Here is a 56,094-nt window from a genome sequence, read left to right on the forward strand (position 1 = left end):
TGTTCAAAGCCCTTGGTGACATCTGCAGCATGTTCTCACCCGAAGAATGCTGGAACTACTTCCACGCTGCAGGCTATGTGTCAGGTTAAAAGCGAAATGGTCTAGCGGTTCGCATCCTCGATCAGGCGGCGATGGCGGCGCGCCTCGGTCAGCGCCTCCTCAAAGCGGGTGATGCCCTTGGCCTCCAGCGCGGGGATCAGGCGCAGGAACGCCTCGGCGGTCGCGATGGTGTCGCCCATCGCGGTGTGGCGGGCCTCGGGCGGGATCGCGATGCCAAGGCGTTCAGTCAGCGCGTCCAGCGAATGCACCTCGGACTGGCCCCAGACCATCGCGGACAGAACCACCGTGTCCAGCACGCGGTTGTCGAACCGCGCCCCTGTCTCGGCCTCGGCCCGGCGCAGAAAGCCCATGTCAAAGGGCGCGTTATGCGCGATCAGCACGCTGTCGTCGCAGAAATGCCGGAACGCGGTCAGCGCCGCCGTCAGGTCTGGCGCATCCGCCACCATCGCGTCAGTGATGCCGTGGATCGCGGTCGAGGCGGGCGGAATGGGTCGTCCGGGGTTCACCAGCGTCTCGAACCGCTCTCCGGTCAGGCGGCCGCGCGCCAGACGCAGGCCGGCGATCTGGACGATGCGGTCGCGGTCCTCCAGCCCGGTGGTCTCGGTGTCAAAGACCACGCAGGTCAGATCGGACAGGCGCGACGACGCAGCCCCCCGCGCCGCCAGCGCGAAATCATAGGTGACGCCCGCGCCATCCGCATGCCCCTGCGCCAAGGGCAGTGGCATGACCAGACGCGCGGTGGCCCCATCGGCCTCGGGCCAGAGGCCGGTGCCGTGCCGCGCCAGGATCTCGGCCCCGGTCAGGCCGGGCTGGCCGGGATCGGGCGCCTCTTCCAGCCAGCCCTCCAGCTGGCCGATGGGCACTGGCGCCCCGGTCCATTCCAAGGCCAGCCGCATCTGCCCCGGCTGATCGGGATGGACCGCCATCCGCGGCACATGGCCCAGGGCGCGCACCTGCGCATCCAGCGCCAGCAGCAGCGCGTTCAGCCCCGCCGCCTCGGCCTGAAAGACCAGCGGCAGCAGCGGCTCGGCCCAGGTCAACCCGGCGGTCAGTTCGGCCAGCGTGGCCGTGTCGCCCGGCGCATCCGTGGCCAGGATCTGGGACAGGGTGCGCGTGGCCTGGGCCAGCCCCTGCCCCTCGGCCCGGATGGCTGCGGCCAGGGCGGGCGGGATCGGCCCGTCCAGCGCGTCCAGCATCGGCACCAGGGTCGCGGCATGGCGGCGCAGCGCCTCCAGCGTGGCGCGGGGGGCGGGGCGTTCGACGGCGCGGTCGCGCAGGATCAGCAGCAGCCCCCCCTCGACCGGGCGCAGGCGGCCCTGCAGGCGCACCCCCTGCGCGGTCAGGCATGACAGGTCGGTCGCCTGCGCCCCCGCCGCCAACCGCATCCGCGCGGCGATCAGCGCCCCCGGCGACAGGTGGCCCCCAAGATCGCGGTCCAGCGCCAGGCCGGGCAGCAGCCGCGCCGCGCTGGCGTTGTAGAACACCACCCGCCCGCGCGCATCGGCCATGACCGCGCCCGCCCCGAAATCCGCCAAAATCGATTCGAGGCTGGCCTTTTCGCGCATGATCTCGGCCGCGTGGCGGTCCAGCGCCAGCGCCAGCGCCTGATCGGACCGCTGCCGGGCCAGTGCCGCGTCGCGCGCGGCGGGCCCCAGATCGGCCAGATAGCGGGCCTGTTGCTGATCGGGCACGCCGCCCGTGCGCAGGGCACCGGCCAGCGTCTCGATGGGGCGGGCGACATTCTGGTCGAACAGGAACCACAGCCCGGTCAGCAGGCCGGTCAGCCCGAACCCCAGCAGCATGACCGCCTGCGCCAGCCCGTCGGTCCCCTGCCCCGCCCGCCACAGCGCCAGCCCCGCCACCACCAGCGCCAGCGCCAGCGTGCCCGCGAACAGCGCCAGGACGCGCCTGCGCATCAGGACAGCAGCCGGGCCATCTCGGCCCGCAGCTCGGCCAGCTCGAACGGCTTAGCGATGAACCCGTCGGCCCCCAGGGCCAGGCCCTTGCGGCGTTCGACGACCGATCCGCGCGCGGTCATCATCAGCACCCGCACCCCGGCCAGATCGGGGTCGGCGCGCACGTCCTGCACGATCTGATAGCCCGAGACATCGGGCAGCATCACGTCCAGCAGCACCAGGTCGGGCCGGGTGTCGCGGATGCGGGCGACGGCCCCCTTGCCGGTGGCCAGGCGGTCATGGCGGTGACCGTCCCGCGTCAGCAGGAAATCCAGCGCGGTGGCGATATTGTCCTCATCCTCGATCACCAGGATGTCAGCCATTGGAACCTCCTGCGGGGCAAACGGTGGCAAAGGCGGCGTCGTCGCCCGCGGGCATCCAGTCGCCGCGGGCGGGCCGGATGCGGGCACCCGAACAGTCGAAATCCTGCGGCACGATCACGGTCTGGCCGCGCCGTTCGACCAGCATGATCGGCGCGCTGCGGGTGCCGTCGGCAGCATCGGTGATCTGACCGGGGTCCAGCGCTGCAAAGCGCACCTCAACCGGCGCCAGATAGGTCCAGGGCGCCCAGACCTGAGAGGCGCGGCCCACGACCAGCACCTGCGCCCCCTCGGGCAAAGCGGCGCGGGCGCGGTCGAACCAGGCATAGTCGTTCCACACAGAATAGCTGACCATCGACAGGCCGATGCCCGCCGTCAGCAGCCAGGGCGGCGGCGACAGCCCCGCCTTGCGCGCCGCATGCATGCCCGCGTAAAGCACCGCAAAGGCGCCGACCGCCACCGCGATCACCCCCAGAATATCGGCCCCGATCCCACTCATCCCAGCATTCCCTTGCCATGTCCCACCGCCGACTGCATGCCCCTCACCACGACAAAGGCGTCGCGCAGGTGGCTGCGTTCGAAATCCGACAGATCCGCCGGTGAGAGGTAATTGTCGGGCTTGCGCCCCGCGCGCACCAGATGCGCCTGGTTCTCCAGCCGCGCCGTCTGGATCAGGTCATAGGCCGCGATCAGGTCCCGCGCCCCCGTGGCCGAGATGACGCCGCGCGTCTCGGCATCCTCCAGCCGGGCGCGGGTGTTCACCGCCGCGATCCGCCCCTGCAGCGCATAGACCCGCGCCAGATCGGCCACCGGGACCACGCCGTTATGCTTCATGTCGATATGGTGGCGGTGCTCTCCGTGGCGGATCGTGGCAAAGCCCCCGATCAATCCAAGCGGGGGCCGATGTTTCAATGAATTTCCAATCATATGCGCGACAAAGATCGAATTCTTCGACGCCGCCTCCAGCGTCCCCGTCTGCAATCCGTCCAGCAGCGACGCATCACCCCCGATCGCGCGCAGGTCGAACATGACCGAGGCCAGCATCTGCGCCTCGGGGCTGGGATGGCGGGTCCAGTCGTCGAAATAGTCCTGCCAGACCTCGACCGGCTGGCACCAGCGCGGATTGGTGGCCATCATGTCGCCGGGGCAATGGACATAGCCGCAGGCGTTCAGTCCGTCGCTGACCCGCCGCGCCAGACGCGTGAACCACGGATCGCGCGGGTCCGCCCCCGGCCCCAGGATCAGGCAGTTGTCCTGATCGCTGACGCCGGTCTGCTCCTGTCGGCCCTGGCTGCCGCAGGCGGCCCAGCACCAGGGCGCAGGCGCGGGACCCAGATCGGCGGCGGTCAGGTCCAGCAGGCGGCGCGTCACCGCATCGGCGATGTCGGTGATCATGCGGGTGACGATCTCGTGGCGCTGGCGGGCCTGCACCAGCTGGACCATCAGTTCGGGGATGCGGGCGGTCACGGCGGCCATCTGGCCCACATCGCGGGCCTTGGCGACCTCGCGGATCAGGCCTGCGGCGGATATGGCCTGCACCCGCGTCAGATCGGTCTGGCTGACCATGCCGACGAAACGGCCATCCTCGACCACCGGCAGATGGCTGATGCGCCGCTCCAGCATGGCGTTCAGGACGTCATAGCCCAGGGCCTGCGGCGCCAGCGTGATCGGGTCGGGCGTCATCACCTGGGACACCGGCTGGCGCATGTCGCGCCCCTCGGCCACGACGCGGTTCGACATGTCGCGGATGGTGACCAGCCCGATCAGGCGCGTGCCCTCGGTGATGCCCAGGCTGCTGACGCGGGCCTCGCGCATCAGGCGGGCGGCCTCAATGATGGGGGTGTCGGGGGAACAGCTGACGGGTTTGCCCGACAGCAGCTCTCCCACCTTGAGGCGCGCCAGGTCGCTGCCGCGATCGACCGGGCCCCGGCCCCGGTCAAAGAACCGGCCCACCGCGCGATGTTCGGCGATGAGGCGGATCACCTCGGCGCGGGGCAGCATCAGGATCACCGCCGGTTCGATCACGCGAGCCGAGGTGACGGCCACCCCGTCGCGCAACAGCCCCCGCTCGCCAAAGGAATTGCGCGGGCCCAGCTGGGACACGCTGTCGCCGTTGCGGTCGGTCACGGCCACGCGGCCGGTCTCGATCAGATACAGGCCCGGCAGGCGGTCGCCGAATTCATAGATCACGTCGCCTGCGGCGAAGGACCTGCGGCTGAAGGAACCGGCGACCCGCGCCAGCTCGTCCCGCTTCAGGCTGTCATAGGGATGCACGGTGGCGATGAAGTCGACGGTGGCGTCGGGCATCCGGGCTGACCTTGTGCGAGGGGGTGCCGCGCCCCCGATGGGGACGCGGCAAGGGTATCAGTGAGAGATCGCGCCGCCCGCACCGCGCGGAACGCGGATCGATTCGACCAGCTCCTGCACATGGGCCGGGGGCCGCTTGCTGATCGCCGAGACGCCGAAGGCGACGGCAAAGTTGATCAGCGCGCCGATGGTCCCGAACGAGGCCGGCGAGATGCCGAACAGCCAGGCATCGGGCGTGTCGGGCAGGAAGTTGGTCCCCGCCACGAAGAAGATCCCCTTGTAGGCGAAGATATAGAGGATCGTGGACAGCATGCCCGCGATCATGCCCGCGATGGCGCCTTCCTTGCCGACGCGGCTAGAGAAGATCCCCATCATCAGCACCGGGAAGATCGAGCTGGCCGCCAGGCCGAAGGCCAGCGCCACGGTCTGCGCCGCAAAGCCCGGCGGGTTCAGACCCAGGATCGTGGCTACCAGGATCGATGCCGCCATCGAGATGCGCGCCGCCATCAGTTCGCCCTTTTCGCTGATGTTGGGCATCAAGGTGCCCTTGATCAGGTCGTGGGACACGGCGCCCGAGATCGCCAGCAGCAGACCCGCCGCGGTGGACAGTGCCGCCGCCAGGCCGCCTGCGGCGACGATGGCGATGACCCAACCCGGCAGGTTGGCGATTTCGGGGTTTGCCAGCACCATGATGTCGTTGTTCACGGTGGTCAGCTCGTTGCCCACCAGGCCCTGCTCGGCGATGACCGCCGCGACGGGGGCGTTGGCCGCGCCTGCCTCGTTATAGTACTGGATCAGGCCGTCGCCGTTCTTGTCTTCCCAGTTCAGCAGGCCGGTGACCTGCCAGTTGCGCATCCACGCCAGATCCGGCGAGGTCTCGATATCGGCCAGCGAGACGGCAGGCTGGCTGAAGGTGTCGCCCTGCTCGGCGCCCGGCCACATGGTCGCGGTCAGGTTGAAGCGCGCCATCGATCCGACCGCCGGGGCGACCGTATAGAGCAGCGCGATGAAGACCAGCGCCCAGCCTGCCGACTTGCGGGCATCGGAGACCTTGGGCACGGTGAAGAAGCGGATGATCACGTGCGGCAGACCCGCGGTGCCGATCATCAGCGCCATCGTGAACAGGACCATGTCCAGGGTCGAGTTGTGGTGCTCGGTATAGGCGCGGAAGCCCAAGTCGGTCACGAGACCGTCCAGCTGCGCCAGGAACGCCACGCCCGATCCCTCATGCGTGCCGAACAGGCCCAGAGGCGGCAGGAAGTTGCCCGTCAGCTGCAGCGAGATGAACACCGCCGGGATCGTATAGGCGATGATCAGCACGACATACTGCGCGACCTGCGTGTAGGTGATGCCCTTCATGCCGCCAAGAACGGCATAGCAGAACACCAGCGCCGCGCCGATCCACAGGCCGGTCGCGTTCGACACCTCGAGATAGCGCGAGAAGGTGACGCCCACGCCGGTCATCTGGCCGATGACGTAGGTGATCGAGACGATCAGCAGGCAGATCACGCCGATGATGCGCGCGGTCGGCGAATAGAAGCGGTCGCCGATGAATTCCGGCACGGTGAACTTGCCGAATTTCCGCAGATAGGGCGCCAGCAGCAGCGCCAGCAGCACATAGCCGCCCGTCCAGCCCATCAGGTAGGTCGAGTTGTCATAGCCCGTGAAGGCGATCAGACCCGCCATCGAGATGAAGGACGCCGCCGACATCCAGTCGGCCGCGGTCGCCATGCCGTTCATGACGGGACCCACGCCGCGGTTGGCGGCGTAGAATTCTGCGGTGGATTTCGCCCGGCAATAGATGGCGATGCCGATATACAGCGCGAAGGACGCCGTGATGAACAGAAGGTTCAGGGTAAACTGGCTCATGGCTGTTTCCTCACTCGTCCACGCCGTGTTCGGCGTCCAGGCGGTTCATGCGCCAGGTGTAGAAGAAGATCAGCGCGATGAAGCACAGGATCGACCCCTGCTGCGCGAACCAGAAGCCCAGGTCCGTGCCACCGACCGAGATGCCCGACAGCAGCGGCCTCAGAACGATGCCGAAGCCGTAAGACACCAGCGCCCAGATCGCGAGGCAGATGTAGATAATGCGTAGATTGGCCTGCCAATAGGCATTCGAGGATTGTCTGTCACTCATGTCTCTAGGTCCCTCCCTGTTCAGACATGTCTGTCACTCCGCCCTTGTCTTGTTCCTGCCCGACCCCGGCGGCGGGTCCGGGCGGGCTTGCGGGGGACGCGGACGCCCCCCGGCCCGTCGTCAGCCGCGATTCATGCGGTTGGCAATCAGATCGTCCACGACCTCCGGCTCGGCCAGGGTCGAGGTGTCGCCCAGGGTGCCGTGGTCGTTCTCGGCGATCTTGCGCAGGATGCGGCGCATGATCTTGCCCGAGCGTGTCTTGGGAAGGCCCGGCGCCCATTGGATCAGGTCCGGCTTGGCGATGGGGCCGATCTCGGTGCGGACCCATTTCTCCAGGTCGGCGCGCAGCTCATCCGTGGGGTCGACGCCGTTCATCAGGGTGACATAGGCATAGATGCCCTGCCCCTTCATCGGGTGCGTATAGCCCACGACCGCGGCTTCGGCGACCTTTTCGTGGGCGACCAGCGCCGATTCGACCTCGGCGGTGCCCATGCGGTGGCCGCTGACGTTGATGACGTCATCGACGCGTCCGGTGATCCAGTAATACCCGTCCTCGTCGCGGCGGCAGCCGTCGCCGGTGAAGTAGTACCCCGGATACTGCTGGAAATACGCCTCCTCAAAGCGGGCGTGATCGCCCCACAGGGTGCGCATCTGGCCGGGCCAGCTGTCCGCGATGCACAGCACGCCCTCGGCCGGGTCACCCTGCTGGATCTCTGCCGTTGCCGCGTCCAGGATCACCGGCTTGACCCCGAAGAAGGGCACGGTCGCCGATCCGGGCTTGGTCTCGGTCGCGCCGGGCAGCGGCGTGATCAGGTGGCCGCCGGTCTCGGTCTGCCACCAGGTGTCGACGATGGGGCAGCGGCCTTGGCCGACATGTTCGTTATACCAGTTCCACGCCTCGGGGTTGATCGGCTCTCCGACCGTGCCCAGGATGCGCAGGGACGACAGGTCGTGTTTCTCGACCCATTCCGGCCCCTTGGCCATCAGGCTGCGGATCGCGGTCGGCGCGGTATAGAACTGGCTGACCTTGTGCTTGGCGCAGACCTCCCAGAAGCGGCCGGCATCGGGAAAGGTCGGCACGCCCTCGAACATGATCGTGGTGGCGCCATTCGCCAGCGGGCCATAGATGATATAGCTGTGGCCCGTGACCCAGCCCACATCCGCCGTGCACCAGAAGACGTCGCCGTCCTGATAGTCGAAGGTGTATTGATGCGTCATCGCGGCATAGACCAGATAGCCGCCGGTCGTGTGGACCACGCCCTTGGGCTTGCCCGTCGACCCGGAGGTGTACAGGATGAACAGCGGGTCCTCAGCCCCCATCGGGCGCGGCGGGCAATCGGGCGCAACCTCGGCCATCATTGCCTTGACGTCGACATCGCGGCCCTCGACCCAGGTGGTCTGGTCGCCGGTATGCTTGACCACCAGGCAGCGCACCTTGTCCGAACAATGCAGCAGGGCCGCGTCGGCGTTCGATTTCAGCGCCGTCCGGCGACCGCCGCGGGGGGCGCTGTCGGCGGTGATGACCACCTTGGCACCGCAATCGTTGATGCGGTTGGCCAGCGCATCGGGCGAAAAGCCCGCGAACACGATCGAATGGATCGCCCCGATCCGCGCGCAGGCCAGCATGGCATAGGCCGCCTCGGGGATCATCGGCAGATAGATCACCACCCGGTCGCCGCGCATCACGCCCTGCGCCAGCAGGACGTTGGCCATGCGGTTCACGCGCTCGGACAACTGGGCATAGGTGATGTGCTCGGCCGGGGTCGCGGGGTCGTCGGGCTCGAAGATGATCGCGGTCTGGTCGGCACGCGTCGCCAGATGGCGGTCGATGCAGTTGACCGATGCGTTCAGGACGCCATCCTCGAACCACTTGATGCTGACCTGGCCCAGGGTGAAATCGGTGTTCTTCACCCTGGTGAAGGGCGTCTGCCAGTCCAGGCGCATGCCCTCGCGGGCCCAAAAGCCCTCGGGGTCGCGCATCGATTCGTCATACAGCCGCACATAGTCCGCAGGCCCCGCATGCGCCTGTTCCAGACCTGCCGGAATGGGATGTTTGCGAATGTTTTCAGCGGTCATGAGATCCCCCCTCGTCGTCGCCGTGATGCGGCCCGATGCGCATCCATGGGATGCAGACCGCCCTTGGGGGTATGTTAATCACATTTCCTTAATTCTGTTAAGTCATTTTTTATAAACGGAAAATTTGTAAATACGTTGACCGATGATCAGTCCGTTTTGTAAATTCCTTCACAAGGCTCGACTAGGGCCACGCTGTCGGCCAGAGCGGCCCGCACCGCGGGCGACGCGCCCGTCGCCAGAACCCGCGTGCCGCGCGGCCCCATCCGGTCGGACAGATCGCGGATCATCTGCGCGCCGCTACGGTCGATCAGGGTCACCTGTGCCATGTCCAGCACCAGCAGCCGGGGCTGCGCGTTGATGCGCGCCAGCACCCCCTCGATGCGCGCGACCGAGCCGAAGAAGACCGGCCCCGACAGGTGGATCACCATGTGGTCGGGGTCCTCCTCGGGCAGCGTGGCGGGCGGATGCGCCATGCCCTGATGCGCCATCCGCGCGATGAACAGCAGCCCCGTCAGCGCCATGCCGATCAGGATGCCCATGATCAGGTCGTGCAGGATCACCCCCAGGAAGGTCGCGGCCATGATCCCGGCCTCGGCCCGGTCGATGCGGATCAGGCTGGCGATGGCGTGCCATTCGATCATCTTCCAGCTGACCAGCATCAGCAGGCCCGCCAGCCCGGCCAGGGGAATGGCGCCCACAAGCGGCGCGGCCAGCATCAGGAACGCCAGCAGCAGCCCCGCATGGATCATGCCCGATGCGGGGCCACGGCTGCCGGCCTTCACGTTGGTGGCGGTGCGCGCGATGGTGCCTGTGGTGCAGAAGCCGCCGAACAGACCCGCGCCGATATTGGCCAGGCCCTGTCCGATCAGCTCGTCATCGGGGCGCATGCGGCTGCCCGACATCTGGTCGGCGACCATCGCCGACAGCAGCGATTCGATGGCCCCCAGCAGCGTGAAGGCCAGCGCAAAGGGCAGCGCGGCCTGAACCGCCGCCCAGTCCGGCATCGGCAGGATCGGCATGGGCAGGCCCGAGGGCAGCGCCCCGAACCGGTCAAAGACCGAGGGCGCGGGCAGGATCTGCGCCATCAGTGTCGCGGCCACGATGCCGACCAGCATCGCGGGCACGCGCGGTGCGAACCGCTGGCAGGCCAGGATGACGGCGATGGTCAGGGCCGCAATGGCCGCCGCGGCGGGGGTCAGCGTGTCGCGGACCTGCCACAGCGCGGCCAGCTTGGGGATCAGCAGGCCCGGCTCGGGCGCGGCGGGGGTCAGGCCCAGCAGGTCGCGCAGCTGGCTGGCCGCGATGATCACCGCGATGCCCGCCGTAAAGCCCACGATCACCGGATAGGGCACCAGCCGGATGACGCCCCCAAGGCGCAGCACGCCCAGGGCCGCCAGCATCAGCCCCGACAGCATCGTGGCCAGGATCAGCCCGTCCACGCCGATCGCGGCCACGCATCCCGCGACCAGCACGATGAACGCGCCCGCAGGTCCGCCGATCTGGTGGCGGGTGCCGCCCATGGCGCTGACCAGGAAACCGCCGACGATGGCCGTCACCAACCCCCGGTCGGGGCCGACCCCGCTGGCGATGGCGATGGCCAGGGACAGCGGCAATGCCACGATGGCGACCGTCAGGCCCGCCTGCAGATCCCTGAGATCGATGGAAACATCCAGAAAAGCAGGACGATAGCCCATGGGACATCCTTGCATGGCCGGGGCCGAGGTTGCCCCCGGCCCCGGCCCCTTGTCAATGACCGCTGCCCTATTGCGGGCGGTCCATCCGGGCATAGACGCAGACCCGTCCGCGCACGCCCTGAGACCAGTTCAGGCGGATCTGGCGCTTTGTGTTGCCCTGTTCGACCTGCACCACGGGGCTGGCATCCAGCCGCGTGCCATTGGAGGTCAGCAGGTTGGTCTCGGTCACCACCGACTGCACCGAACGCGCCCATCCCTGGAACGGCAGACCGGTCAGATCGGGTGACGACCAGGTTGCCGCCGCAGTGTTCTGGGTCATCTGGATCATCAGCGGGTTCGCGACATAGGTGTTGACCCCGTTGAAGGTGTTGGCCTCGAACTGCAGGTTGCGCATGCCGTTATAGTTCAGATCCGCGATCGAGGTGTCGACCCGGTCGATCCGCTGGATATTGCCGAACAGCGCCTTGAAGACATTGCCCACCACGTTCAGACCCTGGATGAAATGCCCGTTGCCATAGGGCTTGACCGTGATCCAGGTGAACCAGGGCACGGTGTTCGAACACAGGAACGTGTTGCCCGTCAGGGTCAGGCCGCCAAAGCTGAACTCGGACCCGGTGAAGTTCGGAAAGGCGCTGTGCTCGTTCGTCCATTCGATCGACGCGTTATCGACGTAATTGCCCGTGACGGTGGTCTGGACGTTGGGCTGGGTCAGCACCAGGCCTGCATAGCGCAGCCCCTCGCCCGAGCCGTCGCCCTGGAACCAGTGGTTGCCGGTGATGATGTGCCCGCCGCCATTGGCCACCAGGAAATGCGCGAACCGGACAAAGCGGTTGTTGCGGATCTTGATGTCGTTGGCGTTCACGTTGATCGCGACGGTGGTGCGCTGCTGGGCGGGCAGGTCCATGTCGTTGGACAGGAACTGGCAGTTGTCGACCAGCAGATCCTGGCAGCCGCGCCCGATCGAGGTGATGCCGCGATCCTTGGGCCGGGTGAAGTAGCAGTCCGAGAACTGGAACATCTCGCCCTGCGGGGGCAGCAGGACGGCGCTGGAGATGCGGTCGCAGCCAAAATCGATCTTGGAGAAGTTCAGGCGGCTAAGCTCTCGCACTCCGGAAAAGTCGAACAGATAGCGAAAGCGTTCGAAATTATAGGTCCGCGTGCCCGCCCCGCCGAACAGGGGCTGGGACAGGGTCAGGGTGCCTTGGGTCACGTTCTTGCTGTTGACATAGACCTCGCGGCCGACGCCGTTGCCGTTCACGCGGCTGCCGACCTCGATCGCGCCGACATTGGCCACGTTGCTCAGCAGGAAGGGTTGGTTCGGGGTATAGGTCGCGACGCTGGTGGTGCGGCCGGTTTCCCAGGCAGGCCCCGGCTTGGCCTGGATCGAGCCGTTCTGGATCACGCGACGGTTCGAGAACCCCTCCAGCGTGGGGGCAAGGTCGGCCAGGATCAGCGGCTCGTCCAGGTCGACACGGCGACCGCACAGGTCCAGCGAGATGTGATCGGTAAAGCCCATCAGCGCCTGCAGCGCCTTCTTCATGCCCAGGGTCTCGTCCCCGAAGGCATCGGCATAGGTCGGGAAATCAAAGCTGCGCAGAAAGGCCACGCGGGTTGCGGCGGGGGTGCTGATGCGGCCCTTGAACCGGATGCGGCTGTTGATCGAGATGTCGCCCGAGATGAAGAAATTGCCCGACGGCACGACGATCTGCCCGCCGCCCGCCGCGGAATCCGCCGCCAGAAAGGCCGCGCGGTCGTTGGTGACGCCGTTGCCCACGGCCCCGAAATCGCGCACGTCGACCCAGTCCAGCAGCGAAGGCACGAAGGCCGCGGTGATATCCTCGATGCGGATCGATTCGATGCGGAAGGCGCCGCCATTCGCGCCCACCAGATCCAGCCCGAAATGGCCATAGACCGGGCGCGTGCCCCAGGGCATGTCCACGCCCGCGCGGTTACCGACGCCCACGATGGCGCTGACCTCGACCACCTCGCCATAGTTGCGCAGGGACACGGTGCGGCCCACGGTGACCAGCCCCGACACCGCATTGCGCGACCCGTCGCCCGCCCAGCCCGCGATCTGCACCCCCGCCAGCGCGCCCGCCACCGCCTTGACCCGCGCCGACACGCGCAGATAGACGCCCGGGATCATCGGCGTCTCGCCCATGAAGCGGACGCTGGTGGTGGTCTGCTGCTTGACGATCTCCAGGCAGGCGCCGAAATCCTGGTCGGCGGGCACCAGGGCGGCATTGGCCGCCTGATCCCAGGTCGGGCTGCCCGACACGCCGGTGCTGCGCGACCAAGCGCCCAGACCCGCCCGGAACGCGGGTGGCATCAGCAGCAGCCCGTTGGTGATGGCAATGTTCATCGGCTATCCCTCCGTAACGGCATGGCGGGCGGGCCTGCGATGACCCGCCGTGATGTCCGAAGGAATAGTTGATGAAAGGTTAACGGTGCCTGAAGACAGCGCGCGCTGCAACGGCGCGATCCGCAACATCGCGGGTCGCGCCGTTGCGCCTTAGCCGTGGTTGAACACCAGCTTGCCGTCCAGCGCATCCAGGATCAGGCCGCGCGTTTCATCGACCCCGTAAAGCGCAATGAAGCCGCCAAAGCGCGGACCCTGATCGGCACCCAGCAGCACCTGGTACAGCGCCGCGAACCAGTCGCGCAGCGGCTCGAACCCGTGCTCTTTGCCGACGGCAAAGACCATGGATTGCAGCGCCTCGGGGTCTGCGGGCTGGTCCCATGCGGCCAGGCGGTCGGCCAGGTCCTGCATCGCCGCCCGTTCCACGTCCGTGGGGGCGCGGAACTGACGCGAAGGGGCCACGAAATCGGTGAAATAGCGCAGCGCAAAGCCTGCCGCCTGATCCAGCCCGGGATGCGTCTCGGGACTGGCGTCGGGCGCATAGCGCCGGATGAAGCCCCACAGCCCGTCCTTGTCCGCGGCGCCCGCGACGGACGCCAGATTCAGCAGCATCTGGAACGGGATCGCCATGTCCGATGCGGGCACGTCGCCGCCATGAATGTGCCAGACCGGGTTCGCCAGCTTCTGTTCGGGCGTCTGGTCGGGATAGGCGCGCAACTGCTGGTGGTATTCGTCCACCGCCTTGGGAATGACGTCCAGATGCATCCGCTTGGCCGTCTTGGGCTTGAGATACATGAAATAGGACAGGCTTTCCGTGGACGCATAGGTCAGCCAGTCGTCGATCGACAGCCCGTTGCCCTTGGATTTGCTGATCTTCTGGCCGTCCTGGTCCAGGAACAGCTCATAGGTGAAATGCTCGGGCTTCCGCCCGCCCAGGATCTCGCAGATGCGGTCATAGATGGGGGTGTTGGTGCTGTGATCCTTGCCGTACATCTCGAAATCGACGTCCAGCGCGGCCCAACGGGCGCCGAAATCGGGCTTCCACTGCAGCTTCACGTTGCCGCCGGTGACCGGCAGGGTGATCTCCTCGCCGTCCTCGTCGAAGGTGATCGTCCCGGCCTTGGCGTCGACATGCTTGATCGGCACATACAGCACGCGGCCCGTCTTGGGGCTGATCGGCAGGAAGCAGGAATAGGTCTGCTGACGCTCCTCGCGCAGGCTTGCCAGCATCACCGCCATGATGTCGTCATAGCGTTCGGCGGCGCGCAGCAGCACGGCATCGAACTGGCCCGACTTGTAGAACTCGGTCGCGCTGACGAATTCGTAGTCGAACCCGAACGTGTCCAGAAAGCGGCGCAGCATGGCGTTGTTGTGATCGCCAAAGCTGTCATATTCGCCGAACGGATCGGGCACCGACGTCAGCGGCAGCTGCAGATGCTCCTTGAGCATCTCCTGATCCGGGACGTTCTCGGGGACCTTGCGCATGCCGTCCAGATCATCGCTGAAACAGATCAGCCGGGTCGGAATATCGCTGATCTCCTGAAAGGCGCGGCGGATCATGGTGGTCCGCGCGACCTCTCCGAAGGTGCCGATATGGGGCAGCCCCGAGGGGCCGTATCCTGTCTCGAACAGGACATAGCCCTTTTCGGGGGGCTGTTTCTCGTACCGCTTGAGCACCCGGCGCGCCTCTTCGAACGGCCAGGCCTTCGAGGTCATCGCGGCTTCGCGCAGGGTGGTCATGGGCGGATCTCCTGTCATGGGTCCGGAACGCTTATTGAAAGCGCCACCGATCGTCAATAATTTGCACCCGAACGAAGCGGAGACCCCCATGACCATCGACCTGCCTTCCCTGTCCCCCTGCGACGCGCTGGTCGCGGTGATGGTGGCCGTGTCCGCGTCGGACAGCACGATCCGCACCTCCGAACTGGTCGCGATCCAGCGCATGGTCGATCATGCGCCGGTCTTTGCCGCCTATGACGACGACCGCATCCGCGCGATCAGCCAGACCGTGATGACGTTGTTCGATGAGGAGGACGGCATCGACGCGCTGTTCGGCCTGATCCGCGACGCTTTGCCCGAAAAGCTGTACGAGACCGCCTATGCGCTGGCCTGCGACGTGGGCGCCGCCGATGGCCGCCTCTACGAGGGCGAGGTCGTGATGCTGGCCGAGATCCGCGACCAGCTGAACATCAGCCGTCTGCATGCCGCCGCGATCGAGCTGTCGGCCCGCGTGCGCCACATGACCGTCTGATCAGGTCAGCCGGGCGGCAAAGCTGCCCAGCAGGTCGGCATGCACCGCCTTGGCCCGCGCGGTCCAGGTGCTGACGCCGGCGGGCAGCTCCTGCCCGATGGCGCGCTGGCGGCGGGCGGGATCGGTGCAGAAGATCGCAAAGACCCCCTGCGCGCCCGACGGCGCGGTGACATAGCCCGCCAGGTTCGACACGAAGTTCAGCGTCCCCGTCTTGGCCGCGATGCGCGGCGCGTCCGGGGCATCGGACAGCGGCTGGTCGCGCATCAGGCCCGCCAGGTCCAGGTCGCGCCCCGGCCCCGACAGGATGCGCGTCATCGCCCAGGGGCTGATGCGGCTGTCCCCCGACAGGCCCGAATGATCGGCCAGCCGCACCCCCTGCCCCGCATCGCCCAGCCAGACCCGCATCGCCTCGCCCGATCCGACCAGATCGGCCGCGCCGCTGGCATGCAGGCCGATCGCCTCGGCCGTGAGGTTGGTGGAATAGCGCAGCATGTCGCGCAGCAGCATCTGCAGCGGCGGGCTGTCGTGATGGGCCAGCACCGGCCCCTCGGGCGGGCGGTCCAGCACCTGGGGCGACGGCAGGACCAGCCCGCGCGCCCGGCACAGCGTCTGGAACACGTCGGCGGCATACAGCTCGGGCAGGCGCACGGGCAACCAGCGGCTGCCGTTCCGGCCCATCGCCGCGCGCGACACGGTCCAGTATTCCCGCTCCAGATCATGGCGATAGCGGAACAGGTCGGCGTGATCGCCGGGCATGGCCGTCACGGTATAGGCGCGCGGCGACAGGGACGTGCCGCGGGCCTCGACGCTCATCTGATGCTCGACGCCGACGCGGGACCAGCCCAGATGGACCCGGTTGAAGTTCAGCATCATCCCCGAGACCGAGGGGTTGTAGGGCAGATGATCGGCCTGTTCGGGCGCGATTTCGGGAATGGCGGGCAGCGCGCCGCCCCAGATGCCGAACCGCGAGGGCGCGGGCAGGCCCAGCCCGGCCAGATCATCGGCCAGCCGCGCCAGATCGTCGGTGGTCAGCACCGGATCGCCCCCGCCCGCCAGGATCAGCATGTCGCCATCGCGGATGATCCGCGTGCGGAACCGGTGCGTGGGCCCAAGCCGGTCCAGCGCATAGGCGGCGGTGATCGCCTTCATGGTGCTGGCGGGCGCCAGGGGGGCGGCGGCCTGCCCCAGGGCCAAGGCCTCACGCCCGTCGGACAGGGCATAGGCCACGCGACCGGGCAGCGCCGCGCGCGCCACGATGCCGCGCGGATCGGGCGCGGGACGCGCGCGCGGGCGCAGATCCAACCCTTGGGCGGACAGGGGCAGCGGGGCCAGCGCGGCCCCCATCAGCGCCAGGAAACGGCGGCGGTGCAGGGTCATGGGGCGGCCCCCTCTCTCAACCGGGTGGAGGACATGCCGGACATCGGCAGGTTCAGCAGCACCCAGGCCGGCGCGGGCATCCCGGCCAGCAGGCGGGCGCGACCCTCAGGCAGGCGCGCGGCGCGCAGCACAGTCGCCGCGACCGACTGGCGTGCCGCCAGCCGCGATCCGGGCCGTGCCATCACCGCCAGGGGCACCTGATGCGCGATCTGGCGCCAGCGGTCCCAGTGGTGGAACTGGACCATGTTGTCCGACCCCATCAGCCAGACGAACCGGACCCCCGGATACAGCGGGGCCAGCGCCGCCAGCGTATCGGCGGTCTTGCGCAGGCCAAGCCGCGCCTCGATGTCGGTGGCGATGATGCGCGGATCGTGCAGCATGGCGCGCGCCGCCGCCAACCGCCCGTCCAGCGGCGCGGGGCCGTGCGTCTTCAGCGGATTGCCCGGAGAGACCAGCCACCAGACCCGGTCCAGGTGCAGACGGCGCAACGCGACGCGGCTGATCAGCAGATGGCCGTCATGGGCCGGATCGAAGGACCCGCCCAGAATGCCGATGCGCTGCCCAGGCCGCGCGAGGGGAAAGCCCGTCCGCATCCGGTCCGATTAGCGCAACCCGGCGCGCAGGCCAAGCAAGGGAATGGGGAAAAAGGGTCGGATCGCGATGCCAGGCACGCGGCCCGGCATCGCGGCCGTGTCACCGGATGGTGATGCGACCATCCGTATAGGGGGTATATCCACCCTCCTGCGCCGACAGATAATCGGCGACGACCTCGGCCAGGTCGGGGCCGAAATCATAGGCATTCTGGCCATTTTCGGCAAAGACCTGATAGCCGTCGCCGCCCCCGCGCATATAGTTGTTGGTGGCCACGCCATAGGTCGCGGTCTCGTCGATGGGCACCCATTCGCCGTCCTGCTGGACCATCACGTCGCTGATGCGGGCGCCGGATTCCGCCGCCGGATCGACGGTGTATTTCAGCCCGGCGACCTGGGCAAAGCGGCCCGCCACCTCCTCATACTGGCTGGCGCCATTCTCCAGCGCCGCGATCACGTCGGCCCCGGTCAGCTGGAACGTGGCCAGCACATTCTGGAACGGCAGGACGGTATAGACCTCGCCCATGGTGACCTCGCCCGCGTCGATCGAGGCGCGCAGGCCGCCACCGTTCTGGATGGCGATGGTCACGCCCTGATCGGCCACGCGGGCCAGCATGGCATCGGCGACCAGGTTGCCCATCTCGCATTCCTGGGCGCGGCAGACGTCGCGGTCGCCGTTGATCGAGGCGGCGGTGCTGGCCACGACCTCGTTGCGCATGTCGGCGATGGGGGCGGCCATCTCGGCCACGCGGGCGGCGATGGCCTCATCCTCGGGGACCGAGGCATCCAGCAGGATCGGCTGCCCCTCGACCGAGGTCAGCACGCCGGCATCGTCGAAGGTCAGCGTCAGATGACCCAGATACTTGCCATAGGCATAGACCTGCGCGACCGGCACCTGCGCGCCGTCCGGCCCGTCCACCATCGTCGGATAGGCGGCCGCAGCCCCCTCCATGTCACCCAGCAGGGTGTGGGAATGGCCGCCGATGAAGGCGTCGATACCCGGCACCTCGGCCGCCAGCTCCAGATCGCGCAGATAGCCGACATGGGTCAGCGCGATGACCTTGTCGACGCCCTGATCGGCCAGCTCGGCAGCAGCGGCGGCCAGGCTGTCGGCGTCGTCCTGAAAGATCACGTTCGGACCGGGCGAGGCGGTTTCCGGCGTGTCCATCGCCAGCGCAGAGACGATGCCGATGCGCTGGTCGCCCAGTTCGATCACGGTATGTTTGCCGATTTTGTCGGCCAGAACGTTCGACTGCGACACGTCGATATTGCTGGAGAGGACCGGGAAATCGACCCCGTCTGCCAGCACGGCCAGGCCTTCGGGTCCGTCATCGAATTCGTGATTGCCCACAGCCATGGCGTCATAGCCGATGGCATTCATGAACTCGACGACATCGGTGCCCTTGTAGGTCGTGTAGAACAGCGACCCCTGATACTGATCGCCCGCATCCAGGACGATGACATTGCCGCCCTCGGCGGTGATCTGGTCGCGCAATTCGTTGATCTTATGGGCGATCCGCGCCATTCCGCCGAAACACTCGCCCGCCGCGATCTGCTCTGCGTCGCAGGTGCTGTCGCGATCGCTGATCGGTTCGATCCGGCTGTGGACGTCGTTGGTGTGAAGGATGTGCAGCACGGTCTCGGCCTGCGCGGTTCCAGCGAACATCGCGATGGCAGAAGCGGCGGCAAGAAGGCGTCTGGTCATGCCTGATTCCCTATGTGGCCCTGTTGGTCAACCTGACCAGCTTGGCGCAGCCATGCCACCGGGTCAAATCATCCGGGTCCGATCATGGCAGAGGAACGCTGCGGAACGATGACGCCTTGACCGGATGCACCCGAACACGGCAAATGCGCGCATGCAGATCTACAAGGTGTTCCGACAGGCCGAATGGGCCCAGATGCAGCAGGACGGCCGCACCCGCGGCGCGCCCGTCGATCTGGCCGACGGCTATATCCATTTCTCGACCGCCGATCAGCTGGCGGTCACCCTGTCGCGTCATTTCGGGGGGGAGGACGGCCTGATCCTGCTGGCCTGCGATGCCGACAGACTGGCACCTGCCCTGCGGTGGGAGCCGTCGCGCGGCGGCGCGCTGTTCCCGCATCTCTATCGGGCGCTGACGCTGGACGACATCGCCTGGTCGCGCCCGCTGCCCCTGACCGAAACCGGCCATGACCTCGGAGTGCTGGAATGAGCGTGATCGAAAGGCTGGGATTGGCTGCGTTGCACCGCCTGGACCCGGAACGCGCGCATGATCTGTCGATCAGGGCGCTGGAACGGGGGCTGGTGCCGCTGCATGGCGGACCGGTCACGTCTGATCGGCTGACCGTTCGGCTGGCGGGGATCGAGCTGCCGAACCCGATCGGTCTGGCGGCGGGCTATGACAAGAACGGGCGCGTCATAGCGGCGCTGATGCGGTCCGGTTTCGGCTTTCTGGAGATCGGTGCGGCCACGCCCCGCGCGCAGCCCGGCAACCCCAAGCCGCGTCTGTTCCGGCTGACCGACCAGCAGGCGATCATCAACCGCTTCGGCTTCAACAACGAAGGCGCGGACGTGGTCGGCCGCAGGTTGGCCGACCGGCCCGCCGGGGTGCCCGTCGGCCTCAATCTGGGCGCGAACAAGGACAGCGAGGACCGGGCCGAGGATTTCGCCCAGGTGCTGCGCGTCGCGGGCCACTCGGCCGATTTCGTGACGGTGAACGTGTCCTCTCCGAACACCGAACGGCTGCGCGACCTTCAGGGGGCGGATGCGCTGGCCGCGCTGCTGGACCGGGTGCTGCGCGCGCGCGATGGGCTGCCCCGCCGCGTTCCGGTCTTCGTCAAGATCGCGCCGGACCTGACCGACGCCGAGATCGCGCAGATCGCTGCGGTGGCCCTGAATGCGGGGCTGGACGGCATCATCGCCACCAACACGACCCTGTCGCGGGACAAGATCACCGGCCCTCATGCCACGCAGGCGGGCGGATTGTCGGGGCGGCCGCTGTTCGACCGCTCGACCCGCGTGCTGGCCCTGCTGCATCGCCAGACGGGCGGCGCGATCCCCCTGATCGGGGTGGGCGGCATTTCGACGCCTGAGGACGCGTGGCAAAAACTGCGGGCCGGTGCGACGGCGGTGCAGGTCTATTCCGCGATGATCTATCAGGGCCTGTCGCTGGCGCCGCGCCTTGCGCAGGCCCTTGACCAGCGCCTGGCGGATGAGCGCATCACCCTGCCGGAACTGACCGGCAGCGGTACGGGCGACTGGCTTTAACGATAGTCCTCGAACCCCAGCAGCTGGTTCATGCTATGTGACGGTTCGGGACAACCCGCATCCCCGATCACGCGCGCCGGAACCCCCGCGACGGTCTTGCAGGACGGGACCTCGTGCAGAACCACGGAGCCCGCTGCGATGCGGGAGTGATGGCCGATGCGGATATTGCCCAGCACCTTGGCCCCGGCCCCGATCAGGACGCCGTCACCGATCTTGGGATGGCGGTCGCCATCCTCCTTGCCCGTGCCGCCCAGGGTGACGGAATGCAGCATGGACACGTCGTTGCCGACCGTCGCGGTCTCTCCGATGACGATGGAATGGGCGTGGTCGATCATCACCCCCGTGCCGATGCGCGCCGCGGGATGAATGTCCACGCCGAAGCATTCCGAGCACCGCATCTGCACGAAATAGGCCAGGTCCTTGCGGTCCTGCTCCCACAGCCAATGCGCCATGCGATAGGCCTGCAGCGCCTGGAACCCCTTGAAGAAAAGCAGCGGCTGGATCAACCGATGCGTGGCCGGGTCGCGGTCATAGACGGCCATCAGGTCCGCGCGGGCCGCATCGCCCAGATGCGGGGCATGGGCATAGGCGTGATCCGCGATCTCGCGCAGGATCTGCTCGCTCATCTCGCCCGAGGCCAGCTTCAGCGACAGCCGATAGGCCAGCGCCGCCTCAAGGCTTTGATGATGCAGCAGACCGGCATGGATCAGCGCACCCAGCAGCGGCTCGGCGGCGGCGGCGGCACGGCCCTCGTCGCGAAGCTGCGCCCAAATGGCGTCGCGATCCAGCGACAACGGTATCTTGTCGGTCTGCTGCATGTTCATCAAAGGGCCCGCCCGATCTGTCAGACCCTCTACATAGGACAGAATGTCCTCCGGGAAAAGACGGGCGGGCCCGATCATCACGACGGCAGGCGCAGCTCCAGCCAATGCACCGCCAGCTTGATACGGCCACCGGTGAATGTGCCGCCTTCGGAGGTGATGATCAACGGCTCGGCCGCATAATAGGCCATCGGGCTGCCCAGCAGACCCCGCGCCCAGGAGCCCTCCTGCTTGCCCAGACCCTGACCAAAGCGGTTCAGCGCCCCTGCCGTCCCCAGACGCCAGCCGGTCAGCGCACCGGTCAGCGGCGCCGTCACCCGGCCCACTGCGCCGATGACCAATGCGCCCGCCGGGATGAAGATGGTCGTCGTCGCCGTGCTGCCCGTGCCCAGGGTCACCTCGCCTTCGGCCATGCCGGCCATCAGACCCGATCCGCCGCCGCCCAGGCTCAGCGCGCCGACCGCCCAGGAGGTGCCGTCATAAATCGCCCCAAGCCCGCGATCGGTCACATGGGCGCGCATCCCCGGCGTCGGCGTCAGAAAGATCCAGCCGCCATTGGCGCCGACCGCGATGCGCCCTGCCTGTCCGACCCAGGCACCCTGGGGCGAGACCGGCACGCCCCAGCACTGACCGTCCAGAACGGTGGTGGGCGGCGTGGCCTCCGACACGCTCTGCAGGACCAGGTTCACCATGCCGTCCAGCCGCATCAGCGCCTCGTTGACGGTGACGTGCTTCTGCGCCTGAGCGGGCTGCAGCAGCGACATCTGAAGGCGGGTGGTTTCACTGGACATCAAAGTCTCTCCTTGCAAAGGGGCCGCGCCCGAAGGTCTGCGACAATTGGGCCAGCTCGACCGTGACAGGGCCGGGCTGCAGCTGCGACCGGATGGCGTCCGGCATGGTCCAGGACGGCGTCGCGGTCTGGACTTCGGTCACCAGACGCCCGGCCTGGACCAGCCGCAGCAGATACCGCTCGGACTCCTCTCCCAGGGGGATGTCGGGACCGTCCCAGCCATCGCCCTCGACCCGGCTGCGCCGAACCCAAGTGATGTCGCGCCCGTTCATCCGCAGATGACAGGGCGCATAGGGACGCAGGCCGATGCCCGGCGCGACCGTCATGCGGCTGCGATAGCTGGCATCATCCGGCGACCGCAGCGCCGGACCGACGCGCCAGAACCGCTCGGCGCCCCGCGACGATGGCGGCAGATCCACCTGCCGCGGCCCGCCGTCCAGCAGCACGACCAGGCTGCCCATCGGCCAGACATCCGGCATGATGCCATCCGTCCCGGCCTGACCGCGCAGGCGCCCGCTGATCTCCCAAACGTTGGGGGCGACCAGTTCGGCGCGTGCGAATTGCATCACCTCCCACCGGTCGATGCTGCCATCGCCGATGGCCAGCGCATTCGCCCCCGACAGCAGGGCGCGTTCGGTCACCGAGCGCAGCGGATCGGTGATCAGCCGCAGCTTGAGTGGTGCGCCCCGGTCGATCACACCGGGCCTTGCGCGCATCAGCGGCGTCAGCGTCCGTCCGATCAGCGAGCGACGCTGCAGCATCAGGTTCAGCTCGAACCCACCCTCGGCCTCGGCTGACCCATAGGCGGCGACGGAACCCGGCCACGGATGCGCGGCGACCGCCAGCCAGGGAGCATGCGGCACCTCGTCTCCGCGCAGCAGCGGCAGGTCCATGAAGACCGGGAAGACCGGCATCGGCGGCAGATACCGCCCGATGCCGCCCTGATCTTCATGGCTCAGACGCGGCGCATAGAGGCCCGCATCGACCCGCACCGCGTCCACTGTGATGGCCCCCGCACGCTCGACCCGGTCGATCCGCCAGCGGTGGGCCTCCTGCCCCGGCATCCGCGACAGGACGACATCGCCCGGCCCCAGATCGGCGCGCGACGGCGGCAGCACGAACCGCGCCGTATCACGCGCGACCTCGGCCTCGGCGATCCAGCGATCGGCAATGGCGCGACCCTCGGGACGTGTCAGCACCATCGCGAACTCGCTCTCGGAGACGGCGCGGCGCCCGGCATCGGTCAGGCTGGCCTCGGCCGTGGCCACGGCATAATCGCCGCCCGCCGCGACATGGCTCAGACGCAGCTGACCGACATTGGAGGCCTCGACTTGGCGCACCGTCTCAAAGCCGCGCACCTCTCCGGCCACGGCCAGATCGTCGGGACCGATCTCGGCCCGCACCAGCCCGTCCCGCGCCACAAAGCGCAACATGCCGTCACGCTCGACCGCGTCAAAGCCATGCGCCAACATCAGCGGCTGCAGCGCCGCGCGCCCCGATTCCGACCCCTGCAACGCATAGCCGCGCACGACCCCGGACAGGCGCGAAACGTCAACTGCCGTCACCCCAGCCGCCCGGCAGATGTCGCGCACGACCGCGCGCAGCGTCACCGCCCCGGCGCGTCCGTTCAACCAGTGGCCGCGATCCCAGGCCGGACCATCGGACCACAGGTCCGACCGTCCCGGAAACGCCGGATAGGGCCGCGCATCCCAGCACCAGACATGCGCACGGTCCACGTCCAGCATCCGCATGCCGTCGGCATTGACCGGGTTGTTCTCAGGGTCCTGCCAATGCGCCATGGTCGCTTCGACATAGGCGGCCTGGATCGCATCATTCCGCGTGCCGTTGGAGTAATGCGGCAGCATGCTCTCGGACGACATCGCGTCCAGGAACTTGTTGGGCTGGTTGCTGGCCTTGTCCAGCGCCGCGCAGCCGAATTCCGTGAACCAGATGGGCTTTGAACCCGGAACCCACGCCGTCGCCGGCACCTGCCGCACGCCGCCGGGGCGGTTGTAATGCAGGTTCTGCCACCACCCCTTCAGGTCCTTGTAGCGCCAGACCCAGGCCTCGTCATAGAACCCGTCGGTGATCGGCGTCCGGATCTGCGCATCGCGGTCGGCGTCGCTGGCATAGTACCAGTCATAGCCCTCGCCACCCGCCACGTTGGCGCGCAGGTACTCGATGTTGTCGATGCGCCCCCAGGACGCATCAAGGTGATCGTCCCCATCGCGCCAGTCAGACAGCGGCATGTAGTTGTCGATACCGATGAAATCGATGTTCGGATCGGCCCAGAGCGGGTCGAGGTGAAAGAACAGTTCACCATTGCCCGGGTGATGGCCGAAATACTCGGACCAGTCGCTGGCATAGCCGATCTTGACCTCCGGCCCAAGGATGGCGCGGACATCCGTGGCCAGTTGGCGCAGCGCCGCCACTGCGGGATAGCTGTTGTTCGGCCCCCGGATCTGGGTCATCGCAACCATCTCCGAGCCGATCAGAAACGCGTCGATGCCCCCCGCCGCCGCACAGACATGCGCGTAATGCAGGATGAACCGGCGATAGGACCACTCCGCAGGACCGGAATAGCTGATGGTCTCGCCATTGCGCGTGAAATGCTCGGGCATCGCGCTGCCAAAGAACGTGGCCACCTGAGACACGGCCGCCGTCGTGCCATCGGTGGTGCCCGGACGGCCCGGTGCGACGCTGGTGGTGATCCGACCGCGCCAGGGCATGACCGGTTGCTCCGCCGCGCCGTACGGATCGGGCAGGCCGTTCCCGGCCAGCTGCTCCATCAGGATGAACGGATAAAAGATCGCCTTGCGCCCCGAGGCCGACAGCGCCCGCAACCCCTCGATAACCGACCGGTCCGACGGCGTGCCGCCATAGATCGGCCGGCCATCCTTGCGCGACATCTCGGCCGCCTGGCTACGTGTGAAGCCCCCGGCGCGCCACGGCATCTCGGACCCGTCGACCTCCTTGAACTCGACCTTGGGCTCAACCTTGCACTGACCGATGCGCAGATCGCTGCCGAACCAGGACACGATCAGCGACACCGACCCCACATTCGGCAGTTCGCGCCCCAGAACGTCCAGCGACGCCTGGAAATCCGTGCCGCCCATGGGCGTGTTGGTGTTGAAGCTGCGGCTCTCGCCTAGGTCGCCGCCCTCGGTCACCGCCGTCGTGGCCAGCGAATATTCCCCCGTCCCGGGAATCAGCGCCACCGCCCGCACGTCGCGCGACAGACCGCTCCCGTCACGGGCCGGGCAGGTCACCTCAAAGCTCAGCTGAGGTATCCGGTTGCCCCACCGCTCCAGGCTCAGGTTCTCCAGCACGACATAGGCGGTGCCGCGATAGGCGGGCGCCTCATCCCCCTCGATCGCGGCGATCACCGGATCGGGCATCTGCGCGTCGCCTCCGCGATAGATGCGCATGTTCAGATCGCGCTGCGCGATCTCCTCTCCATCGGCCCAGACCCGACCAACCGACAGGATGCGTCCCTCGGCCAGCGCAAGCGCGACCGACAGCCGATAGCTGATCTGCGTGACCTGGGTCGAGGGCGCGCCCTTGCCGCCACCGACGCTCTCGCTGCGCGTCACCTCCTCCAGAGGGGACGCCCAGATCACGTGGCCCGGCACCCGCATCTGTCCCCAGATCCGGGGAATGGCCATGCCCTCGCCGGCAGTCTGGATGCGCAGGCGGTCGATGCGCCCGGTCTCGACCGCCTTGGCACCCCCGCCCAGCAGGCGCTGATCGATCGCGCGGCCCAGCATGGCCCCCGCCGCGCGCCCTAGCACAGCGCCCGACAGGCCCAGCACGGCGCCGCCAAAGCCCGCCCCAAGCGATGCACCCACGGCAGACAGGACAATCGTGGCCATAAGGGCCTCCTTCGTTCGATTTGGTCAGGGAAAGCGGAACCGCGCGACGATCCGGGACCGCCACGGCGGCGTCAGCGGGCTTTCGATGACACCATGAGAGGTATAGGCATGCAGAAACTGCGGCGCCTCGTCTGCCTGGGACAGGATGCCCAAATGCTTGGCGATGGCCCCCTGCCGCATGCGGAACAGCAGCACCTGGCCAGGATGCCAGGGGTCTGCCGGATCGACGGCGGCCAGATGGCGCATTGCCGCGCGCATCAGCACTTCGGACGGGCCGCATTCGGCCCAATCGGCGGTATAGGCGGGGGGCGTCTCCGGCTCGGCCCCATAGAGGTCGCGCCAGACGCCGCGGATCAGGCCCAGGCAATCCGCACCGCACCCGCGCACGCTGGCCTGATGCACATAGGGCGTGCCCAACCACAGCCGCGCGGCGTCGACGATCGCCTCAGACACGGCGCCCGCCCACCTGCGGGGCCATCAGCCAATCCTCGGGCGGCAGATGCGGAAAGCCCCGGAAGTTGAGGAAGTTCGCGAATTTCAACCGGCACGTTCCGGCCGCCTTGTCGCAGCCCGCCGTCAGTCGGATCTGGTCGCCCTGCATCGGCAAAATGCCCAGTGCAGACCACAGCTCGATGATCCGGCGGCCATCCGGGCGCGCCGTGTCGTTTTTGACGGTGCCCGACAGACCTTGGGCTGGACCGGTCAGAACCTCCAGGCGGCCATGCTCGAACCAGGCGGCGTCAAAGGCCGGAAACCCCGTGAAAGTGAAAACCCGGCCCTCCTCCATGATCTGCACCTGGCGCTGAACGCTCAGCGTCTCGGTGCCCAGATCGACCTTGCAGGCCCCGTCGCCCAACCGCGCGCTGCAGCGCGGATGATAGACCCGTCCTTGCGGCGCGTTCAGCGCCTCGGACAACCCGCGCAGCTCGGCGCGGAATGCGCCATTCGCCCGCGACACCTCGCCCAGAGAGCCGCGGAACACCAGCCGACGGACCGAGACATCGGACCAATCCACCTCCCACAGGCGCAGTGACGCGTCATCCCACCGGCCCGCCATCAGGTCGCGCTCGGTGATCGCATCGTCGTTCAACGCGCCCAACGCCTCGGAATTGTCGACCGACAGACCGGTCGCCTGCACCAGCGCCCGCGCGCTCAGACCCCGGTCGGGGCGGAAGGTAACACCACCAAAGGTCAGGGGCCTGTCATGGTCGGTAAATCCCAGGGTCAACCCGTCGGCGCGGCGGATCGACCAGGCGCGCGCCAGCGTCGTCGTGACGGTCATACCCGCACCTCCACCACCGGAATATCGGGGACCTGGCCCGCCTGAAAGGACGCGACGGACACTGCGATCCGGTCGGTGTCGAACCGCACCGGCACGTCGAACTCATAGCCCGCGCTGATATCCGCGCCAGCCTCGGGCGCCTCGTTGAAGATGATGCGCCCGGCCGCGTGATCCACCGTGTAGTTGATGTCGGGAAAGACCTCGTCCCCGCCGATCCCGGCACGGACGGACCCTGCGACCGGTTTGGTGATGGGTCGGTGATAGACGGCCGCCCCCGACCGATAGGCCTTGCGCAGCGTAAAGATGCGCGTCTGCCCGTCACCCACGGCAATGACCTGGTCGCCAAAGGCGGGTGCCGCCGAGGGAAGGCAGCTCTTGAAGTCCGACCAGTCCTTCCAGCGGAACCCGTGCAATTGCCCGGCCCGCGCCTCGAAGAACGCAATCACGGCCGACAGGTCGTCCAGCGACCGCAGCCCCATCCCCGCATCAAAGCGGCGCAACGCATGGGCCCAGGGCGTGTTGCGCTCCTCGAAACCGCTGGCCAGTGCCACGATCTCGGTGCGCCGCTCGGGGCCACCGATAGCGCCGAAGGACAGCGTGGTAGGAAATCTTACCTCGTGAAAGGCCATCGCATGCCTCCTTTCAGCTGTTGCGGTCGCCGCGCGCCAGAACGCGCGACATCTGGGCCGCGATCTGCGACTGGCTGCGCTGGAACCCGGCCACATCGGGGGTCTGGATGTTGAAGGTCACATTGACCGCGCCACCTCCTCCGGCCGCGGCCACGCCCAGCTTGCCGTCGGGACCGCGGCGCAGGGGCATGATCGCCTCGGGGCCCGCCTCGCCCATCAGGCCCGTCCCGCCGCGCATCGGAAAACCCGTCGGGCCGTCGACCACACCGCCTGCCATCGGACGGCCGCCCGCAAAGGCCCCGCCCTTGGCAAAGGGTGTCACCCCACCCAACAGCATGCCGCCCAGCCCCCCCGCGATGGAGCCCGCCAGCGCATTCTCCACCGGTTTCATCGCAATCCCATAGACGGTGTCGGCCAGCGACCGGCCGATCGATTTCAGCGCATCGGACAGCTTGCCGCCGTCCAGCACCAGCCCTTCGATGGCCCGGCCCAAGCCTCGCTCCAGCCCCGAGGACAGCGTGCCGACCTCGCGGCTGGTGAACATCATCGACTGGCGCAGACGGCCCAGCTCCGCCTGGAACTCCCCGGTCATACGCGCATTGCGGCCCAGATCGTCGTCCAGCTGGTCCAGGATCGCGCCAGCCCCCTCACGTGTCGTCATCTCGGTGGTCCCCCGTCGGTTCTGCCAAGGACGCGTCCGCAGCTGCGGGCGCGTCGGGATATCGGGCCGCCAGATCGGCCAGCCGGTCACGGTCCATGCGGGGGCTTGCGGGGCCGATCCCCAGCATCAGCGCCAACTCGGCCGGGGTCAGCGCCCAGAACTGGTCGGGATGCAGCCGCAGCCCCTGCAGCCCGGCGCGCATCAGCCCGGCCCAGTCCAGGCCCGCCTGCCCCCCGGTCATGCCGGTGCCCGGAACGCCAGCGCCAGCAGCCGCGCGGCAATCCGCGCGGCCTCCAGCGGGCCGCCCTCGATCTGGACTGCCAGCAAATCGCCGGCCTGACCGGTCCAGCCGCCGCCCCGCAGCCCGGCGACCAGAACCGCCAGGATCTCCCTGCTGGAGATGCGCCCCTCGTCCAGGCGCGCGACCAGCCCGGTCAGACCATCCGCCTGCAGCTCCGTCTCCAGCTCGGCCAGCGCGGCCAGGGTCAGCCGCGCGACATGCGGCTGACTATCCAGGACCAGCGCGACCTCGCCGCGCATCGGGTTGACCATCACAGCGCCACGAAGGTCAGCGCGCCCGCCGATGCCAGCGACATCTCATAGGTCGCCTCGCCATCATAGCTGCCCGCATATTCCAGCCCCGTGATCTGGAACGGCCCCTCGACCCGACCGAAATCGGGGATGATCACCTGACAGCGCGGAATTTCGCCGTCAAAGAACACCTGGCGCGCCCGCCCGTCGGTCGCCATGTCGCGGAACACGCCCGACCCGGCGATGGAGGCGCTGCGCACCCCGGCACCCGCCAGCAATTCGCGCCAGCCGCCGGTGCTGTCCAGGCTGGTCACATCGACGCTGTCCGCGTTGAAGGACAGGCGCGTCGCGCGCAGACCCGCCACGGTCTCGAACGCGCCGTCGCCGGTCATGTCCATCTTGATCAGCAGATCACGTCCGCTTTGCACTGCCATAATCCTGTCTCCTCAGTTCAGATCGACGCGCGCACGAAAGGTCAGATCGACCTGCCGCGCCGCGCCGCTTTTCATCCGGCGCGCGGATGCGCGCAGGAACCACAGCCCGGCCAGACGCCCGCGCGACAGCTCCAGGCCGCCCGCCTCCAGCGCGTCGGACACGGCGGCGGCTGCGGCCTTGACCGCGCCAAACCCCGCGCCGCTGTCGCTGCCCGCCATCACCGAGATCACAAAGTCATGTCGCGTCCCCCGCGCGGTGGCATCCCCCGCCTCGCGCACCTCCTCGGGGCCAAGCGACACATAGATCCCGCTCGGCGCCGACACCGGCATCGCATCAAAGATCGCGTCGCCCACCAGATCGGCCAGCGCCGCATCGGCCCGCAGCCGCTGATAGACCGCCGCCTGCAAGGCGACCCCTGCCCCATAGCTCATGTCAGATCCTCCTCGCGGGCAAAGCAGTCCAGGAACCGGCCCGTGGCGTCGCTTTCGGCGACGGCCTCGACCACGAACAGCCGCGGGCCATGGCGGAACCGCTGTCCCGGACGCGGGCGGCGCGGGTCGCCGACGGGGGCGCCGCGCACCGTGATGCGCCACTGCACCACGCTGATCATGCCCGCGCCGGTGCCGGTCTCGCGTGCCGACCGGGCATCCATCCGCGCGTAAAGCCACCCTAATCGTCGCCAGGACACCGCGAAACCGCCCAGCCCATCGGCTGCCCGATCCGGCGTCTCCAATGCTAGGCGGGTGCTCAGATCGGGAACCGCCATCAGCGCCACTCCCGGTTGCCGCGCCCCGCCAAGGTGCGGACAGCGCGCCATTTCTCGATCAGCGCGCTGACCCCAAAGGGCATCGCATGGCTGCCCTTGTCCTGGCTGCGGTCATCGTAATACCGCGCGGCCAGCAGGATCACCGCCTGCGCCAGATCCGCGGGCACCTGCGCCCAGACATCGCCGAACCCCGCCAGGAAGGTCACCGTGACCGATCCCCGACGCGGCACATGCGGCAGGATCACGCCCGTGGGCAGGATCATCGGCCGCTGTACATCCGGCACCAACCGCCACCCTTCGACCGGCAGGGCTGTGACGATCCCGTTGCCATCGTCGATCTCGATGCGTTCGACCGAATGCACCGGGGCCAGCGGCAGCGACTGGCCCAACCTGTCGCGCCAGTCGTCCAGCTGCATCCGGAACCGCCGCTTCAGCAGCACCTTGCCGGTGCGGCCCTCGATCGTGGCGATCGCGGCACGCAGAAAGCCCGCCAGCGCCGCCGTCTCTGCGGCGTCCTCCGGTCCTTCGAACCCCTGGGCCAGACGCAAATGCGCGCGCAGGGCGGCCACCGGCAGCGCCTCTGCCGCAGGCGCCGTTTCCTCTATCAGCATCATGTTGCGAACCTCCCGTCGTGCCGTCCGCATGTTCCACCTGGTGCGAGGCCCCCGAACGGGGCCCCTCCTGCGTTTCAAGCCTGCGGAATCAGGGCGCGCCCCGCGCCAGCCATCAGCGCGCGCGGACAGTTGCTAAACCGGAATGCCCGGCACCTGACGCGCCCCTTCCTCACCCGATCCCCGCGGAGATCAGGCGAAGCGCAGCAGCTTGACGGCGCGGAAGTCGGTGACCCCGCCGCCGACACGCTTGGTGGCATAGAACAGGACATGCGGCTTGGCGCTGAACGGATCGCGCAGCACCCGCAGGTCGGGACGCTCGACGATCGTGTAGGCCGCGCGGAAATCGCCGAAGGCCACCGCAAAGGCGTTTGCGGCGATGTCCGGCATGTCCTCGCTGATCACCACCGGATAGCCCAGCAGCTGGGGCACCTGGCCCGCGGTCAGCGCGTCGCTCCACAGGAAGCGGCCGTCGGCGTCCTTCATCTTGCGGACGCGGGCGGCGGTTTTGGAGTTCATCATGAACGAAGCGTTCGCGCGATGCTGAGCGCCCAGGGCATAGATCAGGTCGATCAGGCAATCCATCGGCGCCGCCGCCGGGAAGTTGCCCGACAGGCCGGTGTTCACGAACCCGATCTGCGCGCCGGTGGCGGTCGCATCCGCCGCGGTGGGATAGGACAGAAAGCCGCGCGGCTTGTCCACGCCGTCGCCGCGGACAAAGGCGAAGGCCTCGGCCCGCGAAAAGCGGTCCGCGATCCGCTCGGCCAGCCAGCCCTCGACATCGAACGCGGCGTCGTCCAGCAGGCGCTGGCTGGCCTTGGGCATGGCCGACAGCTCGTGGACGGGGATCGCGATGCGGTCCAGCTGCGAATTCGCGGTCTCGACGCTGGCCGCCTCGGTGGCCCAGCCCGATGCCATCTCGCCCTTCTCGACCAGCACCTCATAGACGCTGCCCTCGATGGTCACCACATTGGCCAGGCGGCGCAGCGAGGTGGTCGAGAACAGAGAGTTCTGCACCGTCTGCGCGACCTGGGGTGCGGCCAGAAAGCCGCCGTCACCGGCAACCGATAGGGCCTTCTCCTCGATCGCCAGGCCGCGCAGGCCGTCGTCGTCGCCATGGCGCAGATAGGCGTTGAACGCCTTCTGATGGGGCACCTCGACCTCGGCCGTAGCGGACAGGGGCGCGCGGCCCCGGATGGCGGTCTTGCGGTCGATCATGGTCATGCGCTGTTCCTGTGTGTTGAGCTTGGTCTGAATGTCGTCACGAAAGCCCTTGAGTTCGTTAACGAACCCCATCATGGCTCCCTTCAGGTCGGCGGGCATGTCGCCCCCGCCCGCGGCCTTCACCTCGGTCATGGTCGTCTCCTCGTTTGGTGATCGGGGCCGCGCCCCTGTTGCCGGACGGCCCCTCGGGGCAGGTCCGAACCTGTGGACGGACCGGGCGCGCCCGGTCCGAAATCTCATGCGCCCCGCAGGGCTTGGGCCGCCTGGTGGAACAGGGCCGCGACCTCGCGCAGCTCATCCGTTTCCTTGCGGTCCACCTTGGCCTCGGCCAGCATCGGAAAGGTCACCAGCGACACCTCCCACAGCTCGACCTCGGCCAGAACGCGGCGCCCGGCCTTGTCCCGCTCGGCCCGCAGCGTGCGATAGCCGATGGACAGCCCGTCGATCGCGCCCGCCTGGATCAGGGCTGCGGCCTCGCGGGCCTGGGCCACGTCGGGCAGCAGGCGGCCCTTGACCCACAGGCCCTTGCCGTCCTCGCGGACCTCGTCCCAGACACCGATGGGGCGGGTGGGATCGTGCTGCCACAGCATCCGCACCTTGTCGCCGCGCCCCGCGATCCGCGCCAGGGACGCTCCAAACGCCCCCGGCAGCACCGCGTCGCCGCCCTGATCGGTCAGGCCGAACAGGCTGGCATAGCCCTCGATCACCTGCCCATCGGACAGGACCGGCGGCCCGCCCGTGAACTTCACCTCAAGTCCCGGAACCATTCGTCACACTCCCTTCGGCGCAAATTCCAAAATTCCCTGGATGGCCTGGGTCAGGATCACGGCGACCACGCCATAGACCGTCATCCACAACCGCCGCTCCAGGCCCTCGATCATGGCCTCGATGCGCTCGAGGCGCTTCTCGACCTGGCCGAATTGCAGCGCCATGATCCGCTCCTGCGCCTCAAGACGCGGGTCGTGCCACAGCCCGTCCTTGACGAAACGCGACCCCTCCATGCCTCACGCCCCATCCAGGGGCGGCAGGCCCAGCAGCGCGCGCTTTTCCGCATCCGTCAGAAAGCCGGCGCCGCTGATGCGCGCCCATTGCTGGTTGCGCTCCTCGGCCAGGGCGGGGATCTGGTCCAGATCGGGCCGCAGCTCGATCTCGGCGCCCAGATGCTCGGACAGCCACCACGCGACCGAGGCCGTGACCCGCGTCACCAGCGGCAGAACCGTCAGGCGATAGAACGCCCGATGCGCCTCCGCGTAATTCGCATAGGTCGCATCGCCGGGAATCCCTAGCAGCATGGGCGGCACGCCAAAGGCCAGCGCGATCTCGCGCGCCGCCGACAGCTTGGTCTCGTGGAACTCCATGTCGGACGGGCTGAAACCCATGGGCCGCCAGTCCAGCCCCCCCTCCAGCAGCATCGGGCGTCCCGCATTGCGCGCGCCCTGATGGTTCATCTCGATCTCGCCCACCAGGCGGTCGTACTGCTCGGGGCTCAGCACCCCCTGCCCGTCGACACCCTTGTAGATGATCGCGCCACTGGGCCGTGCCGCGTTGTCCAGCAGCGCCTTGGACCAGGCGCTGGCGCTATTATGCACGTCCAGCGCCACGGCGGCCGCCTGCAGCGGCGACAGACCATAATGGTCGTCCTGCGGATGGAACGCCTTGACGTGGCAGATCGGATCGGGGCTCCCGGTCATGTCGAACCGGTGCTTGCGCCCGCCCACCGCATATTCATAGGCCACCGGCCAGCCATCCGCGCCGGGCACCACGCTCATGCGGTCCGACCGCAGCACGTGCAGCTCTTCGGGAACGCCCGACCCGTCCAGGCCGACCGCCTCCAGATAGCCGTTGCCCGACAGCAGGATCTGCCCGAACAGCGCCTCGAACAGCTCGGCCCGGCCTTGTCCCGGATTGGGCCGGCGCAGCAGGTCCAGCACCGGATGCACCTCATAGCGGTGGTCGCGATCCGCGCAGATCATCGGCACCGCGGCCGCCGCCTCGGCGATCAGGCGCACGCTGCGAAAACCGACCGGGTTGCCCATGAAGCCGCTGCGCGTCAGCGTGCCGGGGTCGCGCGCCGACCAGACCGGACGCCCCGACCCGCTGGCGAATGCCACGACCCGGCCCGTGGCGCTGGCCTTCCTCTCCGGTGCGGGGGATGACTTCTCCTCCCGCGAAAACAATCGAAACGCCATGCTCGCCTCCATGCCTCAGCCATGCGAAAGGGCCGCCCCCTGCGGGACGGCCCTTCGTCGGTCCGACCTCTCGGACCCGGTTACAATCGCCGCATCTGCGGCCTGCGCCACCCGGCGGCGGGTTCTATCATCAGCTCGTGGATGGCCCAGACCAGGGCATCCAGCCGGTCGGGGCTGCCGCGCCCCTCGAACCCGCGCACCGTCATCTGGCACAGCTGGTCCTCCAGCGCGCCCAACGCGCCCTTCAGGTGCTTGACGCGACCCTGCTCGTACAGCGCCGCGACAGGCTCGGCCCGCAGACCCTTGCCCCGCGATGCCCGCAGCGCCTTGAAGGGCACCAACGGGTCGATCTGGCGCACCACGCTCTCGACCAGATCGCCACCCTGGTTCACCTCGGCCACCAATTTCTCGGCGCCGTGGCGATCCATCGCGGCAATTGCGGCCCGGGCCCAATCGGTCGGCCCGCCCCGGACGCTGGCATCCTCCAGCACATAGGCGCGCCAATCCTTGGGCTCGCCCTCGGTGACGACGCCCGCCACCACGATGCCGCATTCGTCGCTGGCCCGTCCCCCGGTGACCGAGGGGTCGACCGCGACGACGATCCGGTCCAGCTTGGGCACAGTGGCCACCCGCGCGCCTTCCAGCATCGCCGTCGTCCACAGCGCCCCCTCGACATCGTCCAGCAGCACGCCATCCAGCTCCTGCCGCCCCAACCGGGTGCCGCCATAGCGGGTCTGCACCTCGGCCAGGAAACTCTCCGCCAGATAGGCGCGGTTCGCATCCGTCGGTGCATGGGTCACCACCGTGCTGGCATTCCCCAGAATGCGCTTGAGCACACCGACATTGCGCGGCGTGGTGGTGACGACCTGCTGGGGATGCTCTCCAAGACGCAGCGCAAACTGCAACATGTCCCAGACATCCTCGGCCTTCTTCCACTTGGCCAGCTCGTCCACCCAGGCCGCATCGAATTGCGGCCCGCGCAAAGCCTCCGGCTCATGCGCGCTATAGACGGTGGCCGTCGCACCGTTGGCCCAGACCAGACGCTTGCGCCCGGCCTCCCAGATGGGCCGACGATCGGGGGGCGAACAGGCCAGGATGCCGCTCTCGCCGAAGACCATCACCTCGCGCACCTGGTCGAAGGTCTCTCCGACCAGGGCCACGCGATGACACTTGCCGGGCGCCGCGGCCGTGGGCCCCTCGACCAGGCCGCGCACCCATTCCGACCCGGCGCGGGTCTTGCCCGCGCCGCGCCCGCCCATGATGACCCAGCTTTTCCAGTCGCCCTCGGGGGGCAACTGGTGCGGCAATGCCCAGAACTCGAACAGCCAGGGCAGGCTCATCAGCGCATTCTCCGACAGGCTGCCCAGAAAGTCCTCGACCTCATCCGGCCCGGCGGAGGCAAGCCAGGCGGCGCCCGATCTCGTCTCTTGCTGCGCCAAGGTCAAGGCTCCCCCCTCCGACGCCGCCCGCGATGTCCTTGCGAAGTTTGTCAACCTTGATCCTTTCCGCCATCAGCAGCTGGACGGCCTCGCGGACCGTCTTTGCCGTCTCCATGGCCTTTTTCAGCTTGGCGGGGTCCAAGTCCCCCGATTTCAGCGTCTCAAGCTCGGCCTGATGTCCCCGCAGGTCCTTGACGTAATCCCAGAACAGCCAGCGCAGGACGTCGATCTCGTCCTCGCCCTCGGCTATCTCGGGCATCCGGAACCCCGCCTTGTCAGGCTGGGTGCCAGTCACGAAAGGTCCTTCGGTTTCCCCGACCCCGCCCCACTCCATATCGTTCATGCGATCTGCCCCGCCTCGTGTCCTGTCCGCACGAGCCAAGAAACGAAAAAGCGGCCCTAGGGGTCACCCCCCGGCCGCTTGCCCACCTCTTCCAGCATGTTTAAGTTCTACCTTGGGCCGTTCGCAAAGTCAACGACTAAACCTGGGCGTGCATTTCTCTGGCGCAAAACCCTGTCGGAACAAAGGCCTGACACGCGCAACACCCCCTGCGCACGCCGCGCAACACCCCCGGGAATCACCCCTTGGCGGCGGCAACAAAGGCGCGGATCAGCGCAACATCCTTGACCCCCGGCGCCGATTCCACGCCGGAACTGACATCGACCACGGGCGCCCCGGTCAGGCGCACGGCCTCGGCCACGTTGTCCGGCGTCAGCCCGCCCGCCAGCATCCAGGGCCGCAACCACCGCCGCCCGACCAGCAAACGCCAGTCAAAGGCCAGCCCGTTTCCGCCCGGCAGATCGGCCCCCTTGGGCGGCTTGGCATCCACCAGCAGCATGTCGGCCACGACCCCGTAATCGACCAGCTGCGCCAGATCGTCGGGGCCGGACAGGCCCACGGCCTTCATCACGGGCAGGCCGGACAGTGCCTTCACCTCGGCCACCCGCGCCGCAGACTCGTGGCCGTGCAGCTGGATCACATCCAGCGCCCCGGTCGCCAGAACCTCGGACAACAGCGCATCGGTCGGATCGACGAACAGCCCGACACGCGCCACCCCCGGCGGCACATCGGCCACTAGACGCGCGGCCTGCTGCGGCGTCACCGCCCTCGGCGATTTCGGAAAGAACACGAAACCCAGAAACCGGGCGCCCGCCTCGACGGCCGCCGCCACATGCCCAGCCTCGCGCAACCCGCAGATCTTGACCTCGGCCAAGGTCAGCGCACCGCGGGCAGTGTCGTGGCCGGTGCGGCGTTCGGCTCGTCCAGAATCGCCAGAACCTCGTCGCGCGGGGCGGCGTGGCGCTGGCGCAGCTGCCCGACCTCGCCCTCCAGCCGTGCGACCTCGGCGCTGTGGCGGCGCGCCTCACGGCGGATATGCCCCTCGCGCAGCCATTCCCAGATCAGCCCTGCCAGCATCCCCAGTGCAAAGGCCACAAAGATCACCAGGAACAGCGGCAGGGTCACCGACCAGGTGCCCCCCAGATACTGGCCGAAATTGGCCGGAAAGGCCGACAGCGCGACCGCCTCGCGGTTCGCCAGGGCCACGGCCACCAGCACCAGCGCAAGCGCTGCGACAAAGATCAGACGGATGAAACGCATGAGGGTTCCTCGGTTGCAGCGGGCCGGTTCAGGGGGTCACGCATCGCCGTTCAGGCGATCGCGCAGCAGCTTGCCGGTCTTGAAAAAGGGCACGTGCTTTTCCTCGACCTCGACGGATTCGCCGGTGCGCGGATTGCGCCCCGTGCGCGAATCGCGCTTCTTGACCGAGAAGGCACCAAAGCCGCGCAGCTCGACCCGATCTCCGCGGGCCATCGCGTCGATGACCTCCTCAAAGATGGTGTTCACGATCCGCTCGACATCGCGCCGGAACAGGTGGGGATTTTCGTCGGAGATCTTCTGGATCAGTTCGGACCGGATCATGCTTTCCCCCAAATGGACGGGCTTTCCTGCCGTGGCCGTCAGGCCGCGCAGATGACAGGACAGCGCCTTACCGTCCTTGCAAGTCACGATCAACGCCCGACAGAAGTCACTGGTTTCATAGCGTTGCCAGCTTTGTCGCAGAGGCGCAAGACGCTTGGCGCAGCCGTGATCGGGCGGCGGCAAGAAAAGGCCCGCCCCGGACGAACCGGGACGGGCCAAGGTCTGATGGGGCGGACCCGATCAGCTGTTGCGGTTCAGCGCCGCACCCAGGATGTCGCCCAAGGACGCGCCCGAATCCGAGCTGCCATAGGTGTCGATCGCCTCTTTTTCCTCGGCGATCTCGCGGGCCTTGATGGACAGACCCAAACGGCGGGTCTTGGTGTCCACGTTGGTGACGCGGGCATCGACCTTGTCGCCGACATTGAAGCGCTCGGGGCGCTGGTCGGCACGGTCGCGGGCCAGATCGCTGCGGCGGATGAACGACTTGACGCCGTTGAACTCGACCTCGATGCCACCCTCTTCGATCGCGGTGACCTCGGCGGTGACGATTGTGCCACGCTTCACGCCATCAACGGCCTCGGCCATGTTCTCGTTTTCCAACGATTTGATGGACAGGCTGATGCGCTCCTTCTCGACGTCCACGTCCTGGACGACGGCCTTGACCGTGTCGCCCTTGCGGAAGTCCTGGATCGCATCCTCGCCACGGGCATCCCAGCTGATGTCCGACAGGTGAACCATGCCGTCGATGTCGCCGTCCAGACCCACGAACAGACCGAATTCGGTGATGTTCTTGACCTCGCCTTCGATGACGGTGCCGGTCGGGTGCGTTTCGGCGAACACTTCCCACGGGTTGCGCATCGTCTGCTTCAGGCCAAGGGACACGCGGCGCTTGGCCTCGTCGATCTCCAGAACCATCACTTCGACTTCCTGAGAGGTCGAGACGATCTTGCCCGGGTGGACGTTCTTCTTGGTCCAGCTCATTTCCGACACGTGGACCAGACCCTCGACACCGGCTTCCAGCTCAACGAAGGCGCCATAGTCGGTGATGTTGGTCACGCGGCCCTGATGGACCGACTCGATCGGGAACTTGTCGGCAACCGTATCCCACGGATCGGCCTGCAGCTGCTTCATGCCCAGGCTGATGCGGTGGCTGTCCTTGTTGATCTTGATGACCTGGACCTTGACGGTCTCGCCGATCGCCAGGATCTCGGACGGGTGGTTGACGCGGCGCCATGCCATGTCGGTGACGTGCAGCAGGCCGTCGACGCCGCCCAGATCAACGAACGCACCGTATTCGGTGATGTTCTTGACCACGCCGTCGATTGACTGACCTTCGGTCAGGTTCGCGATGACTTCGGCGCGCTGTTCGGCGCGGCTCTCTTCCAGAATGGCGCGACGCGACACGACGATGTTGCCGCGGCGACGGTCCATCTTCAGAATCTGGAACGGCTGCTTCAGACCCATCAGGGGGCCGGCATCGCGCACGGGGCGCACATCGACCTGCGAACCGGGCAGGAACGCGACAGCGCCGCCCAGATCGACCGTAAAGCCGCCCTTGACGCGGCCAAAGATGGCGCCTTCGACGCGCTCTTCGCTCTCGTAGGCCTTCTCCAGACGGTCCCAGGCTTCCTCGCGGCGGGCCTTTTCACGGCTGATCGACGCTTCGCCGCGGGCGTTCTCGACGCGGTCCAGATAGACCTCGACCTCGTCGCCGACGCTGATGTTGGGCTCTTCGCCGGGATTGGCAAATTCCTTCAGATCGACGCGGCCTTCCATCTTGTAGCCGACGTCGATGATGGCCTGACCTGCCTCGATGGCAATGACGCGGCCTTTGACAACGCTGCCCTCGTCGGGGGTGTCAATCTCGAGGCTTTCATTCAGAAGGGCCTCGAACTCCTCCATAGTCGCTTTAGCGCACATGCGTATGCAGTATCCTTTGTGTCTGTTTTCCGGCCTGACGGTTGGCTCCGCCGGTCTTTATGATGCCCGTGGGGCAACGCCAAAGGGTCGCGGCGTGACGCCCGACCCGATGGAAAGCGGTCTGTTCTGACCATGTCGCCCGTGTGACTGCGGTCCCCTTACGCCGGATCGGCGTGAAATTCAACGCCTAAACGCGCCGCCACACGCCCGACGCCCGGCTATAGCGGCTGACCTCGGGTTCGCGGAAATCCGTCTCCGCCATCGGCGCGACATGCCGCTCCAGGCACAACTCCGGTCCCTCGATGCGCATCAGCGCGAATTCGTTCTGCCCGTCGCTGATCCGCGCGCACAGCGCGCTGCCCGACTGGATCTGCAGCACGCGCGGATGCCGCCCCGTCTGCAGCAGCGCATCCACCGCCCAGCGATGCAGGTGACCCGACAGGACCACCTGCACGCCCGACGCCTCCAGCCGGTACAGCGCCTCGTCGGCGCGCCGCGCCGGGGCCTTGGTCACCTCGGGCAGCTGCTGAAGCGGGTGGTGCAGGGCGACGACATTCGTACCCATCGGATCGACATTGCCGATCGCGCGGCCGATCTCTCCGTCGCGGATCTTGCCGCGCTGCCAGGCATAAGGGTCGGCGCTGTTGATCGCCATGACGCGCACGTCATCGGCCCGCGCCACGGGCGTCAGCACCGGCCCGAAATGCCGCCGATAGCCCGCAAAGGGCCAGAACATCCGCGCCAGGGGATTCCACAGCGGCACGTCGTGATTGCCGGGCATGCAGATCAGCGGCGCCTCGATCCGGTCCACAAAGGCGCGCGCCTCGCGCATCTGCGCCTCCAGCCCCCGATGAGTGATGTCGCCGCCCACCACCACCAGGTCGGGGCGCAGGGCCGCGATGCGCGCCAGCAGCGGCTGGACCAGCGCCTGGCGGTGAAATCCGAAATGCAGGTCGGTCAGATGCAGGATGCGCGTCACGACGGCTCAGGCCTCTGGCCGATCGGTCTTGCTGACCCCGTCGTGCGGCAGCAGCACGCGCAGCCCGTCATGGCGCACCTGCATGCGGAACGGGCTGTTCAGCACCGTCTTTTCGCCGTCATGGGCCACCAACTGGCGGCGCTTGGGCGTCTCGATGGTCAGCGCATCCGTCAGGATCAGCTCGAAATCGTCGTCCTTGGCGCTTTTGCCCATCGCCATGCGCAGGGCCGACCGCATCAGCGGCAGGGGCCGCTTGGCCTTGGCGATCAGCACCGCGAATTCGCCGCGCCGGATCTGCGCCGCCCCTTCCAGCCCAAAGCTGTCCAGCTGATAGGCACTGCGCGCGACAAAGACCAAGGCGCTGGTATGCCGGGTCTCCTGCCCGTCGACGCGGGCCACCAGGTGCATCGGGCGGCGCAACCGGCGCAGCGCGACAAGCACCGACCAATAGGCCGCCAGCCGCGACCGCCCCCAGCGGCGATAGATCCCCTCGCGCGTCTTCAGGATCTGCGGATAAGCGCCCAGGCTGACATTGTTCAGAAAGATCAGGTCGTTGACATCGCCCACGTCAACCGCCTCGACCCGCGCGTCCAGAATCGTGTCCAGCGCGTCGTCGATGGTCTCCCCCACGCCCAGATCGCGCGGGAAATAGTTGAACGTGCCGCCGGGCAGCACGCCCATGATCACGTCCGTGCCGGTCAGCGCGCCCGCCACCGCCGATTGCGTGCCGTCCCCCCCCGCGGCAATCACCAGGTCATAGCCCTCAGCCGCCACCTGGCGCGCCAGCGCAGGCAGATCACTGCCCTTGCGGCTTTCGCGCAGCCGATAGCTGCCGCAGGCGGGTGCCAGCCGTTCCTTCAGCAGGGTACGCAACTCGGCATGCTTCTTCTTGCCCGATCCGCGATTCATGACGACGCAGACATTCGCGTCGGCCAGATCGAACCGATCCGTGGTGCTTTGCATGGACAAGGGGTCTCCCGGGACAGCGGTCATGTGTCGGGACCAAACACCCGAAGCCCGCGCCGGGTTGCATCCTCAGATCAGCCGCGCCGCCGCCAGTGCCGACGGTTTCAGCCCCTGCCCGCCCTCCTGCACGAATGCCTGCAGCTGTGCCCGCATCCGCGGCTCCCAGAAATCGCGCAGATGGGCCGCGATCTTGTCGGGCGCATCGCCGGGCTGAGTGTCAAAGAACGTGGCGATCTGGTTGGCCATCAGGACCATCTTGTCAGGCGACATGGGATACCTCGGCGCGCAGCCGTTGGGGGTGAGAGAACAGATCGAACCCGTCACCGCGGGCAAAGGCCGCCAGCGTGATGCCCGCCCCCTGCGCCAGGCGCAGCGCATGGGCGGTGGGGGCCGACACCGCGATGATGACCGCGCCCCCGGCAATGGCGCATTTCTGCACCATCTCGGTCGACACGCGGCTGGTCAGCACGAAGGCCCCCGTCCCCGCATCGACGCCCTGCCGCGCTATCGCGCCGATCAGCTTGTCCAGCGCATTGTGCCGCCCCACATCCTCGCGCGCCAGCACGATGCCGCGCCCGGGCACCAGGAACCCCGCCGCATGGACGGCCCGCGTCCGGTCATGCAGCGGCTGCCAGGCGCGCAGCGCCTCGGTCGCGCCGGCGATCTGGCCCGCATCCAGCACCGGCCCCGCATCACCCAGCTGGGGCAGCGCGCGCACGGCCTCGTCCAGGCTGTCGATGCCGCACAGCCCGCAGCCCACCGGCCCGGCCATGAACCGACGCCGCGCGGCCAGCGCCTCGGTGCGGTCCTCGGCGATCCACATCTGCGCCTCCAGCCCCTTGGGGTGGGCTAGAACCTCCAGCCGCTCGATCTGGGCGGGGTCGGTCACGATCCCCTCGGTCAGCGAAAACCCCACCGCAAAATCCTCAAGGTCGGCGGGCGTGGCCATCATCACGGCCTGGGTCGAGCCGCCATAGACCATCGCCACCGCCGTTTCCTCGGGCAGGGTGCGGGTCACGGCGCTGGTGCTGCCCGCGCGGACATGGGTCGCGCGGGCGGTCTGGGCAGGGGTCGGCAGGGTCATCGGTCACTCCGCGGCTGACAGGACCCGCCGCGACCTTTCGGCCTGCGCCTGATAGTCCCGCTGCCAGTCCGAGGGACCGTTGGAGGGACTGACCTGCACGGCGGTGACCTTGTATTCCGGGCAATTGGTCGCCCAGTCCGAAAAATCGGTCGTCACCACGTTAGCCTGCGTCATCGGATGGTGAAAGGTCGTATAGACCACGCCCGGCGACACCCGGTCGGTAAGCACCGCCCGGAGGGTCGTCTCTCCGGCCCGGCTGGCAAGCCGCACCCAGTCGCCCTCGTTCACGCCCCGCACCTCTGCGTCGTGGGGGTGAATCTCCAGCACGTCCTGATCGTGCCAGATGCTGTTTTCGGTCCGCCGCGTCTGCGCGCCAACGTTGTATTGCGACAGGATGCGCCCGGTGGTCAGCAACAGCGGGAACCGCGGGCCGGTCCGTTCATCCGTCGCCACGTATTCGGTGATCATGAAATGACCCCGCCCCGCCTGGAACCCGTCCACATGCATCAGCGGCGTGCCCCGCGGCGCGGCCTCGTTGCAGGGCCACTGGACCGAGCCAAGCTCCTCCAGCCGCTCATAGCTGACGCCCGCGAAACTGGGCGTGGTCGCCGCGATCTCGTCCATGATCTGGCTGGGATGGGTATAGTGCCAGCCCGCCTTGCCCGTCTCCTTCAGCAGGGCATTGGCCAGCATCTGCGTGACCTCCCAATCCTCGTATCCGTTGCGGGGCGCCATCACGCGGCGCACGCGGTTGATGCGGCGTTCGGCATTGGTGAAGGTGCCGTCCTTCTCCAGGAAACTGGAGCCGGGCAGAAAGACATGCGCGTAATTCGCGGTCTCGTTCAGGAACAGGTCATGGACGATCACGCATTCCATCGCCTTGAGACCCGCGGCCACGTGATGCGTGTCGGGGTCCGATTGCAGGATGTCCTCTCCCTGGCAATACAGCCCCTTGAACGTCCCCTCGACCGCCGCATCCAGCATGTTCGGGATGCGCAGGCCCGGCTCGGGGTCGATCTCGACCCCCCAGGCCGCCTCGAAGATGGCGCGCACATCCGGCAGCTTGACGTGCCGGTATCCCGGCAGCTCGTGCGGGAACGACCCCATGTCGCAGGCGCCCTGGACGTTGTTCTGACCGCGCAGCGGGTTCACGCCCACGCCGGGCCGCCCGATATTGCCGGTCAGCATCGCCAGGTTGGCGATGGCCATCACGGTGGTCGATCCCTGGCTGTGCTCGGTCACGCCCAGCCCGTAATAGATCGCGCCATTGCCGCCCGTCGCGAACAGCCGTGCCGCAGCGCGCAGATCGGCGGCGGGAACCCCGGTCAGCGCCTCGACAGCCTCGGGGGCGTGGCGGGGGTCGGCGATGAACTCGGCGTAATGCTGGAACTCGTCCCAATCGCAGCGGTCGCGGATATAGGCCTCGTCCATCAGCCCTTCGGTGACGATCACATGCGCCATCGCGCTGACCACGGCCACGTTGGTGCCCGGACGCAGCGGCAGGTGGTGATCGGCCTCGACATGCGCGGAACGCACGATATCGGTGCGGCGCGGATCGACGACGATCAGCCGCGCCCCCGCGCGCAGGCGCTTCTTCAACCGGCTGGCAAAGACCGGGTGCCCGTCCGTGGGGTTCGCGCCGATGATCAGCACCACGTCGGTCTGTTCGACGCTGTCGAAATCCTGCGTGCCGGCAGAGGTGCCAAAGGTCTTGCCCAGCCCGTAACCCGTGGGCGAATGACACACCCGCGCACAGGTATCGGTATTATTGTTGCCGAAGACCGCGCGGGTCAGCTTCTGAACCAGATAGGTTTCCTCATTGGTGCAGCGACTGGAGGTGATGACCCCCACCGACCGCCGCCCGTGCCGCTCCTGGATGGCGTGCATACGACGGGCCGCAAAGGCCAGCGCCTCGCCCCAGGCGACCTCGCGCCAGGGCTCGTCGATGCTGTCGCGGATCATCGGCGACAGAATGCGGTCCTTGTGCGCGGCATAGCCATAGGCGAACCGCCCCTTGACGCAGCTGTGGCCCCGGTTGGCCTTGCCGTTCTTCCACGGCACCATGCGCACCAGCGTGTCGCCGTTCATTTCGGCCTTGAAGCTGCAGCCGACGCCGCAATAGGCGCAGGTCGTGATGACCGACCGCGTGGGCGTGCCCAATTCGGCCACCGATTTCTCCTGCAGGGTCGCGGTCGGGCAGGCCTGCACGCAGGCCCCGCAGCTGACGCAGTCGCTGGCCAGGAAATTCTCTCCGGCGACGGCCACGCGGCTGTCGAAACCCCGCCCCTCGATGGTCAGCGCGAAGGTCCCCTGCACCTCCTCGCAGGCGCGCACGCAGCGCGAACAGACGATGCACTTGCTGGGGTCATAGGTGAAATAGGGGTTGCTGTCGTCCTTGGGGATGAACAGCGGATTGTCGTGACCACCACGCAACCGCGCCTCGGCCTGAGACCGCGCGCCCTGCCCCGAAACGTCGAAATGGTTCGCGCCGGGCGTATAGCGCACATCACGCAGCCCCACCTGCCCTGCCGCATCCTGCAGCTCGCAATCGCCATTGGCCGCGCAGGTCAGGCAATCCAGCGGGTGGTCGCTGACATACAGCTCCATCACGCCGCGGCGCAGCTTGCGGATCTTGTCGGTCTGGGTCCGCACGACCATGCCCTCGGCCACCGGGGTGGTGCAGCTGGCGGGCGTGCCGCGCCGCCCCTCGATCTCGACCACGCACAGACGGCAGGACCCGAACGCCTCCAGGTTATCGCTGGCGCACAGCTTGGGGATCTGCACCTCGGCCATCATGGCCGCGCGCATCACCGATGTGCCCTCAGGCACCGTCACCTGCACCCCGTCGATGGTCAGGCAGACGGGCGGGCCGTGGCGGGCGGGGGTGCCCATGTCACGCTCGTCGCCCGGGGCGAATTGGGGGATGATGAAGTCTTTCATTCGGCGGCCTCCCTTTGGGTGGCGAAATCGTCTGGAAATTGCGTCAGCGCGGACATGACCGGATAAGGCGTGAACCCCCCCAGCGCACAGAGAGAGCCATCCTTCATCGTCTCGCACAGGTCGGTCAGCAGGGCGGCAGCAGCAGGGTCGCCCGCGGCGATGCGGTCGATGGTCTCGACCCCGCGGACCGCGCCGATCCGACAGGGCGTGCATTTCCCGCAGGATTCGATGGCGCAGAACTCCATCGCGAACCGTGCCATCTGCAGCATGTCGGCGCTGTCGTCGAACACGACCAGCCCCGCATGCCCGATCAGCCCGCCGGCGGCGTCGAAATCCTCGTATCCCATCGCCGTGTCGAATTTCGACACCGGCATATAGGCGCCCAGCGGCCCGCCGACCTGCACCGCCTTGACCGGACGCCCGGTCGCCGTGCCGCCCGCGATATCGTTGACCACCTCGCCCAGCGACAGACCGAAGGCGGTTTCGAACAGCCCGCCCCGCGCCACGTTCCCGGCAATCTGCAGCGTGACCGTCCCGCGCGACCGGCCCAGCCCGAAATCGGCATAGGCTTGCGCGCCGCGTTCAAAGATCACCGGCACGGTCGCCAGGCTGATCACGTTGTTCACCACCGTGGGCTTGCCCAGAAACCCCTCCAGCGCGGGCAGCGGCGGCTTGGCGCGGACCGTGCCACGCTTGCCCTCCAGGCTGTTCAGCAGGCTGGTCTCCTCTCCGCAGACATAGGCGCCGGCGCCGACCCGCACCTGCATGTCGAAGGCGCGCCCCGACCCCAGCACATCCGGCCCCAGCACGCCGCGCGCACGGGCGATCGCGACCGCCTGTTCCAGCACGTCGATGGCCACCGGATATTCCGACCGCATATAGACATAGCCGCGCGTGGCGCCCACGCCCAGCGCGGCGATCGCCATCCCCTCGATCAGGGTGAAAGGGTCGCCCTCCATGATCATCCGGTCGGCGAATGTGCCGCTGTCGCCCTCGTCGGCATTGCAGACGATGTATTTCTGATCGGCGACGGCCTCGGCCACGGTCTTCCACTTGATGCCGGTGGGAAACCCCGCGCCGCCGCGCCCGCGCAACCCGCTGGCGGTGACCTCGGCCACGATCTGCGCGCTGTCCATCGCCACGGCCCGGCGCAGGCCGACCAGCCCGCCATGGGCCGCGTAATCGTCCAGATCCAGCGGGTCGATCAGCCCGCAGCGCGCGAATGTCAGCCGCGTCTGGCGCGCGAAGAAGGGGATATCCTCGACCGTGCCCAGGCTGTTCAGCCGCCCGTCCATCAGCGCCGGGACATCCGCCGCCGATACCGGGCCATAGGCCAGCCTGCGCCCGTCCGCCTCGACCTCGACCAGCGGCTCCAGCCAGACCATGCCGCGCGATCCGTTGCGGATGATCTGCACGTCCAGACCGCGCAAGGCCGCCTCGTGCGCGATGGCATCGGCGACCGCATCCGCGCCCAGCGCCTTGGCCGCGCTGTCCAGGGGAACATAGATCCTCATGCGCCCGCCCCCGTCTCGGCCAGCAGACGGTCGGCATCGACCCGCCCCAGCAACCGACCGTCCAGCATCGCGGCAGGGCCGCAGGCGCACAGGCCCAGGCAATAGACCGGCTCGACCGTGACCGCGCCGTCCGGGGTGGTGCCGTGCCAGTCCACGCCCAGCCGCGCCAGCGTCTCGGCCGCGACGCCGGTGCCGCCCATCGCCTGGCAGGCCTCGGCGCGACAGATCTTCAGGACCTGCCGCCCGGCAGGATGGTCGCGGAAATCGTGGTAAAAGCTGATGACACCTAGAACCTCGGCCCGGCCCAGGTTCAGCAGATCGGCCAGCACCGGCACCGCCGCCTGGGGCACATGGCCCCATTCGGCCTGAATCGCGTGCAGCATGGGCAGCAGCGGCCCCTCCAGCGCGGTCAGGGGCGCCACGATCTGGCGGATATCCTCGGCCGAGGGGGTGGCTGGCGCTAAGTTGGCTGGCGCGGGGTCACGCATGGCTGGCCTTTCTGTCGTTCCCCCCCAGTCAACGCCCGGAACGATCACAAATCAATATCGCAGTTCCGTCATACGATAGGCTGCGCCTATGACACCATGCGCCGCGCCTCGGTCAGCAGGGCCTCCAGCACGGGTGTGTGGGGCTCGCGCCAGGGCGCGATCAGGCCGACGGCATGGCCCGGCCCGTCCGGCGCCAGCGGCACCAGCGCCAGCGGCTTGCCCTGTGCCAGAAACCCCGCGATGTCCTGCGGCAGGATCGTGACCCAGCCCCCGGCCAGCACCTGCGAGACCAGCACCACGGTCGAATTGCTTTCGACCATGGCCAGGGGGGTGACGCCCGCATCGGCCAGGCGGCGGTTGATGATGCGGCGGTTCTGCATGTCGGGCGTCAGCAGGCACAACCGCAGCCCGTCCAGCGCCGCCCAGTCCAGCACCCCGGCCCCTGCCAGCGCATGATCGGCCGGCACCACCAGGCTGTAGCGTTCGTCATACAGCGGCACCGCGCTGACCCGGCCCAGCGGCTCGTTGTCCAGATAAGAGATGCCCGCATCGACCTGCAGATCCTCGATCATCTTCAGGATCTCGACCGAGGCGCGCGACAGGATCGTCAGCCCGACATTCGGATGCGCCGCCCCATACCGTGCCGCCAGCCGCGCGGCCCAAGTCAGCGCGGTCGGCACCACCGCGATGCGCAGCTGGCCGGTCAGCCCGTGGCGGGTGGCGCGCATCTCGTCGCGCAGCTGGCGGGCGTCGCCCACGATGCGCCGCGCCCAGACCAGCGCCGCCTGCCCCTCGGGCGTCAGCCCGCCATAGCGGGCGCCGCGAAAGATCAGCAGGACGCCAAGCTGCGCCTCCAGCTGCTTGATGCCCGCCGACAGGCTGGGCTGGGTGATGCCCAGCGTGGCCGCGGCGCGTCCGAAATGACCCTCCTTGGCCACGGCCAGGAACATCTCCAGCTTGTCGATCATGGGGCCTCCTTTTTGGCGCATCAGGCGCGCATGGGTCTGCGGGGTCAAGCCTTGCCGCGCGCGCGCCGCCGGGGCAGGATCAGACGATGGACGACATCCTGCTGATCCACGGGGCCTGGCATGGCGGCTGGTGCTGGGACGCCACGGCGGCGGCCCTGCGCGCGCGGGGCTGGCGCGTGGCCTGCCCCGACCTGCCCAATGCGGCGGACACGACGCTGGAGCAGGCGGTGGCGGCCCTGCCCCCGGCCCGCGTGATCCTGGGCCATTCGATGGGCGGGATCCTGGCCGAGGCGCTGGCCACCACCCACCTGCCCCGCGCCCTGATCCACCTATGCAGCTATCTGCCTTTGCCCGGCGACAGCCTGGCCGCGCTGGACCGGCTGATCCCCGCACCGCCCCGCGCCTGGCCGCGCGACCCCGAGGGCCGCCTGATCCTGCCCCCCGATGCCGCGCGGGCGCTGATGCTGCACGGGCTGGATGACGCGCAGGCCGTGCAGGCCATCGCCCGCCTGCGCCCCCAGCCGGTCGGGCCTTTGCGCGATCGCTGGCCAGGGCCGCGGGCGCAGGTGCCGCGCCACTACGTGCTGTGCGCGCAGGACCGCGCCATCGCGCCCGCGCTGCAACGTGCCATGCTTGCGCGCGCCCCGGTCCAGCATGTCCACGAAACCGTTTGGGATCATTCGCCTTTCCTGACCGATCCGCAGGGGCTGGCCGATCTGGTGGACCGCATCGCGCGTTAGTCCACCGCCACGGCCACCACCGCCAGGCAATCGCCGGTCTGGACCAGCCCGGGGAAATGCCGCGCCGCCAGCAGGCCGGGGCGGTTCGCGTGGACGGTGACCGGCGCAACCCCGGTGCGGTCGGCGGGCCAGATGCAGGCCAAAGGTTGTCCTTCGGCCACGGCCTCTCCCAGATCGACCAGCGGATGCAGCAGCCCGCCCTGCGGCGCGAAGTGGAAGCAGGCGTCGTCGGGCATGTCCAGCATGCGGCCGGCCGCGGCGCCCTCGACCGGGCCGGACAGGATGCCCGCATGGCGCAGCACATTGCGTGCCCCCCGCAGCGCAATCGCGACCGAGGCCGCCGTGGCCGTCCCGCCGCCGCCCAATTCGGTCGTGACAAAGACCTTGCCCTGCTGTTCCACCGTGGTGTCGAACATGCCGACCGCGTCGATTTCCCGCATCATCATCGACCAGGGCGCACCGAACGCCCGCATCGCGGCCACGCAGGCCGCCTGCTGATCCGCATCGTCCAGGTAATGCGCCGCGGCATAGGGCAGGAAATCCAGCGTCTTGCCGCCCGAATGGTAATCCAGCACGACATCCGCCGCAGGCACCAGGACCGTCGCCAGATAATCCGCGATCTTTTGCGTCACCGTGCCGTCGGGGCGGCCCGGAAAGGCGCGGTTCATGTTGACCCCGTCCACCGGGCTGACCCGCGTGCCCGCCGCCACCGCGGGCGCGTTCATCGCGGGCAGGATGATCACGCGGCCCATCACCTGCGCGGGCTCCAGCTCCCAGGCCAGCTGCTGCAGCGCCAGGGGGCCTTCGTATTCGTCGCCGTGATTGCCCCCGGTCAGCAGCGCGGTGGGACCGTCGCCGCCCCGGATGACCGTCAGCGGGATCATCACGCTGCCCCAGGCGCTGTCGTTGCGGCTGTAGGGCAGGCGCAGGAACCCGTGATGCTTGCCGGGCGCGTCCAGGGGGATGGTTGGGACGATCGCCGTCACGACTTCACCAGCATCCGGCGCGGCAGGGTGCAGAACAGGTCGGGCGCACCATCGGTGATGATGATCGATTCCGTGGTCTCATACCCCCAGTCGTCCATCCACAGCCCGGTCATGAAATGGAACGTCATCCCCGGCTGCAGCACGGTCTTGTCGCCCCGGCGCAGCGACATGGTGCGCTCGCCCCAGTCGGGCGGATAGGACAGGCCGATCGGGTATCCGGTGCGGTTGTCCTTGACGATGCCGTGGCGGTCCAGCACCCGGAAGAAGGCGTTGGCGACATCCTCGCAGGTGTTGCCGGCGCGGGCGGCCTCCAGCCCCTCGTCCATGCCCTCCAAGACGGCCTTTTCGGCCTCCAGCATCGCGTCGGGGGGCGTGCCCAGAAAGATCGTGCGCGACAGCGGCACGTGGTATCGCTGATAGCATCCGGCGATCTCGAAGAACGTGCCCTCCTCGGGCTTCATCGGCTGGTCGTCCCAGGTCAGGTGCGGCGCGCCCGCATCCGGTCCCGACGGCAGCAGCGGCACGATGGCCGGATAGTCGCCGCCATGCCCCGACCATTCGTCATAGCGCAGGCCCGCATCATAGATCTCGGCCACCAGGTCGCATTTGCGCATACCCACCTCGACCTTGTCGGCGATGCGGCGGTGCATGCGTTCCACGATGCGCGCGGCCTTGCGCATGTATTCCAGCTCCTTCTCGGTCTTGACGGCGCGCTGCCAGTTGACCAGCGACACCGCGTCGGTCAGCCGCGCGTCCGGCAGGCCCGCGACCAGACAGCCATGCGCCTTGGCGGAATACCAGTAATTGTCCATCTCGACCCCGATGGTGCCGCGATTCCAGCCCAGATCGGTCAGCCGGGCGGCCAGATACTCCATCGGGTGGCGGACCTCCGATTGAACGTAGTGATCGGGATAGCCGATGATCGCATCCTCGGGCATCCAGACGGTGCGCAGCGCGCCCTGCGCGTCCTGCCCGCGCCCGAACCACACGGGCGGGCCGGACGGCCCCACGATCACGCATTGATGCACATAGAACGACCAGCCGTCATAGCCGGTCAGCCATGCCATGTTGGACGGATCGCTGACGATCAGCACGTCCAGCCCCTGACGCGCCATCCGGGCGCGGGTGCCGCTCAGGCGGGCCTGATATTCCTCGGTCGCAAATCGTTCGGGGGTGCGTTGCAGTTCGGGCATGGGCGTGAACCTTGCAGGGGGGTGATGTTACCAGCTTCGGGTGCGAAACAGCGCGCCGGGGCCGTGGGCGGGAATGCGCGCGCGGTCCAACATGGCCCAGAACAGCGCCTGGTTCGCGGTCAGGACCGGCTTGCCCAGCTGCGCCTCCAGCGCGTCGATCAGCTCCAGCGCGGGCAGCGCGGTGCAGGACAGAAACAGCGCCTGCGCGTCGGGGTGATCGGCGGCCAGCGCCATCTCCGTGATCTCGGGCGGAGCCAGCAGCGCCATCTCGCGGTCGTCTGCATGGCCCATCGACACGCTGCGCACCACGTCGATGCCCTGCGCGGCAAAGCGGTCCGCGACCAGCGCCGTGGTCAAGGCCAGATAGGGCGTCATCAGCGCGACCCGCGACACGCCAAGCGCAGCAAAGCCCCGCAGCGCCGCCCCGGCAGGCGCGGTCACAGGCGCGCGGTCGCCGGTCAGCGCCTCCAACCCCTCGCCCAGCACGGCCGATGCGGATGTGCAGCCGAACGCGATCCCGGCCAGGGGCACGCCCGGCACGATCAGGTTTGCGGCCTCGGACAGCCGGGGGCCGGTCGCGCGCAGGTTCGCCTCGGTCGTGGGGTTGTCAAAGGCGATGCGGGTGACGTGCAGGCGCGTGCCATGGGGCATCAGGCGCGCGGCGTCGGCCTCGATCGTCATGTCGGTCGCAAGCGCGATCAACCCGAAACGGGTCAGGGCATCATGCGCCATGGATCAGCCCCCCACCGCCAGATCGCGCAGGAACAGCGCGATCTGCGGGAAAAAGATCAGCGCGACCGAGACCGACAGCAGGATGCAGACAAAGGGCGGTGTGCCGCGGATCACCTCCCAATAGGGACGCTTGAACACCGCGATGGCCGTGAAGATGTCGCAGCCAAAGGGCGGGGTCGCGCTGCCGATGGCGACCTGCAGGGTGACGATGGTGCCCACCAGCACCGGGTCCAGCCCGGTGGCCTGCACCACGGGCGCAAAGATCGGCACCAGGATCAGGATCACCACGATGGGGTCCACGAACATGCAGCCGATGAAGAACGCGATGGAGATGGTGAACAGCACCCCGTATCGGCCCATCGCGTCGATGCCGATGCCCGACAGGATCTCCTGCGGGATCTGGGCAAAGCTGATGATATAGCTGAAGGCCGCGCCCGCGCCGACCAGGATGAAGACCACCGCCGTGATCAGCCCGGTCGATTTCGCGGTCGTGAACAGCTGGCGCGGCGAGACCTCGCGAAAGACGATCATCTCCAGCACCACGGCATACAGAACGCAGGCCGCCGCCGCCTCGGTCGGAGAGAAGACGCCCCCATAGATGCCGCCGATGATGATGACCGGGAACCCCAGGGGCCAGATCGCGCGCCGCATGGCACGCAGGCGCAGGCGCCAGGGCGTGCGCGGCTCGGTCGGCACATTGTGCCGCACCGCATAGATATAGGCATAGATCGAGAACAGCAGCAAAATCAGTAGCCCCGGCCCGATGCCCGCCAAAAACAGCTCGGATATCGAGGTGCCCGACACCACGCCATAGATGATCATGCCGATCGACGGCGGGATCAGGAAGGCGATGTCGGATGCGTTGATGATCAGCGCCAGCGTGAACCGGTCGCTGTATCCCGCCTTGAGCAGGCGCGGGCGCAGCGGCCCGCCCACGGCAACCACCGTCGCCTGGGTCGAGCCCGACACCGCGCCGAACATCGTGCAGGCCCCCGCGGTCGAGATGGCAAGCCCGCCCTTGATATGGCCCAGAAAGGCCATCACCAGGTCGATCAGGCGGCTGGCGGACTGGCCGCGGGTCATGATCTCGGCGGCAAAGATGAACATCGGCACGGCGATCAGGCTGGCGGGCTGGATGCCCGCGATGACCTGCGCCACCAGCGTGTCCAGCTGGCCGATGCCGCCGAACAGACCGATGAACCCCACGACGGCGCCCAGGATCAGCGGCACCATCATCGGAAAACCCAGCAGCAGCAGCACGATCATCGTGCCCAGAATGGCGGTCGTCATGCGTCGGGGTCCTTGGCGGGCAGATCATAGCCGTCGCGCGTCGCGGTCGACAGCCAGATGTCGGGTTCGGTCAGGTTCTTCAGCGCGGTCAGCGCGTATTGCAGGCCGGTCAGAAAGAACCCCGCCGGGACCCAGACGATGATCCACCATTGCGGAATGCTCAGCGCGGGCAGCACGCGCCCCCGGCTGGCCTGGGTCATCACATAGGACAGCGCGAACCAGGCCAGACCCAGCAGCAGCGCCGCCGTCAGCGCCGAGATGGCGACCATCATCGCCTTGCGGCCCGCATGCGGCAGCGCGTCGGTCAGCGCCGACATGCGGATGTGCCGCCCGTGGCGCGCCGCATAGGACATGCCGGCGAAGGTGATCAGCACGATCAGCGCCTGGTTCACCTCCTCCGCGAAATACAGCGATCGGCCAAAGACGAACCGCCCCACGACATTGGCGACCGTGTTGATCGCCATGGCCAGCACGCCCAAGGCCAGTGCCACGGCCTCGACCCGCGCGATGGCACGGTCCAACAGGCCCAGGGGCCCGGGCAGGCCCGACTGATACAGGCTGTCGTCGATGTCGTCCTGGGCCTGCACCGCCTCGGCGGTGGCCAGGATCTGATCGTCGTCGGACAGGCGCGGGGGCCGGTCAGCAGGGGTGTTGGGCGTCATGGCCACCTGTCCAGATCTTGTGTCGTCAGCGGAACCGGCCCGCGGCGGGGCCGGTTCCCGTCAGCGCGATCAGTTCGCGGCGGCGTCCAGATCGGCCTTCATCTGGTCCAGCACCTCCTGGGCGCGGGGTCCACCGATCTCAAGGAAGGTCGCCTCGACCCGCTCGGCCGTGTCGCGGAAGGGGGCGCGCTCCTCCTCGGTCAGGGTGGTCACGGTGATCGACGGCTTGGCCGCCGTGATCGCCTCCAGCGAAGCCTCGGTCAGGCCCTGCTGGTATTCGATGATGTGGTCGAAGGCCGCCTGCGTGGCGTCGCGCACGACCTGCTGATCCTCCTCGGACAGACCCGCGAAAAAGTCCTGGTTCGCCATCAGCGCGGTGGTGAAGTTGTTGTGCCCCAGCCGCGTGATGTGGTCCTGAACCTCGTACATGCGGGTCGATTCGATGAAGAAGGCCGGGTTTTCCTGCGCATCCACGATGCCGGTCTGAAGGCCCCCATAGACCTCGCCCCAGGGCAGTGGCGTGGGCATAGCGCCGAAGGCGCGATAGCTTTCGACCAGCAGCGGGTTGGTCATGACGCGGACCTTGACGTCGCTGAAATCGGCGGGGGCCGCGATGGGGCGGTCGGAGGTGACCATCACCTCGCCCTCGGGATACATGGTCAGCAGCTCCAGCCCCTGCTGGGCATACAGCTCGGGGAAGATCGTGTTGATCGCCTCGGAATCGCGGAAGAAGGCGAACAGCTGGTCGTCATCCTCGGGCAGCAGATAGGGGACGAAGAACACCTGCGCCTCGGGGATCAGCGCGCCGGTGAAACCGGGCGACTGGTTCACGAATTGCAGGATGCCCGACTGAGTCTGCTCCAGGATGTTGTCCGATTCCCCCAGCGTGCCGAACGGGAACAGCTGGACCTCGTGGTCGGAATTGGCCTCGACCTCTTCCTTGAACTTCTGGGCGAAGACGCCCTGAACCTCGTCCAGCGCCTCCTCGAAGGCATAGCGCCAGGTGTCGGCCATGGCGGCCCCCGATCCCAGAATCAGGGCGGTCAGGCTGGCGGTCGCCAGGCGAAAGGCGGGGCGGGTCGTGTGGGTCATGATACCTCCTGTTGGGGCGGGCCTGGCACGGGGATCGCGCGGGCCCTTCTGCGGCAGGATTCGGACCTTGCGGACCGTTCCGGTTGGGCCCGATGGTTCGGGACAAGCGGATTCCAAGTCAATTGATGTATTAAATCATGACAATTTGGTCAGCAGAAGTCAAACAGGTCGCCCAATTGTCCCGCCCCCGGCCGCCCGTCAGCCGGGCAGTATTGCCGATACGATGCGCAGCGCCTGCTCCAGATCGCGCATCGGCGGCCCGCCCAGAGACAGTCGCAGCGCCGGTCCCTGGGGCAGCACGGCAAAGCCCGCGCCGGGCGCCAGCGCCACCTGATGGGACAGCGCCTGCACCAGGGCCGCGCCCTCATCCGTGCCCGGCGCCAGCGGCATCCAGCGGTGCAAACCGTGCAGAAAGCCCTGCGCACGCTGGCCCAGGACGCGCACCGCCAGCCGGTTGCGCGCGGCCAGCTCGGCCCGCTGCGCGGCCAGCAGCGCGTCGGCGGTGCCGCCGGTGATCCAGTCCTGCGCGATCTCGGCCATCAGGGGGGTGGCCATCCAGGCCATCGACAGATGCCGGTTCAGCGCGGCCTCTGCCAATTTTTCGGGCATCGCCAGAAAACCCAGGCGCAGGCCCGGCGACAGGCATTTCGACAGGCCGGTGAAATAGAAGCTGCGGTCCGGGGCGAACCCCGACAGGGCGGGCGGGCGGCGCGGCGGCATCGGCCCGGTCGGGTCGCTTTCCAGGATCACCAGCCCGGCCTGAGTCGCGGCGCGGGCCAGCGCCGCACGCCGGTCGCGGTCCATCACCCGCGCCCGCGGCCCCCCGCCCGAGGGCAGCAGGAACACCGCCTTCATCCGCCCGCCCGAGGCCCGCGCCGCCCGCAGCAGCGCGTCGGGGTCCATCCCGTGTTCGTCGTCGGGAATACCCTGCAAGCGCAGGTGCAGGTGCTGGGCGGCGGGCCGCAGCGTGTGGCAGGTCGCCGATTCGGTCGCGAT

General features: G+C 68.1%; 55 protein-coding genes (1 of these 55 only partly in view). 4 read left to right on the forward strand and 51 right to left on the reverse strand.

The window, feature by feature from the left end; all coding sequences use genetic code 11:
• Window positions 1–101: 101 nt before the first annotated feature.
• The 10 genes from ABS73_RS04765 to ABS73_RS04810 form a co-directional block, all read right to left on the reverse strand.
• The gene (locus ABS73_RS04765; RefSeq protein WP_277024173.1) at window positions 102–1,976 is read right to left on the reverse strand and encodes a 3'-5' exonuclease; all 1,875 of its coding nucleotides are present in this window, start codon (window positions 1,974–1,976) and stop codon (window positions 102–104) included.
• The gene (locus ABS73_RS04770; protein WP_136855837.1) at window positions 1,976–2,338 is read right to left on the reverse strand and encodes a response regulator transcription factor; all 363 of its coding nucleotides are present in this window, start codon (window positions 2,336–2,338) and stop codon (window positions 1,976–1,978) included. The genes ABS73_RS04765 and ABS73_RS04770 overlap by 1 nt, the downstream gene beginning before the upstream one ends.
• On the reverse strand, window positions 2,331–2,834 hold the full coding sequence (locus tag ABS73_RS04775) for a hypothetical protein (RefSeq protein WP_136855838.1): 504 nt from the start codon (window positions 2,832–2,834) through the stop codon (window positions 2,331–2,333). The genes ABS73_RS04770 and ABS73_RS04775 overlap by 8 nt, the downstream gene beginning before the upstream one ends.
• Window positions 2,831–4,642, reverse strand: coding sequence for a DUF294 nucleotidyltransferase-like domain-containing protein (locus tag ABS73_RS04780; protein WP_277024179.1), 1,812 nt, complete (start codon window positions 4,640–4,642; stop codon window positions 2,831–2,833). Before ABS73_RS04780 ends, ABS73_RS04775 begins: the two co-directional genes overlap by 4 nt.
• Window positions 4,643–4,699: 57 nt before the next feature.
• Entirely contained in the window at window positions 4,700–6,511 is a 1,812-nt protein-coding gene (locus ABS73_RS04785) for a sodium:solute symporter family protein (RefSeq protein WP_277024182.1), read from the reverse strand.
• Window positions 6,512–6,521: 10 nt separating this feature from the next.
• On the reverse strand, window positions 6,522–6,779 hold the full coding sequence (locus ABS73_RS04790) for a DUF4212 domain-containing protein (protein ID WP_277024184.1): 258 nt from the start codon (window positions 6,777–6,779) through the stop codon (window positions 6,522–6,524).
• Window positions 6,780–6,899: 120 nt separating this feature from the next.
• Window positions 6,900–8,855 (reverse strand): acetate--CoA ligase, encoded by a 1,956-nt coding sequence (acs, locus tag ABS73_RS04795; RefSeq protein ID WP_277024187.1) that lies wholly within the window; start codon window positions 8,853–8,855, stop codon window positions 6,900–6,902.
• A 146-nt stretch (window positions 8,856–9,001) separates the two neighbouring features.
• Window positions 9,002–10,549: a SulP family inorganic anion transporter gene (locus tag ABS73_RS04800; RefSeq protein WP_277024189.1), complete on the reverse strand. Its 1,548-nt coding sequence runs from the start codon at window positions 10,547–10,549 to the stop codon at window positions 9,002–9,004.
• Between the two features lie 67 nt (window positions 10,550–10,616).
• Window positions 10,617–12,911 (reverse strand): glycosyl hydrolase family 28-related protein, encoded by a 2,295-nt coding sequence (locus tag ABS73_RS04805; protein WP_277024191.1) that lies wholly within the window; start codon window positions 12,909–12,911, stop codon window positions 10,617–10,619.
• A gap of 150 nt (window positions 12,912–13,061) precedes the next feature.
• Entirely contained in the window at window positions 13,062–14,648 is a 1,587-nt protein-coding gene (locus ABS73_RS04810) for a lysine--tRNA ligase (protein ID WP_277024192.1), read from the reverse strand.
• 88 nt (window positions 14,649–14,736) lie between these two features.
• Between ABS73_RS04810 and ABS73_RS04815 the strand changes: the two genes are divergently transcribed.
• Window positions 14,737–15,159: a tellurite resistance TerB family protein gene (locus ABS73_RS04815; RefSeq protein ID WP_136855845.1), complete on the forward strand. Its 423-nt coding sequence runs from the start codon at window positions 14,737–14,739 to the stop codon at window positions 15,157–15,159.
• Here ABS73_RS04815 and dacB read toward each other — a convergent pair whose 3' ends face one another.
• The 3 genes from dacB to ABS73_RS04830 all read right to left on the reverse strand — a co-directional run bounded on the left by dacB (window position 15,160) and on the right by ABS73_RS04830 (window position 18,831).
• The gene (gene dacB, locus ABS73_RS04820; RefSeq protein WP_277024196.1) at window positions 15,160–16,536 is read right to left on the reverse strand and encodes a D-alanyl-D-alanine carboxypeptidase/D-alanyl-D-alanine endopeptidase; all 1,377 of its coding nucleotides are present in this window, start codon (window positions 16,534–16,536) and stop codon (window positions 15,160–15,162) included.
• Window positions 16,533–17,129, reverse strand: coding sequence for a nicotinate-nucleotide adenylyltransferase (locus tag ABS73_RS04825; protein ID WP_277024199.1), 597 nt, complete (start codon window positions 17,127–17,129; stop codon window positions 16,533–16,535). Before ABS73_RS04825 ends, dacB begins: the two co-directional genes overlap by 4 nt.
• Window positions 17,130–17,229: 100 nt before the next feature.
• Window positions 17,230–18,831, reverse strand: a complete 1,602-nt coding sequence (locus ABS73_RS04830) for a bifunctional metallophosphatase/5'-nucleotidase (protein ID WP_277024201.1) — start codon at window positions 18,829–18,831, stop codon at window positions 17,230–17,232.
• Between the two features lie 151 nt (window positions 18,832–18,982).
• Here ABS73_RS04830 and ABS73_RS04835 point away from each other — a divergent pair, with 151 nt between their 5' ends.
• Both ABS73_RS04835 and ABS73_RS04840 read left to right on the forward strand, forming a co-directional pair.
• Window positions 18,983–19,318, forward strand: a complete 336-nt coding sequence (locus ABS73_RS04835; RefSeq protein ID WP_277024203.1) for a DUF952 domain-containing protein — start codon at window positions 18,983–18,985, stop codon at window positions 19,316–19,318.
• On the forward strand, window positions 19,315–20,373 hold the full coding sequence (locus tag ABS73_RS04840; protein ID WP_277024205.1) for a quinone-dependent dihydroorotate dehydrogenase: 1,059 nt from the start codon (window positions 19,315–19,317) through the stop codon (window positions 20,371–20,373). The genes ABS73_RS04835 and ABS73_RS04840 overlap by 4 nt, the downstream gene beginning before the upstream one ends.
• Here the strand turns inward: ABS73_RS04840 and cysE are convergent.
• The 31 genes from cysE to ABS73_RS04995 form a co-directional block, all read right to left on the reverse strand.
• The gene (cysE, locus tag ABS73_RS04845) at window positions 20,370–21,197 is read right to left on the reverse strand and encodes a serine O-acetyltransferase (protein ID WP_277024207.1); all 828 of its coding nucleotides are present in this window, start codon (window positions 21,195–21,197) and stop codon (window positions 20,370–20,372) included. The two genes, ABS73_RS04840 and cysE, sit on opposite strands and share 4 nt — an antisense overlap.
• Before the next feature lie 77 nt (window positions 21,198–21,274).
• Window positions 21,275–21,985, reverse strand: coding sequence for a DUF2793 domain-containing protein (locus tag ABS73_RS04850; protein WP_277024210.1), 711 nt, complete (start codon window positions 21,983–21,985; stop codon window positions 21,275–21,277).
• Complete coding sequence (locus ABS73_RS04855; RefSeq protein WP_277024213.1) at window positions 21,975–25,856, reverse strand: baseplate multidomain protein megatron; 3,882 nt, start codon at window positions 25,854–25,856, stop codon at window positions 21,975–21,977. Before ABS73_RS04855 ends, ABS73_RS04850 begins: the two co-directional genes overlap by 11 nt.
• Window positions 25,857–25,880: 24 nt before the next feature.
• Window positions 25,881–26,309 (reverse strand): NlpC/P60 family protein, encoded by a 429-nt coding sequence (locus ABS73_RS04860; protein WP_277024217.1) that lies wholly within the window; start codon window positions 26,307–26,309, stop codon window positions 25,881–25,883.
• Window positions 26,302–27,138: a phage/gene transfer agent baseplate hub protein gene (locus ABS73_RS04865; RefSeq protein WP_277024219.1), complete on the reverse strand. Its 837-nt coding sequence runs from the start codon at window positions 27,136–27,138 to the stop codon at window positions 26,302–26,304. Before ABS73_RS04865 ends, ABS73_RS04860 begins: the two co-directional genes overlap by 8 nt.
• The gene (locus ABS73_RS04870) at window positions 27,135–27,767 is read right to left on the reverse strand and encodes a DUF2460 domain-containing protein (protein WP_277024222.1); all 633 of its coding nucleotides are present in this window, start codon (window positions 27,765–27,767) and stop codon (window positions 27,135–27,137) included. Before ABS73_RS04870 ends, ABS73_RS04865 begins: the two co-directional genes overlap by 4 nt.
• Window positions 27,768–27,780: 13 nt before the next feature.
• Window positions 27,781–28,428, reverse strand: a complete 648-nt coding sequence (locus ABS73_RS04875) for an RcGTA-type gene transfer agent tail tape measure protein (protein ID WP_277024224.1) — start codon at window positions 28,426–28,428, stop codon at window positions 27,781–27,783.
• Window positions 28,415–28,669: a rcc01693 family protein gene (locus tag ABS73_RS04880; protein ID WP_277024225.1), complete on the reverse strand. Its 255-nt coding sequence runs from the start codon at window positions 28,667–28,669 to the stop codon at window positions 28,415–28,417. The genes ABS73_RS04875 and ABS73_RS04880 overlap by 14 nt, the downstream gene beginning before the upstream one ends.
• On the reverse strand, window positions 28,666–28,980 hold the full coding sequence (locus ABS73_RS04885) for a gene transfer agent family protein (RefSeq protein ID WP_277024226.1): 315 nt from the start codon (window positions 28,978–28,980) through the stop codon (window positions 28,666–28,668). Before ABS73_RS04885 ends, ABS73_RS04880 begins: the two co-directional genes overlap by 4 nt.
• Window positions 28,980–29,393: a phage major tail protein, TP901-1 family gene (locus tag ABS73_RS04890; protein WP_136855859.1), complete on the reverse strand. Its 414-nt coding sequence runs from the start codon at window positions 29,391–29,393 to the stop codon at window positions 28,980–28,982. Before ABS73_RS04890 ends, ABS73_RS04885 begins: the two co-directional genes overlap by 1 nt.
• Window positions 29,394–29,405: 12 nt before the next feature.
• Window positions 29,406–29,825, reverse strand: a complete 420-nt coding sequence (locus ABS73_RS04895) for a DUF3168 domain-containing protein (RefSeq protein WP_136855860.1) — start codon at window positions 29,823–29,825, stop codon at window positions 29,406–29,408.
• The gene (locus ABS73_RS04900; RefSeq protein WP_136855861.1) at window positions 29,822–30,160 is read right to left on the reverse strand and encodes a head-tail adaptor protein; all 339 of its coding nucleotides are present in this window, start codon (window positions 30,158–30,160) and stop codon (window positions 29,822–29,824) included. The genes ABS73_RS04895 and ABS73_RS04900 overlap by 4 nt, the downstream gene beginning before the upstream one ends.
• A complete protein-coding gene (locus ABS73_RS04905) occupies window positions 30,160–30,774 on the reverse strand; it encodes a head-tail connector protein (RefSeq protein ID WP_277024228.1) in 615 nt (204 codons plus the stop codon). Before ABS73_RS04905 ends, ABS73_RS04900 begins: the two co-directional genes overlap by 1 nt.
• A gap of 189 nt (window positions 30,775–30,963) precedes the next feature.
• On the reverse strand, window positions 30,964–32,127 hold the full coding sequence (locus ABS73_RS04910) for a phage major capsid protein (protein ID WP_277024231.1): 1,164 nt from the start codon (window positions 32,125–32,127) through the stop codon (window positions 30,964–30,966).
• A gap of 104 nt (window positions 32,128–32,231) precedes the next feature.
• The gene (locus ABS73_RS04915) at window positions 32,232–32,762 is read right to left on the reverse strand and encodes an HK97 family phage prohead protease (RefSeq protein WP_277024232.1); all 531 of its coding nucleotides are present in this window, start codon (window positions 32,760–32,762) and stop codon (window positions 32,232–32,234) included.
• Window positions 32,763–32,765: 3 nt separating this feature from the next.
• A complete protein-coding gene (locus tag ABS73_RS04920) occupies window positions 32,766–32,996 on the reverse strand; it encodes a GTA head formation protein, RCAP_rcc01685 family (RefSeq protein ID WP_277024234.1) in 231 nt (76 codons plus the stop codon).
• Between the two features lie 3 nt (window positions 32,997–32,999).
• Window positions 33,000–34,184, reverse strand: coding sequence for a phage portal protein (locus ABS73_RS04925; RefSeq protein WP_277024237.1), 1,185 nt, complete (start codon window positions 34,182–34,184; stop codon window positions 33,000–33,002).
• Between the two features lie 80 nt (window positions 34,185–34,264).
• Window positions 34,265–35,623 carry a DNA-packaging protein gene (locus tag ABS73_RS04930; protein ID WP_211243649.1) on the reverse strand — a complete coding sequence of 453 codons (1,359 nt, stop codon included), beginning with the start codon at window positions 35,621–35,623 and terminating at the stop codon, window positions 34,265–34,267.
• Complete coding sequence (locus tag ABS73_RS04935) at window positions 35,565–35,918, reverse strand: permease (RefSeq protein WP_136855868.1); 354 nt, start codon at window positions 35,916–35,918, stop codon at window positions 35,565–35,567. The genes ABS73_RS04930 and ABS73_RS04935 overlap by 59 nt, the downstream gene beginning before the upstream one ends.
• Before the next feature lie 283 nt (window positions 35,919–36,201).
• Window positions 36,202–36,843, reverse strand: a complete 642-nt coding sequence (locus ABS73_RS04940) for a phosphoribosylanthranilate isomerase (RefSeq protein WP_277024311.1) — start codon at window positions 36,841–36,843, stop codon at window positions 36,202–36,204.
• Window positions 36,840–37,223: a LapA family protein gene (locus ABS73_RS04945; RefSeq protein ID WP_277024241.1), complete on the reverse strand. Its 384-nt coding sequence runs from the start codon at window positions 37,221–37,223 to the stop codon at window positions 36,840–36,842. Before ABS73_RS04945 ends, ABS73_RS04940 begins: the two co-directional genes overlap by 4 nt.
• A 36-nt stretch (window positions 37,224–37,259) precedes the next feature.
• Window positions 37,260–37,544 (reverse strand): integration host factor subunit beta, encoded by a 285-nt coding sequence (ihfB, locus tag ABS73_RS04950; RefSeq protein ID WP_136855871.1) that lies wholly within the window; start codon window positions 37,542–37,544, stop codon window positions 37,260–37,262.
• Window positions 37,545–37,784: 240 nt separating this feature from the next.
• Window positions 37,785–39,464 carry a 30S ribosomal protein S1 gene (gene rpsA, locus ABS73_RS04955; protein WP_136855872.1) on the reverse strand — a complete coding sequence of 560 codons (1,680 nt, stop codon included), beginning with the start codon at window positions 39,462–39,464 and terminating at the stop codon, window positions 37,785–37,787.
• Window positions 39,465–39,651: 187 nt separating this feature from the next.
• Window positions 39,652–40,443 (reverse strand): metallophosphoesterase family protein, encoded by a 792-nt coding sequence (locus ABS73_RS04960; protein ID WP_277024245.1) that lies wholly within the window; start codon window positions 40,441–40,443, stop codon window positions 39,652–39,654.
• 6 nt (window positions 40,444–40,449) lie between these two features.
• A complete protein-coding gene (locus tag ABS73_RS04965) occupies window positions 40,450–41,406 on the reverse strand; it encodes a diacylglycerol/lipid kinase family protein (protein ID WP_277024247.1) in 957 nt (318 codons plus the stop codon).
• A gap of 72 nt (window positions 41,407–41,478) precedes the next feature.
• Complete coding sequence (locus ABS73_RS04970) at window positions 41,479–41,679, reverse strand: formate dehydrogenase subunit delta (RefSeq protein WP_136855875.1); 201 nt, start codon at window positions 41,677–41,679, stop codon at window positions 41,479–41,481.
• Window positions 41,669–42,493 (reverse strand): formate dehydrogenase accessory sulfurtransferase FdhD, encoded by an 825-nt coding sequence (fdhD, locus tag ABS73_RS04975; RefSeq protein WP_277024250.1) that lies wholly within the window; start codon window positions 42,491–42,493, stop codon window positions 41,669–41,671. The genes ABS73_RS04970 and fdhD overlap by 11 nt, the downstream gene beginning before the upstream one ends.
• A gap of 3 nt (window positions 42,494–42,496) precedes the next feature.
• Window positions 42,497–45,433 carry a formate dehydrogenase subunit alpha gene (fdhF, locus tag ABS73_RS04980; protein WP_277024252.1) on the reverse strand — a complete coding sequence of 979 codons (2,937 nt, stop codon included), beginning with the start codon at window positions 45,431–45,433 and terminating at the stop codon, window positions 42,497–42,499.
• A complete protein-coding gene (locus tag ABS73_RS04985; RefSeq protein WP_277024256.1) occupies window positions 45,430–46,947 on the reverse strand; it encodes a formate dehydrogenase beta subunit in 1,518 nt (505 codons plus the stop codon). Before ABS73_RS04985 ends, fdhF begins: the two co-directional genes overlap by 4 nt.
• Window positions 46,944–47,435 carry a formate dehydrogenase subunit gamma gene (locus tag ABS73_RS04990; RefSeq protein ID WP_277024259.1) on the reverse strand — a complete coding sequence of 164 codons (492 nt, stop codon included), beginning with the start codon at window positions 47,433–47,435 and terminating at the stop codon, window positions 46,944–46,946. Before ABS73_RS04990 ends, ABS73_RS04985 begins: the two co-directional genes overlap by 4 nt.
• Before the next feature lie 86 nt (window positions 47,436–47,521).
• Entirely contained in the window at window positions 47,522–48,403 is an 882-nt protein-coding gene (locus ABS73_RS04995) for a LysR family transcriptional regulator (protein ID WP_277024261.1), read from the reverse strand.
• A gap of 86 nt (window positions 48,404–48,489) precedes the next feature.
• Between ABS73_RS04995 and ABS73_RS05000 the strand changes: the two genes are divergently transcribed.
• Entirely contained in the window at window positions 48,490–49,143 is a 654-nt protein-coding gene (locus ABS73_RS05000; RefSeq protein ID WP_277024263.1) for an alpha/beta fold hydrolase, read from the forward strand.
• On the opposite strand, the gene doeB is transcribed toward ABS73_RS05000, so the two are convergent.
• The 7 genes from doeB to ABS73_RS05035 all read right to left on the reverse strand — a co-directional run.
• Window positions 49,140–50,129 carry a N(2)-acetyl-L-2,4-diaminobutanoate deacetylase DoeB gene (gene doeB, locus ABS73_RS05005; protein WP_277024265.1) on the reverse strand — a complete coding sequence of 330 codons (990 nt, stop codon included), beginning with the start codon at window positions 50,127–50,129 and terminating at the stop codon, window positions 49,140–49,142. The genes ABS73_RS05000 and doeB overlap by 4 nt on opposite strands.
• Window positions 50,126–51,322: an ectoine hydrolase DoeA gene (gene doeA / locus ABS73_RS05010; protein WP_277024268.1), complete on the reverse strand. Its 1,197-nt coding sequence runs from the start codon at window positions 51,320–51,322 to the stop codon at window positions 50,126–50,128. Before doeA ends, doeB begins: the two co-directional genes overlap by 4 nt.
• A gap of 27 nt (window positions 51,323–51,349) precedes the next feature.
• Window positions 51,350–52,054: a maleate cis-trans isomerase family protein gene (locus ABS73_RS05015; protein WP_277024271.1), complete on the reverse strand. Its 705-nt coding sequence runs from the start codon at window positions 52,052–52,054 to the stop codon at window positions 51,350–51,352.
• A 3-nt stretch (window positions 52,055–52,057) separates the two neighbouring features.
• Entirely contained in the window at window positions 52,058–53,344 is a 1,287-nt protein-coding gene (locus ABS73_RS05020; RefSeq protein ID WP_277024273.1) for a TRAP transporter large permease, read from the reverse strand.
• Complete coding sequence (locus ABS73_RS05025; RefSeq protein ID WP_136855886.1) at window positions 53,341–54,006, reverse strand: TRAP transporter small permease; 666 nt, start codon at window positions 54,004–54,006, stop codon at window positions 53,341–53,343. Before ABS73_RS05025 ends, ABS73_RS05020 begins: the two co-directional genes overlap by 4 nt.
• Window positions 54,007–54,075: 69 nt before the next feature.
• Complete coding sequence (gene dctP / locus ABS73_RS05030; protein ID WP_277024276.1) at window positions 54,076–55,098, reverse strand: TRAP transporter substrate-binding protein DctP; 1,023 nt, start codon at window positions 55,096–55,098, stop codon at window positions 54,076–54,078.
• A gap of 198 nt (window positions 55,099–55,296) precedes the next feature.
• Window positions 55,297–56,094, reverse strand: the 3' portion of a protein-coding gene (locus ABS73_RS05035) for an aminotransferase-like domain-containing protein (protein WP_286693411.1). Its footprint extends 564 nt past the window's final position; the window shows 798 of its 1,362 coding nt (coding positions 565–1,362); its start codon lies off the right edge, out of view; it ends in the stop codon at window positions 55,297–55,299.

Source organism: Paracoccus sp. SCN 68-21 (assembly GCF_001724535.1).
GTDB lineage: Bacteria > Pseudomonadota > Alphaproteobacteria > Rhodobacterales > Rhodobacteraceae > Paracoccus > Paracoccus hibiscisoli.

What these genes read in the sequence shown, in the direction of transcription:
- ABS73_RS05000 (WP_277024263.1), top strand. Translation starts at nt 48,490, where the DNA reads ATGGACGACATCCTGCTGATCCACGGGGCCTGGCATGGCGGCTGGTGC.
- ABS73_RS04840 (WP_277024205.1), top strand. Translation starts at nt 19,315, where the DNA reads ATGAGCGTGATCGAAAGGCTGGGATTGGCTGCGTTGCACCGCCTGGAC.
- ABS73_RS04865 (WP_277024219.1), bottom strand. Translation starts at nt 27,138, where the DNA reads ATGACCGTCACGACGACGCTGGCGCGCGCCTGGTCGATCCGCCGCGCC.
- ABS73_RS04810 (WP_277024192.1), bottom strand. Translation starts at nt 14,648, where the DNA reads ATGACCACCCTGCGCGAAGCCGCGATGACCTCGAAGGCCTGGCCGTTC.
- ABS73_RS04995 (WP_277024261.1), bottom strand. Translation starts at nt 48,403, where the DNA reads ATGATCGACAAGCTGGAGATGTTCCTGGCCGTGGCCAAGGAGGGTCAT.
- ABS73_RS04825 (WP_277024199.1), bottom strand. Translation starts at nt 17,129, where the DNA reads ATGCGGACGGGCTTTCCCCTCGCGCGGCCTGGGCAGCGCATCGGCATT.
- rpsA (WP_136855872.1), bottom strand. Translation starts at nt 39,464, where the DNA reads ATGTGCGCTAAAGCGACTATGGAGGAGTTCGAGGCCCTTCTGAATGAA.
- ABS73_RS04985 (WP_277024256.1), bottom strand. Translation starts at nt 46,947, where the DNA reads ATGAGGATCTATGTTCCCCTGGACAGCGCGGCCAAGGCGCTGGGCGCG.
- dacB (WP_277024196.1), bottom strand. Translation starts at nt 16,536, where the DNA reads ATGACCCTGCACCGCCGCCGTTTCCTGGCGCTGATGGGGGCCGCGCTG.
- ABS73_RS05020 (WP_277024273.1), bottom strand. Translation starts at nt 53,344, where the DNA reads ATGACGACCGCCATTCTGGGCACGATGATCGTGCTGCTGCTGCTGGGT.
- ABS73_RS04965 (WP_277024247.1), bottom strand. Translation starts at nt 41,406, where the DNA reads ATGCAAAGCACCACGGATCGGTTCGATCTGGCCGACGCGAATGTCTGC.
- ABS73_RS04920 (WP_277024234.1), bottom strand. Translation starts at nt 32,996, where the DNA reads ATGGAGGGGTCGCGTTTCGTCAAGGACGGGCTGTGGCACGACCCGCGT.
- ABS73_RS04970 (WP_136855875.1), bottom strand. Translation starts at nt 41,679, where the DNA reads ATGTCGCCTGACAAGATGGTCCTGATGGCCAACCAGATCGCCACGTTC.
- ABS73_RS04800 (WP_277024189.1), bottom strand. Translation starts at nt 10,549, where the DNA reads ATGGGCTATCGTCCTGCTTTTCTGGATGTTTCCATCGATCTCAGGGAT.
- doeA (WP_277024268.1), bottom strand. Translation starts at nt 51,322, where the DNA reads ATGCCCGAACTGCAACGCACCCCCGAACGATTTGCGACCGAGGAATAT.
- fdhF (WP_277024252.1), bottom strand. Translation starts at nt 45,433, where the DNA reads ATGAAAGACTTCATCATCCCCCAATTCGCCCCGGGCGACGAGCGTGAC.
- ABS73_RS04885 (WP_277024226.1), bottom strand. Translation starts at nt 28,980, where the DNA reads ATGGTCAACCCGATGCGCGGCGAGGTCGCGCTGGTCCTGGATAGTCAG.
- ABS73_RS04925 (WP_277024237.1), bottom strand. Translation starts at nt 34,184, where the DNA reads ATGGCGTTTCGATTGTTTTCGCGGGAGGAGAAGTCATCCCCCGCACCG.
- ABS73_RS04775 (WP_136855838.1), bottom strand. Translation starts at nt 2,834, where the DNA reads ATGAGTGGGATCGGGGCCGATATTCTGGGGGTGATCGCGGTGGCGGTC.
- ABS73_RS04785 (WP_277024182.1), bottom strand. Translation starts at nt 6,511, where the DNA reads ATGAGCCAGTTTACCCTGAACCTTCTGTTCATCACGGCGTCCTTCGCG.
- dctP (WP_277024276.1), bottom strand. Translation starts at nt 55,098, where the DNA reads ATGACCCACACGACCCGCCCCGCCTTTCGCCTGGCGACCGCCAGCCTG.
- ABS73_RS04850 (WP_277024210.1), bottom strand. Translation starts at nt 21,985, where the DNA reads ATGTCCAGTGAAACCACCCGCCTTCAGATGTCGCTGCTGCAGCCCGCT.
- ABS73_RS04805 (WP_277024191.1), bottom strand. Translation starts at nt 12,911, where the DNA reads ATGAACATTGCCATCACCAACGGGCTGCTGCTGATGCCACCCGCGTTC.
- ABS73_RS05015 (WP_277024271.1), bottom strand. Translation starts at nt 52,054, where the DNA reads ATGGCGCATGATGCCCTGACCCGTTTCGGGTTGATCGCGCTTGCGACC.
- ABS73_RS04910 (WP_277024231.1), bottom strand. Translation starts at nt 32,127, where the DNA reads ATGACCGAGGTGAAGGCCGCGGGCGGGGGCGACATGCCCGCCGACCTG.
- ABS73_RS04875 (WP_277024224.1), bottom strand. Translation starts at nt 28,428, where the DNA reads ATGACGACACGTGAGGGGGCTGGCGCGATCCTGGACCAGCTGGACGAC.
- ABS73_RS04830 (WP_277024201.1), bottom strand. Translation starts at nt 18,831, where the DNA reads ATGACCAGACGCCTTCTTGCCGCCGCTTCTGCCATCGCGATGTTCGCT.
- ABS73_RS04815 (WP_136855845.1), top strand. Translation starts at nt 14,737, where the DNA reads ATGACCATCGACCTGCCTTCCCTGTCCCCCTGCGACGCGCTGGTCGCG.
- ABS73_RS04780 (WP_277024179.1), bottom strand. Translation starts at nt 4,642, where the DNA reads ATGCCCGACGCCACCGTCGACTTCATCGCCACCGTGCATCCCTATGAC.
- ABS73_RS04945 (WP_277024241.1), bottom strand. Translation starts at nt 37,223, where the DNA reads ATGCGTTTCATCCGTCTGATCTTTGTCGCAGCGCTTGCGCTGGTGCTG.
- ABS73_RS04900 (WP_136855861.1), bottom strand. Translation starts at nt 30,160, where the DNA reads ATGGCGGTTCCCGATCTGAGCACCCGCCTAGCATTGGAGACGCCGGAT.
- ABS73_RS04770 (WP_136855837.1), bottom strand. Translation starts at nt 2,338, where the DNA reads ATGGCTGACATCCTGGTGATCGAGGATGAGGACAATATCGCCACCGCG.
- ihfB (WP_136855871.1), bottom strand. Translation starts at nt 37,544, where the DNA reads ATGATCCGGTCCGAACTGATCCAGAAGATCTCCGACGAAAATCCCCAC.
- ABS73_RS04895 (WP_136855860.1), bottom strand. Translation starts at nt 29,825, where the DNA reads ATGAGCTATGGGGCAGGGGTCGCCTTGCAGGCGGCGGTCTATCAGCGG.
- fdhD (WP_277024250.1), bottom strand. Translation starts at nt 42,493, where the DNA reads ATGACCCTGCCGACCCCTGCCCAGACCGCCCGCGCGACCCATGTCCGC.
- ABS73_RS04790 (WP_277024184.1), bottom strand. Translation starts at nt 6,779, where the DNA reads ATGAGTGACAGACAATCCTCGAATGCCTATTGGCAGGCCAATCTACGC.
- ABS73_RS04915 (WP_277024232.1), bottom strand. Translation starts at nt 32,762, where the DNA reads ATGGTTCCGGGACTTGAGGTGAAGTTCACGGGCGGGCCGCCGGTCCTG.
- ABS73_RS04905 (WP_277024228.1), bottom strand. Translation starts at nt 30,774, where the DNA reads ATGATGCTGATAGAGGAAACGGCGCCTGCGGCAGAGGCGCTGCCGGTG.
- cysE (WP_277024207.1), bottom strand. Translation starts at nt 21,197, where the DNA reads ATGAACATGCAGCAGACCGACAAGATACCGTTGTCGCTGGATCGCGAC.
- ABS73_RS04870 (WP_277024222.1), bottom strand. Translation starts at nt 27,767, where the DNA reads ATGGCCTTTCACGAGGTAAGATTTCCTACCACGCTGTCCTTCGGCGCT.
- ABS73_RS04835 (WP_277024203.1), top strand. Translation starts at nt 18,983, where the DNA reads ATGCAGATCTACAAGGTGTTCCGACAGGCCGAATGGGCCCAGATGCAG.
- acs (WP_277024187.1), bottom strand. Translation starts at nt 8,855, where the DNA reads ATGACCGCTGAAAACATTCGCAAACATCCCATTCCGGCAGGTCTGGAA.
- ABS73_RS04890 (WP_136855859.1), bottom strand. Translation starts at nt 29,393, where the DNA reads ATGGCAGTGCAAAGCGGACGTGATCTGCTGATCAAGATGGACATGACC.
- ABS73_RS04765 (WP_277024173.1), bottom strand. Translation starts at nt 1,976, where the DNA reads ATGCGCAGGCGCGTCCTGGCGCTGTTCGCGGGCACGCTGGCGCTGGCG.
- ABS73_RS05025 (WP_136855886.1), bottom strand. Translation starts at nt 54,006, where the DNA reads ATGACGCCCAACACCCCTGCTGACCGGCCCCCGCGCCTGTCCGACGAC.
- ABS73_RS04990 (WP_277024259.1), bottom strand. Translation starts at nt 47,435, where the DNA reads ATGCGTGACCCCGCGCCAGCCAACTTAGCGCCAGCCACCCCCTCGGCC.
- ABS73_RS04880 (WP_277024225.1), bottom strand. Translation starts at nt 28,669, where the DNA reads ATGACCGGGGGGCAGGCGGGCCTGGACTGGGCCGGGCTGATGCGCGCC.
- ABS73_RS04855 (WP_277024213.1), bottom strand. Translation starts at nt 25,856, where the DNA reads ATGGCCACGATTGTCCTGTCTGCCGTGGGTGCATCGCTTGGGGCGGGC.